General features: G+C 70.3%; 39 protein-coding genes and 1 pseudogene. 20 read left to right on the top strand and 20 right to left on the bottom strand.

Annotated features, from left to right (window positions below; translation table 11 throughout):
- Positions 1-468, top strand: a 468-nt coding sequence (locus tag ON41_RS30675) for a 1-acyl-sn-glycerol-3-phosphate acyltransferase (protein ID WP_040751584.1), incomplete at its 5' end; no start/stop codon positions are given.
- 57 nt (positions 469-525) lie between these two features.
- Here ON41_RS30675 and ON41_RS30670 read toward each other — a convergent pair.
- Complete coding sequence (locus ON41_RS30670; RefSeq protein WP_040751583.1) at positions 526-837, bottom strand: GNAT family N-acetyltransferase; 312 nt, start codon at positions 835-837, stop codon at positions 526-528.
- Positions 838-996: 159 nt separating this feature from the next.
- On the opposite strand from ON41_RS30670, the gene ON41_RS30665 reads away from it, so the two are divergent.
- Together ON41_RS30665 and ON41_RS30660 are read left to right on the top strand one after the other, a co-directional pair.
- Positions 997-2,535, top strand: a complete 1,539-nt coding sequence (locus ON41_RS30665) for an alpha/beta hydrolase (RefSeq protein ID WP_040751597.1) — start codon at positions 997-999, stop codon at positions 2,533-2,535.
- A gap of 14 nt (positions 2,536-2,549) precedes the next feature.
- The gene (locus ON41_RS30660; protein WP_246829631.1) at positions 2,550-3,668 is read left to right on the top strand and encodes a glycerate kinase; all 1,119 of its coding nucleotides are present in this window, start codon (positions 2,550-2,552) and stop codon (positions 3,666-3,668) included.
- Positions 3,669-3,912: 244 nt separating this feature from the next.
- Here the strand turns inward: ON41_RS30660 and ON41_RS30655 are convergent, their stop codons facing one another.
- Positions 3,913-4,227: a winged helix-turn-helix transcriptional regulator gene (locus tag ON41_RS30655; RefSeq protein WP_051162834.1), complete on the bottom strand. Its 315-nt coding sequence runs from the start codon at positions 4,225-4,227 to the stop codon at positions 3,913-3,915.
- Between the two features lie 175 nt (positions 4,228-4,402).
- Here ON41_RS30655 and ON41_RS30650 point away from each other — a divergent pair, with 175 nt between their 5' ends.
- Positions 4,403-5,278 carry an NAD(P)-dependent oxidoreductase gene (locus ON41_RS30650; protein ID WP_040751581.1) on the top strand — a complete coding sequence of 292 codons (876 nt, stop codon included), beginning with the start codon at positions 4,403-4,405 and terminating at the stop codon, positions 5,276-5,278.
- Between the two features lie 35 nt (positions 5,279-5,313).
- On the opposite strand, the gene ON41_RS30645 is transcribed toward ON41_RS30650, so the two are convergent.
- The 5 genes from ON41_RS30645 to abmR form a co-directional block, all read right to left on the bottom strand.
- Positions 5,314-5,556, bottom strand: a complete 243-nt coding sequence (locus tag ON41_RS30645; protein WP_051162832.1) for a helix-turn-helix transcriptional regulator — start codon at positions 5,554-5,556, stop codon at positions 5,314-5,316.
- Positions 5,546-6,397, bottom strand: coding sequence for an ABC transporter permease (locus ON41_RS30640; RefSeq protein ID WP_040751579.1), 852 nt, complete (start codon positions 6,395-6,397; stop codon positions 5,546-5,548). The genes ON41_RS30645 and ON41_RS30640 overlap by 11 nt, the downstream gene beginning before the upstream one ends.
- Positions 6,394-7,323, bottom strand: a complete 930-nt coding sequence (locus tag ON41_RS30635; RefSeq protein WP_040751578.1) for an ABC transporter ATP-binding protein — start codon at positions 7,321-7,323, stop codon at positions 6,394-6,396. Before ON41_RS30635 ends, ON41_RS30640 begins: the two co-directional genes overlap by 4 nt.
- Before the next feature lie 139 nt (positions 7,324-7,462).
- Positions 7,463-7,894 carry a type II 3-dehydroquinate dehydratase gene (gene aroQ / locus ON41_RS30630; protein WP_040751577.1) on the bottom strand — a complete coding sequence of 144 codons (432 nt, stop codon included), beginning with the start codon at positions 7,892-7,894 and terminating at the stop codon, positions 7,463-7,465.
- 19 nt (positions 7,895-7,913) lie between these two features.
- Positions 7,914-8,507, bottom strand: a complete 594-nt coding sequence (gene abmR / locus ON41_RS30625; RefSeq protein ID WP_040751575.1) for an ATP-binding transcription factor AbmR — start codon at positions 8,505-8,507, stop codon at positions 7,914-7,916.
- Positions 8,508-8,783: 276 nt separating this feature from the next.
- Here abmR and ON41_RS30620 point away from each other — a divergent pair, with 276 nt between their 5' ends.
- Positions 8,784-10,463, top strand: a complete 1,680-nt coding sequence (locus ON41_RS30620) for an NTF2-like N-terminal transpeptidase domain-containing protein (protein ID WP_051162842.1) — start codon at positions 8,784-8,786, stop codon at positions 10,461-10,463.
- Between the two features lie 99 nt (positions 10,464-10,562).
- Here ON41_RS30620 and ON41_RS30615 read toward each other — a convergent pair whose 3' ends face one another.
- The 3 genes from ON41_RS30615 to ON41_RS30605 form a co-directional block, all read right to left on the bottom strand.
- Entirely contained in the window at positions 10,563-10,883 is a 321-nt protein-coding gene (locus tag ON41_RS30615) for a DUF3054 domain-containing protein (protein ID WP_221333228.1), read from the bottom strand.
- Between the two features lie 102 nt (positions 10,884-10,985).
- On the bottom strand, positions 10,986-12,164 hold the full coding sequence (locus tag ON41_RS30610; RefSeq protein WP_083905744.1) for a lysylphosphatidylglycerol synthase transmembrane domain-containing protein: 1,179 nt from the start codon (positions 12,162-12,164) through the stop codon (positions 10,986-10,988).
- Positions 12,165-12,244: 80 nt separating this feature from the next.
- Positions 12,245-13,780, bottom strand: coding sequence for an adenylate/guanylate cyclase domain-containing protein (locus ON41_RS30605; RefSeq protein WP_051162841.1), 1,536 nt, complete (start codon positions 13,778-13,780; stop codon positions 12,245-12,247).
- 237 nt (positions 13,781-14,017) lie between these two features.
- Between ON41_RS30605 and ON41_RS30600 the strand changes: the two are divergent.
- The 5 genes and pseudogenes from ON41_RS30600 to ON41_RS30580 form a co-directional block, all read left to right on the top strand.
- Positions 14,018-15,133 (top strand): annotated as a pseudogene (locus tag ON41_RS30600) (AI-2E family transporter); the annotation flags it as partial.
- A 304-nt stretch (positions 15,134-15,437) separates the two neighbouring features.
- Entirely contained in the window at positions 15,438-16,619 is a 1,182-nt protein-coding gene (macS, locus tag ON41_RS30595; protein ID WP_040751571.1) for a MacS family sensor histidine kinase, read from the top strand.
- Complete coding sequence (locus ON41_RS30590) at positions 16,616-17,284, top strand: response regulator (protein ID WP_040751570.1); 669 nt, start codon at positions 16,616-16,618, stop codon at positions 17,282-17,284. The genes macS and ON41_RS30590 overlap by 4 nt, the downstream gene beginning before the upstream one ends.
- 156 nt (positions 17,285-17,440) lie before the next feature.
- The gene (locus ON41_RS30585) at positions 17,441-18,091 is read left to right on the top strand and encodes a DUF1707 SHOCT-like domain-containing protein (RefSeq protein WP_040751593.1); all 651 of its coding nucleotides are present in this window, start codon (positions 17,441-17,443) and stop codon (positions 18,089-18,091) included.
- 22 nt (positions 18,092-18,113) lie between these two features.
- Entirely contained in the window at positions 18,114-18,929 is an 816-nt protein-coding gene (locus ON41_RS30580; RefSeq protein WP_051162830.1) for an alpha/beta fold hydrolase, read from the top strand.
- 490 nt (positions 18,930-19,419) lie between these two features.
- On the opposite strand, the gene ON41_RS30575 is transcribed toward ON41_RS30580, so the two are convergent.
- The 4 genes from ON41_RS30575 to ON41_RS30560 all read right to left on the bottom strand — a co-directional run bounded on the left by ON41_RS30575 (position 19,420) and on the right by ON41_RS30560 (position 25,532).
- Positions 19,420-22,470 (bottom strand): MMPL family transporter, encoded by a 3,051-nt coding sequence (locus ON41_RS30575; protein WP_040751569.1) that lies wholly within the window; start codon positions 22,468-22,470, stop codon positions 19,420-19,422.
- A complete protein-coding gene (locus tag ON41_RS30570) occupies positions 22,470-23,186 on the bottom strand; it encodes an NYN domain-containing protein (RefSeq protein WP_373281374.1) in 717 nt (238 codons plus the stop codon). Before ON41_RS30570 ends, ON41_RS30575 begins: the two co-directional genes overlap by 1 nt.
- Before the next feature lie 106 nt (positions 23,187-23,292).
- The gene (trmB, locus tag ON41_RS30565; RefSeq protein ID WP_051162828.1) at positions 23,293-24,054 is read right to left on the bottom strand and encodes a tRNA (guanosine(46)-N7)-methyltransferase TrmB; all 762 of its coding nucleotides are present in this window, start codon (positions 24,052-24,054) and stop codon (positions 23,293-23,295) included.
- A 59-nt stretch (positions 24,055-24,113) separates the two neighbouring features.
- Positions 24,114-25,532 carry a lipase family protein gene (locus ON41_RS30560; protein WP_083905745.1) on the bottom strand — a complete coding sequence of 473 codons (1,419 nt, stop codon included), beginning with the start codon at positions 25,530-25,532 and terminating at the stop codon, positions 24,114-24,116.
- A 406-nt stretch (positions 25,533-25,938) separates the two neighbouring features.
- On the opposite strand from ON41_RS30560, the gene ON41_RS30555 reads away from it, so the two are divergent.
- The 6 genes from ON41_RS30555 to ON41_RS30530 all read left to right on the top strand — a co-directional run bounded on the left by ON41_RS30555 (position 25,939) and on the right by ON41_RS30530 (position 32,741).
- Entirely contained in the window at positions 25,939-26,724 is a 786-nt protein-coding gene (locus tag ON41_RS30555; protein WP_040751565.1) for an SDR family oxidoreductase, read from the top strand.
- An 84-nt stretch (positions 26,725-26,808) separates the two neighbouring features.
- Complete coding sequence (locus tag ON41_RS30550) at positions 26,809-27,948, top strand: P-loop NTPase family protein (RefSeq protein WP_051162826.1); 1,140 nt, start codon at positions 26,809-26,811, stop codon at positions 27,946-27,948.
- Complete coding sequence (locus ON41_RS30545; protein WP_246829630.1) at positions 27,935-29,491, top strand: coiled-coil domain-containing protein; 1,557 nt, start codon at positions 27,935-27,937, stop codon at positions 29,489-29,491. Before ON41_RS30550 ends, ON41_RS30545 begins: the two co-directional genes overlap by 14 nt.
- 417 nt (positions 29,492-29,908) lie before the next feature.
- The gene (locus ON41_RS30540; RefSeq protein WP_040751563.1) at positions 29,909-31,741 is read left to right on the top strand and encodes a phosphoenolpyruvate carboxykinase (GTP); all 1,833 of its coding nucleotides are present in this window, start codon (positions 29,909-29,911) and stop codon (positions 31,739-31,741) included.
- Positions 31,742-32,067: 326 nt separating this feature from the next.
- Positions 32,068-32,271, top strand: a complete 204-nt coding sequence (locus ON41_RS30535) for a hypothetical protein (protein WP_246460962.1) — start codon at positions 32,068-32,070, stop codon at positions 32,269-32,271.
- 176 nt (positions 32,272-32,447) lie between these two features.
- Positions 32,448-32,741, top strand: a complete 294-nt coding sequence (locus tag ON41_RS30530) for a hypothetical protein (RefSeq protein WP_040751562.1) — start codon at positions 32,448-32,450, stop codon at positions 32,739-32,741.
- A 24-nt stretch (positions 32,742-32,765) separates the two neighbouring features.
- Here ON41_RS30530 and ON41_RS30525 read toward each other — a convergent pair whose 3' ends face one another.
- Positions 32,766-33,530, bottom strand: a complete 765-nt coding sequence (locus ON41_RS30525; RefSeq protein WP_040751561.1) for a class I SAM-dependent methyltransferase — start codon at positions 33,528-33,530, stop codon at positions 32,766-32,768.
- A 329-nt stretch (positions 33,531-33,859) separates the two neighbouring features.
- On the opposite strand from ON41_RS30525, the gene ON41_RS30520 reads away from it, so the two are divergent.
- Positions 33,860-35,068 (top strand): glycosyltransferase family 4 protein, encoded by a 1,209-nt coding sequence (locus ON41_RS30520; protein WP_040751587.1) that lies wholly within the window; start codon positions 33,860-33,862, stop codon positions 35,066-35,068.
- A gap of 188 nt (positions 35,069-35,256) precedes the next feature.
- Here the strand turns inward: ON41_RS30520 and ON41_RS30515 are convergent, their stop codons facing one another.
- Together ON41_RS30515 and ON41_RS30510 are read right to left on the bottom strand one after the other, a co-directional pair.
- Positions 35,257-35,694, bottom strand: coding sequence for a VOC family protein (locus ON41_RS30515; RefSeq protein WP_040751559.1), 438 nt, complete (start codon positions 35,692-35,694; stop codon positions 35,257-35,259).
- Positions 35,695-35,698: 4 nt separating this feature from the next.
- The gene (locus tag ON41_RS30510; RefSeq protein WP_040751558.1) at positions 35,699-37,447 is read right to left on the bottom strand and encodes an MmpA family trehalose lipid delivery protein; all 1,749 of its coding nucleotides are present in this window, start codon (positions 37,445-37,447) and stop codon (positions 35,699-35,701) included.
- Between the two features lie 244 nt (positions 37,448-37,691).
- On the opposite strand from ON41_RS30510, the gene ON41_RS30505 reads away from it, so the two are divergent.
- The gene (locus ON41_RS30505) at positions 37,692-39,005 is read left to right on the top strand and encodes a hypothetical protein (RefSeq protein WP_040751557.1); all 1,314 of its coding nucleotides are present in this window, start codon (positions 37,692-37,694) and stop codon (positions 39,003-39,005) included.
- 111 nt (positions 39,006-39,116) lie between these two features.
- On the opposite strand, the gene pgfA is transcribed toward ON41_RS30505, so the two are convergent.
- The gene (gene pgfA / locus ON41_RS30500) at positions 39,117-40,247 is read right to left on the bottom strand and encodes a cell envelope lipid trafficking protein PgfA (RefSeq protein ID WP_040751555.1); all 1,131 of its coding nucleotides are present in this window, start codon (positions 40,245-40,247) and stop codon (positions 39,117-39,119) included.
- Between the two features lie 179 nt (positions 40,248-40,426).
- On the opposite strand from pgfA, the gene ON41_RS30495 reads away from it, so the two are divergent.
- The gene (locus ON41_RS30495; protein ID WP_373281373.1) at positions 40,427-41,599 is read left to right on the top strand and encodes an acyltransferase family protein; all 1,173 of its coding nucleotides are present in this window, start codon (positions 40,427-40,429) and stop codon (positions 41,597-41,599) included.
- Between the two features lie 4 nt (positions 41,600-41,603).
- Here the strand turns inward: ON41_RS30495 and ON41_RS30490 are convergent, their stop codons facing one another.
- On the bottom strand, positions 41,604-42,485 hold the full coding sequence (locus ON41_RS30490) for an alpha/beta fold hydrolase (RefSeq protein ID WP_040751554.1): 882 nt from the start codon (positions 42,483-42,485) through the stop codon (positions 41,604-41,606).
- Positions 42,486-42,563: 78 nt separating this feature from the next.
- Here ON41_RS30490 and ON41_RS30485 point away from each other — a divergent pair, with 78 nt between their 5' ends.
- Positions 42,564-43,190: a winged helix-turn-helix transcriptional regulator gene (locus ON41_RS30485; RefSeq protein ID WP_040751585.1), complete on the top strand. Its 627-nt coding sequence runs from the start codon at positions 42,564-42,566 to the stop codon at positions 43,188-43,190.
- Between the two features lie 16 nt (positions 43,191-43,206).
- Here ON41_RS30485 and ON41_RS30480 read toward each other — a convergent pair.
- The coding region (locus ON41_RS30480) for an alpha-(1->3)-arabinofuranosyltransferase domain-containing protein (RefSeq protein ID WP_040751553.1) at positions 43,207-46,483 on the bottom strand (3,277 nt) is incomplete at its 5' end.

The raw sequence follows: 46,483 nt of genomic DNA, 5'->3' as shown, positions 1-46,483 counted from the left end.
AAGGACGAGCTGTTCATCGATCCCGACCAGCGCCGCAAGGTCGACATGATGGGCGGGATACCGGTGTTTCGCGGTAAGGATCACGGCATTCGCGCGGTGAACGCGGCGGGGCAGCGGATGATCGACGTGTGCGCCGAGCGGATGGCGCGCGGCGACGCGGTCGCGGTCTTTCCCGAGGGCACCTGCAACGACGTCGACCCGACCCAGGTCCAGGCCGTCGGCAGCGGCATCGGGCACATCGCGTTCCGGGCGATGAAGCTCGGCGCGCGTCCGGCCCTGGTCAGCCTCGGGCTCAGCTACGGCCCGCGGCCCGATCCGGCGGTGGAACCGACCGCCGACGAGGTGCGGTCGGCGAGTTTCTACTTCGGACCGACCCTGGCCGAACTGCCCGCCCGCCCGGCCGAGATCGCCCGCGTGGTGCGCGACCGGCTACAGCTGGCCCTCGACGGCGCGGTCGCCGCCTACTGAGTGCGCGTCACTGCGGCAGGCCGAACGGTTCCCGCGCTCTCCCCTACTGAGGGCGCGTCATTGCGGCAGGCCGAACCGCTCCCGCGCCCAGTGCGGGACCAGGGCGAGGTATTCGGGCCGGGATTCGACGAAGTGGTGCACCATCGGGCACAGCGGCAGGATCCCGTAGCCCTCGTCCCGGCTGGCGTCCAGCGCCGCCTGGACCAGGGTGTTCGCGTACCCCTGGCCGCTGTAGCGCGGATAGATCTCGGTGTGGACGAAGGCCCGTTCGGCGGCGGTGTCCTGGTACTCCGCGATGCCGGCGAGTCCGCCGTCGACATAGATCTCGAAACGATCGAGCTCCGTGTTGTTGCGCACATCGATCGACATGGCTCGACGCTACTGTGTCGCGGACACAATGTGTCCCGATGTGACGAGTGTTCGCCCGCGGCGGCCGGGTATGTCCCGAGTTGTGACCGGCGGGGGAGCCGCAGAGAATGCTTGTGGTCGCTCGCGAGCGCGGCCGGCCCGACCGGGGAGATGACGCGGATGAAGACACGACGGACGGCGCGAGCGGTGGCGTGGGCGTGTGCCGCCTTTCTGGCCGTGCAGCCGGCCGGAGTGGCGGGCGCCGACGACCGGGCGGCCTTCGGCGAGTGTCCGGACGGCGCGGTGACGCCCGGCGGCGGGGCGGAATGCGCGGTGGTCTCGGTTCCCCGCGACTACGCGGACGCCGGCGGACCGCGAATCGAGCTGACCGTCAGCCGGATTCGCGCCACGGGGGAGCGGAACGGCACGATCTTCGCCAATCCGGGCGGTCCCGGCGCCGACTCGCTGGACTTCTGGTCCCGGCGCTCCGCGGGGCTGCCCGCCGAGATCGGCCGGCACTACGACCGCGTCGCGGTACAGCCGCGCGGGCTGCGCTGGGCGACCCCGCTGGACTGCGGCGCGAACGGTAAGGACCGCGGCGCCACCCGCGCGGCCTGCGACGCCACGCAGCCCGGCTACGTCGCGACCATCACCACCGAGAACACGGCGCGCGATATGGACGCCGTGCGGGACGCGCTCGGGCTGGACCGGATCGACTTCTTCGGGACCTCCTACGGCACGTATCTGGGCGCGGTCTACGCCTCGCTGTTCCCGCAGCGGGTCGACCGCATGGTGCTGGACTCGAGCGTGCATCCGGACTGGGTGTGGAACGAGCAGTTCGCCCAGCAGCAGCTGGCCGGTAAGCAGCGGCTCGACGACCTGTTCACCTGGATCGCCCAGCACGACGGCGAGTACCACCTCGGCGCGACCCCGCTGCGGGTGTACGAGAACTGGGTGCGGATGGTCGTCGCCCAGGGCGGCGGCTGGTACGCCAACCTCACGCCGCCGCCGGCCTCGACCGCCGACCTGCCGGGCGATCTGCCCGCACCGATCGCGGACCTGGCCCGCGACGGCTTCAACGGCGGCCGCGACCAGATCGGGCAGTTGCAGAACCTGATCCGCGCCCTGGCCACGGGCGGTACGTCGGCGCAGGTGCCGATGGTGTCGGCCACCGCGGTCGCCACCTACACCCGGTCGTTCTGGCCCACCTTCGCCCGCGCCATGGCCGATGCCAGCGTCGATCCGACCGATACCCGGCAGTTGCGCGCGATCGAGGATGTGGCGGCTCCCGGCGCCACGGGCCGGAATGTGTTCTCCGCCATCACCTGCAACGAGAACGCGGTGCCGGGGCGCATGGAGCTGCTGGCGGCCGCGGCGGCCACCGTGGCCTCCGGCGGCAATGCCCTCGACGCCCGCGCCGATATGGTGCGCTCCGGCGTGGCCTGCGCCGACTGGGATCCGGTCACGACGCCGGTCGCCATCGCCGACCACGGCCTGCCGACCCCGCCGCTGGTGTTGCAGAGCCGCCACGACGCGGTCACCGAGTACGACGGCGGCCCCGGCATGGCGGCGGCCCTGCGCGGCCACCTGATCACCGTCGAGGGCGGCGACCACGGCACCTTCGGCCGCAACAATCCCACCGTCGACCAGGCCGTTCTCACCTACCTCCGCACCGGCAAGGTCACCATCTCGCACGCCGACCAAGCGCCCATCGACTGAGGGGGGCGGGAATCGTGGTGAACGGGCGGGTGGTGGTGGCGCCGGACAAGTTCAAGGGGTCGGTGTCGGGGCCCGAGGCGGCCGGGGCGCTGGCGGCCGGGATGGTGCGGGCGGCGCCGGGCGTCGAGGTGGTCCGGGCGCCGGTGGCCGATGGCGGGGACGGGACCGTGGACGCGTTTCTGGCGGCCGGGTGGGAGCGGGTCGAGGTCGAGGCCGAGGGGCCGACCGGGGTGCCGGGGCCGACCGCCTATGCGGTGCGGGACGAAACCGCGGTGATCGAGTTGGCGGCCGTGGTGGGGTTGGCGAAACTGCCTGGCGGGCACGCGGATCCGCTGCATGCGAGCACCTACGGGCTGGGGCAGGTGATCGCGCACGCGCTGGATCGGGGTGTGCGCACACTCGTGCTGGGTGTCGGCGGCAGTGCCTCCAGTGACGGTGGTGCGGGCATGCTGCAAGCCTTGGGATTGCGTGTGCTGGATGTGCGCGGTGACGAAGTGCCCAGGGGCGGTGCGGCTCTCGCGCGGGCCGTGGGGGTGGATCGGTCCGGGCTGCATCCGGCCCTCGCCGATATCTCGGTCACCCTGGCGAGCGATGTCGACAACCCTCTGCTCGGAACCCACGGGGCGGTAGCGGTTTTCGCGCCGCAGAAGGGCGCGGATCCGCAGCAGTGCGCGGTACTCGAAGCGGCCCTGGCGAATTGGGCGAAGCTGGTGGATCCCGATGGCGCGGAGCGCCCCGGCGCGGGTGCGGCCGGCGGTACCGGATTCGGGGCGATGGCCGTGCTCGGGGCCGTCGAGAGGTCCGGTATCGATGTCGTCCTGGATCTGATCGGGTTCGAATCCCTGGTGCGCGGAGCGGATCTCGTCGTCACGGGCGAGGGCTCGTTCGACGAGCAGACCCTGCGCGGCAAGGCTCCAATGGGCGTGTGCCGCGCCGCGCTGGCGGCGGGGGTTCCGGTCGTCGCGGTCGCGGGCCGGTGCCCGCTGTCCGAGAACGAGTTACGCGCCGCCGGATTCACGGCCTGCCACACCCTCGCCGAGATCGAACCCGACCCGGCGCGCTCGATGGCGCAGGCCGTGCCCCTCCTCGAGCGAATCGGGGCGGCACTCGCCACGCGCTACCTGGCACCCTGACCCCGCGTCCTGAACCCCACCTCCCGGCACACCCACCTATTTCCTGGCACACCCACCTATTTCCTGGCACACCCTACCTATTTCCTGGCACACCCCACCTATTTCCTGGCACACCCCACCTATTTCCCGGCACACCCCACCTATTTCCCGGCATGCTTTTGGCCGGGATCTCACCTGTGGATTCCGGCCAAAAGCATGCCGGAAACTCTGCGAGCTGCCGGGCGTTCCGGGGTGGGGCGCGGGACTACGCCGTGCTCAGCTCGCACGACAGGACGTGGTCGCGGTGTTTGTCGCCCCATGCCTCCAGGGCGCTGAGGGCTTCGCTCAACTCCTCGCCGCGGGGGGTGAGGGAGTATTCGACGCGTGGGGGGATCTCGGGGTAGATCTCGCGGTGGACTACGCCCGCGGCCTCCAGGTGGCGGAGATTCTCGGCGAGGACCTTCTCGCTGACGCCGGTGAGCAGGCGGCGGATCTGGCCGAAGCGTTGCGGGCCCTCGGCGAGCACCCACATCAGGTGCAGTTTCCACTTGCCGCCGACGACGTCGATGGCGATCGACATTCCGCACACTTCGTGATCCGCGTCACGGCCTGGCTGCACTGCGACCTCCTGAGCAGTTCTCGAACCTCGAGGTAAGCAACCCGACCTCGACGTGCGGTCTTCCCGAGCCTACCTGCGCGGACGACCATCGGGATCCGGCGCCGATCCGAATACGACCATCAGCGAAGGGTTCACGATGTCTCAGCAGTCCCGTTCCGTCACCGTCCTCGGCCTCGGTCCGATGGGGCAGGCGATGGTCAAGCAGTTCCTGGCGGCCGGTGTCGAGGTCACGGTGTGGAACCGCAGCCCGGAGAAGGCCGAGACCATGGCCGCACTCGGCGCCGTGCGGGCCGCGACCGTCGCCGAGGCGCTGGACGCCAACGCGGTGACCGTGGTCAGCCTGACCCACTACGACGCCATGTACGACGTGCTCGGCCCCGCGACCGATCGGCTGGCGGGCAAGGTGATCGTCAATCTGTCCTCCGATTCGCCCGAGAAGGCGCGGGCGGGCGCGGCGTGGGTCCGCTCGCACGGCGCGCAGTTCCTGTCGGGCGGGTTCATGTCGGCGGGCGACAACATCACGCATCCGGCGTCCTACATCTTCTACAGCGGTCCGCGGGAGGTCTTCGACGCGCACGCCGAGTTGTTGCGGCCGCTCAGCCCGCAGGAGTACGTGGGCGCGGACGACGGTGTCGCGCAGGTCTTCTACCAGGCGTTGCTGATCGTCTTCCACCCCTGGATGCTCGCCTTCGATCAGGCGCTCGCGGTGATCCAGCGGTCCGGGCACGATATCGGAAAGTTCCTGCCGTACGCCCAGCGCTCCAGCGAAGCCTTTCCGTTCTTCATGGCCGAGTACGCCGCGGCCGCGCAAGCCGGTGGCTGGGGCGATATCTCGGCCTTCCGGATGATGGACGCCGGTGCGCAGCACATCATCGATGCCAGCGAGGAGGTGGGCGTGGACGCGACGCTGTCCCATACGGCGCAGGGCTTCTGGCGTAAGGCGGTCGCGGCGAGCGAGGAGTCCGGGCGCGCGGTCTCCATCTTCGAGTTGATGCGCGGGAGTGCCGCGTAAAAGGTTTCGGCTCAGGAAGTTTCGCGAACTTGGGCTCAGGCGGATTCGGAGTTCGAACCCAGGCGGGGGAAGGGGGCGGTGGAGAACACGACCTCCACCGCCACTCCGAAATACTCCGAGATCCGCAGCGCCAGATGCAAGCTGGGGCTGTACTCGCCGCGTTCGAGATATCCGACCGTCTGGTAGTGCACGCCCAGCGCCTCGGCCAGCTGCCGCCGCGAGATGCCGCGCTCGGCGCGCAGCATCGCGATGCGGTTGTAGATGATCTCAGTAGGCACGCTGCATCGCCTTCTCGCGGCGCGCCGCCACACTCGACCCGGATTCGCGACGGGCCATGCGCCGCAACACGATCGGCGCGAGAGCCAGGCCCGCGACGGTCCAGATACTCAGCACGCCGAAGGTCTCCCAGTGCCGCCAGGATCGGCCGAGTTCGACCACGGCCGCGTCGCCGTCCAGCAGGGCCGAGCGCATGCCCAGGCCCAGCCAGTAGATGGGGAACACCTGGGCCAGCCCCTGGATCCAGCCGGGCATCGAGGTGATCGGGTAGAAGATGCCGGAGACCGCGATGAGGCCCATGACCGGCATCATGGCGAATCCGACGTTGCGCGGGTTGTCGAATATCGATCCGAAGACCGCGCCCATCGGCAGCGTCGCCAGCACGCCCAGGACGAAGGCCCAGATCAGGGTCACCCACGCGCCGACGTTGTCGAGGTGCAGGCCGCCGACGATGAAGGCGCCGGCCGCCAGCATGACGATCACCTGGACCAGCAGCGTGCCCGCGCTCGTGATGATCTTGCCGATCAGATAGCCGACCATGCCGTTCGGAGTCGCCTTGGCGCGCAACAGGGTTCCGTCCTCGCGGTCGACGCTCAGGAACTGCGCGATGCCCATGATGCCGCTGGAGGCCACCAGCATGCCCACCACGCCCGGCAGCGCCAGCGCGCCCAGCCCGATCCCGGTATCCCCGAAGCTGCTGTCGCGCATGAAGAACAGCACCACCAGGATGACCACGGGCCAGAAGTACTGCATGAACAGGTCCTGGCCGTTGGTGAGCATCTGGCGGATCTCGATGAGTCCGCGCGCCACCCCGGCGCGCGCGGCCACCAGCGTCGGTGTCATCGGGTCACCTCCTCGAGGGTGTGGATCTCGGCGTCGTCCTGCCCGGATTCGAAGCGCTGCACCAATGTCATATACGTGTCCTCCAGCGACGCGCGGCGCACCTCCAATTCGCCGATGGCCTCGCCGTACTGTTTGAACAGCTCGTAGACGAATTTGGTGGACTCCGTGGTGGTGTGGACGAAGCGCTGACCGTCGCGGGTCCACTTCACCTCGGCCTCGCCCGCGATGCGGCGCGACAGCTCGTCGGCCGAACCGTCGGCGATGATCCGCCCGCCGGCCAGCACGAGGATCCGGTCGGCGAGTTTCTCCGCCTCGTCCAGATCGTGGGTGGTGAGCATGATCGTGGTCTGCTCGTCGTCGGCGAGATGGTGCATCAGGTCATGGAATTCGCGGCGCGCCTGCGGGTCGAAGCCCGCGGTCGGCTCGTCGAGGAACAGCAGTTCCGGCCGGCCGACGATGCCGATAGCGACGTCGAGGCGGCGGCGCTGCCCGCCGGACAGCCTGCTGATCTTGGTGTCGGCCTGTTCGGTCAGGCCCACGGCGGCGACGAGTTCGTCGGTGTCCCAGGGGCGGGCGATCGCCGGCGTCGAGTACGGGCCGTAATAGGAACCCAGGTGCGACAGCAGTTCTCGCACCCGCCAGCGGCCGTGGTCGCGCCAGGACTGGAGCACCACACCCAGGCGCGCCCGCCACGCCTCGCCGCCGTGCGCGGGATCGGCGCCGAGCACCGAGACCTCGCCGGCCGAGCGCATCCGGAAGCCCTCCAGGATCTCGATCGTGGTGGTCTTTCCCGCCCCGTTCGGGCCCAGCAGCACCAGCACCTCGCCGGCGTGGGCCCGGAATGTCACGTCGTGCAATACATCTCGGGTGCCGTACCGCATCCGCAGACCTTGGACGTCGAGTGCGACGCCGTCGCCTACTGTCATCCCGCCCTCCGTAGCAATCTCAGGATGGGATGTAGCATAACTACTACATTCGGGGGCGGCCAACGATTTTCCCGGCCAAAAGCATGCCGGGAAACGAAGAGTGGGCATGCCGGGAGTAGAGATCGTGTCGGCGCGGTGATTACCTACTGGCGCAGAGGAATTCGATGGCGGCGGCGTAGCCCTGGATTCCCATGCCCGCGACGACGGCGGTGGCTATGGGGGAGATGTAGGAGTGGTGGCGGAACTCCTCGCGGGCGTGGACGTTCGAGATGTGCACCTCGACGATCGGGACCTCGGGGATCACGAGCGCGTCCCGCAATGCGACCGAGGTGTGGGTGAGTCCGCCGGGATTGATCACGATGGCCGATTCGGCGCCCCGCGCGGCGTGGATCCGATCGATCAGCGCGCCTTCCGCATTGGACTGGAACGCGACGATCTCGCGGTCGAAGCGTGCGGCCGTCGCCCGGCACAGGGCCACCACGTCGTCCAGGGTGTCCGAGCCGTACACCTCGGGCTGGCGGGTGCCCAGCATGTTCAGATTCGGGCCGTTGAGCACGAGGATCGGTGCCATGCCGGACACCCTAATCGGGTCACAGCCCGCGCGGCCCCTCGGCACGCAGGTCGTCCACCTTGCGCATGGCCGCACGCAGCTCCGCGAGCCACTCCTCGGCGTGCTGCCCGGCCAGCTTCACCGTCCAGGCCAGGGCGTCGGCGCGGGAGCGGGCGACGCCGGCGTCCACCAGCGTGTCCAGGACCTTGCGCTCCGGCTGGCGCAGCCGGGTCATGACCGGAACGGACAGGTGCGTGAACAGGGTTCGCTCACCCTCGATCGACACGCCCCAGGCGACACTGCGACCGAAACGATTCTGCGCCTCCTGCGCGATCTGCATGCGGTCGAGACGGGTGGACTCGCGGAACCGCGCGACCAGTCCGTCCCGGGTGGCCTGCGGCACCTCGGTGGCCGGGTCGGTGGTCTCGTCGGAGTCGGATTCGGGCCGGGGGAGCGGCAGTTCGCCGATCACCACGATCTCGTCGCGGTCGATCTCGATCACCGGGGGGCCGGTGAACCAGGCCTCCGGCAACCTTCCCGCGAACCAGTCGGGCACCTCGGCGGTATCGGGCAGATCGGCCTGTTGCCAGCCGCCCGTCCGCCCGAATCCCCGGCCTCTCGGTCCGTGTCTCATGGTCGTACCTCGTTTGCATTCGTAGCGTTGTAACAGTGATTACAAGATTACGCCGATTCGGACGCGGCGAATTCGGCTGTGGGAGAACGGCTGTGAGATGGCCGCACAGTGAACACGGCTAACGATTTCGCGACCGGTGGGACGTATGTCGCGGTTCGGGCACTATTCTTATCGCTGAGCATGGAGAATGCGGACGGCGTCAACCGGCGCCGGGTCCGTTTTTATCGGGTACCGTTGGTCTTGTTGCTGGAGTGACAAGAGTGAAGAGTGGGCGACATGGATGTGTGGGGATCCCGCCGCTTTCGCGTTCGGGGCGCAGCGGCACTAGCGGGCGCGGTCGCCTTGGTGATCGCGCTGGGATCGTGCGGCCTGAACGACAAGCCGAACAGTCCCGAGGCCGTCGTCAAGAAGTTTGCCCAATTGCTGGACGAACGCGACGCCAAGGGCGCCGCCCAGCTGACCTCGTACCCCAACGGCGCCGAGGCGACACTCCAGCAGATCTTCGACGGGCTCAATCCCGGCAAACCGGATTACCAGCTCGCCCAGTACATCGGCCTGGACGGCGATTCGGCGATGTTCAACCTCAAGGCCGATTGGAACTTCGGCCCCGGTAAGGACTGGAGCTACGATCTGCAGGGCTCGATTCACAAGCTCGCGATCGGCTGGCGAATCTCCTGGGACCCGAATGTGGTCGTCCCGCAACTGGACAACGGGCGCACGGTCAAGCTGTCGCGCACCGACGCGCCGCCGCCCAAGGTCAACGACAACGCCGGCAACACGCTGATGGCCGAACAGGTCATCAATGTCGTGAAGGTCGATCCCACCAAGACGGGCGATCCGGTCGGCTCGACGAATGCCCTGGCCGATGCCATCGCCCCGGTCGCGCCGCTGATCACCGGGCCCTCACTCATGCAGCAGCTGGGGTCCGCGCAGGGTAAGCCCATCGTGGCGGTGCAGCTGCGCGAGGACGACTTCGCCATTCTCGAACCGCGGATGGCCGCCATTCCGGGCGTGGTGATGGAGAAGCAGCCGCGCCTGATCGTGACCGACCGCCGGATCTTCTCGCCGCTGACGGACGCGTTCCGCAAGGTGTGGCAGGAAAATCGGGATCAGCACGCGGGCTGGGGCGTGAAGCTGTTCGAGCCCGACGGCCGTCAGGTCACGCAGCTCGCCGGACAGCAGGGACCGCCCGGACCGGACATCGCCTCCACGCTGGACCAGCGGTTGCAGCGGGCCGCGGAGGACGCGGTGGTCAGTGTCGGCACGCCGGCCTCGATCGTGGCCATGCAGCCGTCCACGGGCGCCGTCGTGGCCGCCGCCCAGAACACCTACGCGACCGAGCAGGGTGCGGTGGCCTTCACCGGCGCCTATCCGGCCGGCGGCACCACCGAGCTGTTCAAGCAGGCCGCGGCGATCGTGAAGAAGAAGGCGCCGCAGGACGTCTCGGTGCAGGATGCGGCGGAGGCCGCGGCCATGCTCGGCGTCGGTATCGGGTTCAAGGTGCCGGGGCTCGATCAGACGACGGGCCGGTTGCCGATCGGCGGACGCGGGGTCGAGCAGGTGCGCCAGGGCAGCAACGACCCGATCCTGGCGAGTCCGTTCGGCATGGCCGTGGCCGCGTCGACCATCGCGCGGGGCTCGGTCGCGCCGCCGATGATCGAGATCGGCCGCCCGGCCACCACCGAGGCCGAGCTGTCGGCGCTCCCCGATCCGGTGGTGCAGCAACTGCGCCGCATGCTCACCGACGATGCCGCGGGCGGGCCCGAACTGGCCGCGCTGCGCCGCTACGCCGGAGTCACCGCCTACGCGGCAACCGCCGGAACCAGCGGCTGGCTCCTCGCCAACATGGGCGACCTGGCCTTCGCCATCCACATCGACGACGCCGACAGCGGCGACGCCACCGCCCGCATGGCCGCCCGCATGCTCCAAGCCCTGGCAGCACCGGACGACAAGTAGAACCGCCCGCATCCGGCCACGGTTTTCCGGCATGCTTTCGGCCGGAATCTTGCGGTGGATTCCGGCCGAAAGCATGCCGGAAAAATAGGGTGGGGGTGGTCAGCGGAGGGCGCGCCAGGCCGCTCGCCAGCCCAGCAGGAACAGGGCGAGGACGGTCGCGGCGACGAGGATGAAGCTGAATGCCGTGCCCTGGCCGCTCACTACCCGCAGGATCATGCCGATGATCAGGGTGGACAGCCAGATCACGACACCGGCCGGCCACAGTGTGCCGATGTCGAACCGGCGCATGGCGTCGAGCTGACCGCGCGCCGACAGCCAGGCTGCCAGGAGCCAGCCGATGATCAGGCCGGTGCCGAAGGGCCACAGGGTGCGGAGGAGGCCCGGGAAGACGGCCTCGTCGTGGCTGCGCCGGCCGACCATGCAGAACACGATCACCAGCAGGATGTCGACCGCGAACGGCGCCAGTTTCCTCACGCGGGACAGGGTAGTGAAGCGAATCGGCAGCTCGGCGAGGGATACCCGTCAGCTCGCGGCGCCGGGCTCCTCGCGGTCGGGCTCGTCGTCGCGCCGGTCCTCGCGCGGCCGCCGTTCGTTCAGCAGCCGCTGCTCGGCCAGGATCGCCGAGCGGCGTTCGAACTCCTTCTCGAATTCCGCGTCCTCCGCCTGCGGCTTGCGGAACAGGAACGCGAAGACGATCCAGCCGATGATCGCCACCAGGATGAAGCTCACCATGCGGTAGACGAACGCCGCCGCGACCGCCTGCGCCGCGGGCAGTCCGGCCGCCGCGGTGAGGCTGTAGACCAGCGTGGCGTCCACGTAGACGATGCCGCCGGGAGCGAACGGTATGGTGCCGACCGCCTTGCCGACGCTGAACGCGATCATCAGTCCGGCCCAGCGCGGATCGGCGCCGACGGCGTAGCAGGCCGCACCCAGGCAGGCCACATCGCCGAGCCGGTGCACCAGCGCCCACACCGCGACCAGGGCGCCGTCGCGCCGGCCCAGGTCCACCGACTCCAGCTGGTGCAGGACCTCGTGGATCTTGTCCATGCCGTCGTCGGCCGGATGCCGCCGAATCCGGTTGACCAGATGCAGGATCCGCCGGGCCAGCGACTCCAGCGCGCCCGGATTCCCGGCGACGTGATTGCCCGCCCAGATCAACGCGATCACCGCGGCCACCGGCAGCACCAGCTTCCACGGCCCGACCTGATCGCCGACCAGGACCGCGCCGCCGACGCCCAGCAGCACCATGCCGGCCGCCGCGACCACGCCCGACATCACCAGCTGCCAGGACGCGACGATCGGGCTCGCGCCCCAGCGCCGGGTCTGGCGGTAGGTGAAGGCGGTGGAGAACACCTGCCCGGCCGGCAGCGTCACCGACATGGCGGTGGCGCCGTAGACGACCGCGACGGATTTGCGCTGGCTGACCGTCACCCCGCCGGCGCGCAGGAGTTGTTTCTGGATCCGGCCGAAACCGCTCATCGACGCGGCCTGCATGACGATGCAGGCCGCCACCCAGCCCCAATGGATTTCGGTCAGATTGCGCCAGGAATCGTGCAAACGCGGCCACAGATAAACGCCCTCGGCGATCAGCAACGCCGACAATGCGAGTCCGAGAACCCATTTCAACCACCAGAACCGGCCCCGGCTGCCCCCTTCGGCGGGCGAGGCCGGTTCGCCGGTTAGTTCACCATGGGCCCTCACGTCCGTCAGCCTAACCAACGGTCGTTATGGGAGCAGCCCCCTGGTTTCGCCGCCGCGCGTCGGGCGTGGTTGTGAACTGTTTAGTCCAGAACTGTATCCGACCGCAGTTCGGTGTCGTCGGAATCCGCGTCGGCGGCCTTCTCGGCGACGGGCTTCGGCCAGGCCAGAAGCGTTTTCCGGCGGCGTCCGCGCAGCTGGACCTCGTCGCCGGATTCCCAGAATCGCTGTTCGCGGGCGTCCGCGAAATACAGCGCGCTGCCCGAGCCGAGCACCCGGCCCGGGGAGTCCTTGGCCAGCTCGGTCAGCCGCGACGCCTCGTTCACCGGATCGCCGATCACCGTGTATTCGAAACGATTTGCCGCGCCGATATTCCCGGCCACCGCCAGCCCCGCCGACACGCCGATGCCGATATCCAGGCCCGGCACCTCGCGTAGCGCCTCGCGCAGTTCCCGGGCCGCGGTGAGCGCCGCGGTCGGCGCGTCCGGCCGGTCCAGCGGCGCGCCGAATATGGCCAGCGCGGCGTCGCCGACGAATTTGTTGATGAGGCCGTTGTTGCGGTCGACGACATCGACGACGACCCGGAAGAACTCGTTGAGCAGGCTGACCACCTCGGTCGGCGGCCTTTCCGCGGCGGTCGCGGTGGAGCCGACCATATCCACGAACAGCACCGCGACGAACCGGGTCTCGCCGCCGAGTTCGGTGCCGTACTCCAGGGCGCGGCGCGCGACCTCCTCGCCGACGTGCTGGCCGAACAGTTCCTGCAACTCGCGGCGCTGGGCGGCCTCGCCCATCATCCGGTTGAATCCGACCTGAAGCAGCCCGATCTCGCTGCCGTCGAACACCTCGACCTGCACGTCCCGCGCGCCCTCCTGCACCCGGTCGATGGCCCGCGAGAGCTGGCGCACCGGATCGGAGATGCTGGAGGCGGTCAGCATCGACAGCGCCAGGGCCTGCATGATCACGACACCGCACAGCAGCAGGATCGAGATCGCCAGCGACTGCGCGGAGAAATGCACCTGCGAGGTGATCTGGGTGACGCACAGCAGCACGATCGCGATCGTCGGCGCGAACGTGCCCATCCCCCAGGTCATGCCCATGCGGGTGCCGACGCCGGGGGTGAGGGTGTGGTCGAAGGTGCCGGTGGACAGCGCGTGCGCCGCGACGGGTCGCAGGATGCGTTCGCCGAGCATGTAGGTGAACCCGAACACGATCGTGGCGGCCATGCACTCGGTGACGATGACCGCACCGGCCAGTTCGGGTGTGTCCACGATGATCGTCGCGGCCAGGACGCCGCCGCCGACCAGCCACAACGTCAGATGCACGATGGCCTGGCGCAACGGGGCGTGCAGCGCCGCCATCTGCTCCTGGCGGCTCGGCGGCCCGCCGCGCAGCTGCCAGCGCATGACCGGGCGCAACATCAGCGCCGACGCGGTCACGCTCAGCGCGCCGCCGACCACGAACACCGTGACCGGAACCAGCAGGCCGGTGCGGCGCACACCCGTCGGCGAGCCCTCCGGGGAGGGCAGGCCGTACTGGATGAACGCGTACACCAGAATCGCACCGAAGGCATTGGCCGCCAGCATCGATGCGAGGTACAGCGGCCAGCGCGTTCGCATGGTCTGTTTGACCGCTAACAGGGGCGCCGACACGCAGACCAATCTAGCGTTCCGAGTCGTTCAGGATGGGTGCGGCCGGTCCGTTCCGCGCGCTCACGTGCCGCTGTCGGCCGGTACGGTTAGGCTCGCGGCGTGAGTGACGCGGGGAACAGCGGTGGCGCGACGACCGGCGCCGCCGGGGAGGCAGCCGGCGGGGGCGCGCCCGTCGCCGAGCGCAAACGCGGGGGGCCCGAGGTGGTGCACCCGCTGGTGCGCGAGGCCGCCGAATGGTGCTGGCGGCTGCTGATCATCCTGATCGCGGTGCTGGCCTTCGCCTATCTCGCGCAGCGCCTGACCACCGTCGTCATCCCGACCGCGATCGCGCTGCTGCTGGCGGCACTGCTGTCGCCGCTGGTGGATTGGATGCAGCGGATGGGGCTGCCGCGGTCGGTCGCGGTTCTCGTCGCGCTGATCGGGTCGCTCGGATTGCTGGCGGGCATCTTCACCTTCGTCATCGAGCAGTTCGTCAACGGCCTGCCGCAGTTGACCGACGAGTTCAAGACCAGCATCCACACCATTCAGGACTGGCTGATCAACGGCCCGATGCACCTGAGCGACGACCAGATCCGCAATGCCGGCAACACCATCATCAAAACCCTGGAGTCCAACCAGGATTCGCTGACCAGCGGCGCGCTGACCACCGCGACGGCGATCGGCGAGTTCCTCACCGGTGTCTTCCTGACCCTGTTCATCACCATCTTCTTCCTCTACGGCGGCGATCAGATCTGGGAGTTCGTCACCCGGATCGTCCCGACCCCGCAGCGCGAGCGGGTGCGCACGGCCGGGCGGCTCGGATTCGGGACGCTGATCGGATTCGTGCGCGCGACCGTGGTGGTGGCCGCGGTGGACGCCATCGGCATCGGGGCGGGGCTGGCGATCCTGCACGTCCCGCTGGCGTTGCCGCTGGCCTCGCTGGTGTTCATCGGCGCGTTCATCCCGATCATCGGGTCGGTACTGGCCGGATCGGTCGCGGTATTCCTGGCCTTGATGACCAAGGGCCTGGTCACGGCCCTGATCGTGCTGGGTATCACGATCGCGGTGATGCAGCTGGAAAGCCATGTGCTGCAACCGCTGCTGCTGGGCCGGGCGGTGCGGATCCATCCGCTGGCCGTCGTGCTGGCGATCACCGCGGGCGTGGTGCTGGCGGGTATCGCGGGCGGTCTGCTGGCGGTGCCGTTCGTGGCCGTGCTGAATACGGCCATCCGTTCGCTGCTGGCCGACACGCCCGAGGAGTTGTACCAGGAACTCAACACCGGCGAGGAGGGCGAACCGATGTTCCACGCCACGCCCGACACGCCCGTCGAGGGCCGCTATACGTTGCCCGACCCCGAGGGTGGTTCCGCCTCGTCCGATCCCCCGGAGCGGGCGGGCACTACCGCCGCGGGTGGTGGGGGAACTACGGGTGCGGGCGGTGGGGGCACCACGGAGTCGGGTGGTGGTGGAACTACGGGTGCGGGCGGTGGGGGCACCACGGAGTCGGGTGGTGGAGGAACCACGGGGTCGGGCGGCGGAGGAACCACGGGGTCGGGCCGTGGGGGAACTAAGGGTGCGGGCGGCGGGGGAACTACGGATTCGGGCCGTGGGGGAACTACGGAGTCGGGCGGTGGAGGAACCACCGATGCGGGCGATACCTGAGCGCGAATCGGACACTGTCGCCACTGCGCCACTGTGGCGGGCGGCGCAGGCGTTCCGCCTGGTCACCGTGCTGTACGCGGTGGGGCAGCAGTTCGCCTCGGTGGATTCCTATCGCGCGCCGGAGCTGAGCTGGGCGCTGATCGGCGCGCTGGTGGCGTGGTCGATCGTGTCGGCGGTGCTGCTGTCGCGATGGGCCGATCCGGAGTCGGCGCGGCTGCGCACCGCGGTGGTGCTCGGCGACCACGCGGTGGTGATCGCGCTCATGGCCGCCACCCGGCTCGTCGCCGACTACGACTGGTATCACGGGCACCAGACGCTGCCGACCACGCTGTGGGCCGCCAATGCCGTGATGTCCGCGGCGATTCTGTGGGGCCCGATCGGCGGCGTGCTGTCGGGCGTGCTGATCTCGGCCGTGAGCATCGTCGTGCGGGAGCAGTGGGAACTGGATCTGTGGAGCGATGCCACCGCGCCGGTGCTGGTGTCGGTGGGTCTCGCGATCGGCCTGGCCGCCAATACCGCGCGCCGCGCCCAGCGGCAATTGCAGGCCGCGGTCCGTCTCACCGCGGCGGCCGAGGAGCGGGAACGACTGGCGCGCGAGGTGCACGACGGGGTGCTGCAGGTGCTCAGCTACATCAAACGCCGCGGCGCCGAGATAGGCGGCGGCACGGCCGAATTGGCCCGTCGGGCCGGCGAGCAGGAGGTCGCGCTGCGGGTGCTGATCTCCGAACAGGGCGGTCCGCCGCGAACCGTCGGCGCGCAGGTCGATCTGCGACCGGCCCTGACAGCGCAGGCGTCCCCGGCGGTCTTCGTCTCCACGCCGGGTGAGCCGGTTCCGGTCGGCGAGTGGACGGCCCGCGAGATCGCGGCGGCCGTCGCCGAATGCCTCTCCAATACCGCGTCGCACGCCGGTTCCGGCGCGAAGGCGTACGTGCTGCTGGAGGATGTGGGTGACGCCGTGGTGGTCAGCGTCCGCGACGACGGGCCGGGCATCGCGCCCGGACGGCTGGCCGCCGCCACCGCCGAGGGCCGGATGGGCGTCTCGCGCTCGATCGTCGGCCGGATCGAGGCGGCGGGCGGCGTCGCGGACCTGCTGACCGCGGACGACGGCACGGAGTGGGAGTTCCGGGTGCCGCGCGGCGCCGGAGAGCCGGAGGTGAACCGATGACCGAAGAGCCTGCCGCCGGGGATATCTCGGTGATGGTGGTGGACGACCACCCGATGTGGCGCGACGGCGTCTCGCGCGATCTCGCCGAGGCCGGCTTCCGGGTCACCGCCACGGCGGACGGCGTCGCCGCGGCCACCCGGCGCGCCGCGGCGGTGCAACCTGCCGTCGTCCTCATGGATATGCAGCTGCCCGACGGCAACGGCGCTCAGGCCACCGCCGAGATCCTGCGGGTCTCGCCGGACAGCCGGGTGCTGGTGCTGTCCGCCTCGGCCGAACGCGGCGATGTGCTCGACGCCATCAAGGCCGGCGCCACCGGCTACCTGGTGAAGAGCGCCTCGGCGGCGGAACTCGTCGCCGCCGTGCATGCCACCGCCGCCGGTCAAGCGGTGTTCACGCCCGGTCTGGCGGGGCTGGTGCTCGGCGAGTACCGGCGCATCGCCAACGCACCCGCCGACCGCGACGAACCCCACCGCCCGGCCCTCACCGACCGCGAGACCGAGGTGTTGCGCCTGGTCGCCAAGGGCCTGTCCGCGAAACAGATCGCCACCCGCCTGAGCCTGAGCCACCGCACGGTCGAGAACCACGTGCAGGCCACCCTCCGCAAACTCCAGCTCGCCAACCGGGTGGAACTCACCCGCTACGCGATAGAGCAGGGTCTCGAGTAGCGCGATAGAGCAGGTTCGGAGTACGACGCGAGGTCGTCCCCGAGATCAGGGATTGCCCTGATGTGCGGGAACACCGCCGTCGGTACCCTCGAACGCATGGGCGGTGAGACGGTTTCGACTCCGGGGACACGGTCTGTGCCGGAGCCCGGAGGTGCGGTGGGCGACCGCGATCTGCGGGTGTCCGATGCCGAGCGGGAGCATGTCGGCATGCTGCTGCAGCGGGCGGTCGGGCTCGGGATGCTGTCGCTCGGCGAGTTCACCGAGCGGATGGATACCGCGCTGGCTGCCAAGACCCGCGGTGAGCTGAATGCCGTGCTGGTCGATCTGCCGGGCATCCGGATGGCGGGACAGCCGGGCCCGAATCCCTATCCGAATCCCGCCGGCCCCGCGCCGCGCCGGCCCTCCTACGGGCCCCCGCGTGCGGCCCCGGTCTCTTCGGGCGACACCATCCGCGCGCGGCTGTCCAGCGTGACGCGCAAGGGTCGCTGGCAGGTCCCGCCGGTCCTCTACCTCGCCAACCAGCTGTCGGGCGTGACCCTGGACTTCACCCAGGCGATCATGTCGACCCAGGTGGTGGAGCTGCGGGTGGACGACTTCTGCAGTTCGCTCACGCTGATCGTGCCGGGCGAGGCCACGGTCGACCTCAACGGTCTCGACCTGATCGGCTCCAGCGCCAACAACAAGGTGCGCACCGGTCCGCCCATCGGCGCGCTGCACCTGGTGGTGCAGGGCCGCACGCGCTTCGGCTCCGTCACGGCCAAGCAGCCGTTCGGCGCTCAGTGGCGCCGGTTGATGTCGGGGTTCTGATACCGGCGGGTAGCCTCGTCCCATGGCGCGCGGCATGGCGGAAGTGACCGAACCGGATCCGTACTACGCTGCGGGACAAGGCGATCCGCTGCTGCTGTTGCACGGGCTGCTGCTCACGTGGGAGTCGTGGGGCGGGGTGCTCGACGAATTGCGCCGGGACTACGCGGTTTTCGCGCCGACCCTACCGGGCCATCGGGGTGGGCCACCGGTGCGGCGTCCGGCCACCTTCACCGCGCTGGCCGATTTCGTGGAGCGGATCCTGGACGAAAGAGGTTGGCAGACAGCACATCTTGCTGGTAATTCGCTGGGCGGCTGGCTGGCGCTGGAACTCGCCGCGCGGGGCCGTGCGCGGTCGGTGACGGCCATCGCTCCCGGCGGCATGTGGGACGCCGACACCCGCACCGCCGCGCAGCTGGTGCGCCGATATCGCGCCTTCGCCCCGGTGATCGGCGTCGGTTCGGGGCGGGCCCGCGCCATGGCCCGCAGCCTGGTGATTCCGCTGCTGTCCTACCGTCCGGCGAGCGTGCCGCACCGCTTGGCCGCCGCCGTCGCGGCCGCCCCGGCCCAGTGCGACATCGTCGACGACCTGATCGAAGATCCCGCCCTCCCCGCGGGTTTCACGCGCTTCGCGGATATCACGGTCCCCGTCACCCTCCTGTACTGCGAGCACGACCGCGTCCTCCCACCCCGCCGCCACACCACCCCGGCCACCACCGCCACCCTCGAGTCCCGCACCCTCCCCGCCGTAGGCCACGTCCCCATGCTCGAGGCCCCCACCCTGATAGCCGCCGAAATCCGCGCCGCCACAACCCACACCGAATCCCCCCTCCACACCTGAGCACCACGCCGCCCCTCAGATCAGCCCGGAAACCCCTCCGCGCCACGCCTTTCCCTGTGCGGATTTCGCCGACACCGGCGATTCAGCCACCCCCGTTGTCTACCCGGCCACTGCGCCAACCCCACCCGGTCGCGCCAACGCACTACCGGAGCGTGACGCCAACCCGCTACCGAAACGCGACAACCCAACTACTCGACCGCTAGGCAACGGCTGCACCTACGCGCTGTACCGACCTACGACCTGAGCGCCGCGCCAACCACTACGTGAGCGTTGCGGCCTCCACCTCGTGAGCGTTGCGGCCTCCACCTCGTGAGCGTTGCGGCCTCCACCTCGTGAGCGTTGCGGCCTCCACCTCGTGAGCGTTGCGGCCTCCACTACGTGAGCGCTGCGACCCCCACGACCTGAGCGCTGCGACCCCCACTACCTGAGCGCTGCGACACCCACTACCTGAGCGCTGCGACACCCACTACCTGAGCGCTTTTGGCTCAGGTCAGTCGCGGTTCTGGCGGCGGAGTAGTTCGTTGACGCTGACCGTGCGGCCCGGGGTGCCGTGGTGTTTGCCCTCGTCGGGGTCGGGTTCGGGGCGGCGGCGGGAGGAGCGGAGGTCGGCCATCCAGCGCTCGATGCTGTTGCGGCTGGTGTCGCCGGCCTCGGGCGGGTCCGCGGGGTGTTCCTCCGGGGCGGGGGCGGGATCCGGTGCGGGAGCCTCGGATTCGTGATGTGGCGCGGGCTCCTCATGCGGGAACTGCTGGGCGCGGCTGGCCGGATGGGGCGCCACCGGCGGCGGCGTCTTCGGCTGCGGCGGCAGGACGCGGGGCGTCGTGCCGACCGGGGCGGTGGGCTGGGTCTCCGTGGAATCGCCCGGATCCGACGGATCCCGCGGCACCGTCCGCGGCGGCAGCGGCGGACGCGGCGTGGACACCGAGGGCGGCGTCGAGATCGACGGCGGCGTGGCCGGACCCGAATCCTCCGGCGTCACGTCCGTCACCTCGGTCAGCGGGGTCAGCCCGATGACGCCCGACTGCGGTTCGATCGCCCGCGGCAGTTTCAGATTCGTCTGCGGGGTGGTCTGCGGCGCGAACGGTTCCGGCGGCGGCGTCGAATCCTCTTCTCCGGTACCGAAATTCAGCAGCGGCGCGGATGCCTGCGACGCACCGGTCACCGCGCCGGTATCGCCCGGCTTGATCGCCCCGAGCTGCTGCGTCGGCGCGTCGCCGTCCACACCGCCGATGAAGCGGGCCCGCTTGGGCTTCTTCTTCCGCGGCGGCTTGGCGGGGGTGCCGTCGGCCAGCACCGGAATCTGCAGCGTCACCGGATCGGTGACCGGCGTGGTCTTCACCAGGTCGACCAGTTCGTCGCTGCCGGGGCGCTCGTCGTCGAGGATGGGTTCGCCCAGGCCGATCTTCTGCTGAATCTTCTTCATCCACTTGGGCGCCCACCAGCAGTCGTCGCCGAGGAGTTTCATGGTGGCGGGGACGAGGAGCATGCGCAGGACGGTGGCGTCGATGAACAGCGCGGCGATCATGCCGTAGGCGATGTACTGCATCATCACGAGGTCGGAGAAGGCGAAGGCGCCGGTGACCACGAGCAGGATGAGGGCGGCGGCGGTGATGATGCGGCCGGTCTGGGCGGTGCCGATGCGGACGGCTTCGGTGGTGCTGGCGCCTTGGGTGCGGGCTTCGACCATGCGGGAGAGCAGGAAGACCTCGTAGTCGGTGGACAGGCCGTAGATGATCGCGATGATCAGGACCAGGACCGGTGACATGATCGGTTGTGGTGTGAAGTTGAGTAGTCCGGCGGCGTGTCCGTCGACGAAGATCCAGGTGAGGATGCCGAGGGTGGAGCCGAGGCCGAGCGCGCTCATGAGGGCGGCCTTGATGGGCAGGACCAGTGAGCCGAAGGTCAGGAACATGAGCAGCGTCGTGACGAGTACGACGAGCGCGATCATCAGCGGCATGCGCGACAGCAGCGCGTCGATACTGTCCTTCTGGATAGCCGGTTGCCCGGTCACCATGAACTGCATGTCGTCGGGGACCGCGACGTTGTCGCGCAGATAGCCGATCGCCTCGTCGGCGGTCGTCGTATCGGCGTCCACCAGCGTCGCCTGCGTCGCCCACACGTTGGACCCGCTCGGCGGCGAATCCGGGGTCTTGAACTTGGTGGCCAGCCCCGGCGCCTGGTTCGCCTCCTTGAGGACGCTGTAGATGCCGCTGGGGTTGTCGGTGACCATGACCAGTTGCAGCGGATTCGACCGGTACTGCGGGAACAGCTGGTCGAACTTCTCCTGCGCCACGCGGGTCGGATTGTCCGGCGGCAGATAGGTTTCGCTGATACCGCCGAACTTCAGATCCTTCACGGGGATGATCAGCAGCAACAGCAGGATGCACAGCGGGATCGCGACCTTCAGCGGGTGCTTCATCACCCACTGCGTGCTCTTGCCCCAGAAACCGTTCTCGATCTCCTCGGCGGTCTTGGTCTTGCGGAACCACTTGAGCCCCAGCATGTCCACGCGCCGGCCGAGGATGGCGAGGATCGCGGGCAGCACGGTGAGCGCGGTCAGCGCCGCGAGCAGCACCGTCGCGATCGTGCCGTACGCCACCGACTTCAGGAAGCCCTGCGGGAACAGCAGCATGCCCGCGCTGGCCGCGATGATCATGGTGGCCGACATGGCCACCGTGCGGCCCGCGGTCATCACCGATCGGCGCACGGCCGCCCGGGTGCTGTAGCCCTCGGCGAGTTCCTCGCGGAAACGGCTGACTATGAACAGGCCGTAGTCGATGGCCAGGCCGAGGCCGATCATCGAGACGACCGGGCTGACGAACGAGTTCACCTCGGTGAACTTCGTGATCGCCATGACGATGCCGTTCGCGCCGAGCACCGTCAGACCACCGACGATCAGCGGCAGCGCGGCGGCGACGACACCGCCGAAGATGAAGAACAGCAGCACCGCGACCACGGGGATGGCGATGATCTCCATCCGCTTCTGGTCCTGGGCCATGGTGTCGTTGAGCGTGCCGGACACCGCCTGCATACCCGCGACCTGAACATCCACGCCGGGAATGTCGAAGACATCCTTGACGTCGCGGAAGTTGTTCACCATCTCGGTGTCGTTGGCGCCCTTGATGGCCAGCGTCGCGAAGGTGATCTTCTTGTCCGGCGACGCGACGCCCGTCGTCGTCCATTGGGCGCCGCCGGTGGCCCGCCAGTAGGCGACGTTGACCTTGTCGATCTGGTCGGGATGCTGCTTCGGCAGGGCGACCAGGCTGTCGGTGATCTTGCGGCTGAACTCCGGATCGTCGACGGTCTTCCCGTCCGGCGCGGTGTACAGCACGATGACGTCACCGGTGTGGTCGCGACCGTAGGCCTCGTCCTTCAGCTGCGCGGCCTGCGTCGACTGCGAGGTCGGATCGTCCCAGCCGCTGGCGCTGAGGTGCTTCTCGATGCCGAAGCCGAACCCGCCGAGGGCGAGCAGGGCGGCCACGACCGCAGCGAGGACGAGGAAGCGGAATCTGTAGACCAGGTCGCCCCACCGGGTGAACACTAAGCGACTCCTTGAGCGGGGCGGGAGGTGAGCAGGGCCGACAGCGGCCGGAAGGGCTGCAGCCAGGCTCCCTCTTCGGGCAGCGAGTCGAGGGAGACCCGGGGGAGCGGTTCGCGGAACACACCCGGTATGTCCTCGAGGTCGATGAACTCGAGGATATCGGACGTCACCGCCCAGCTGGCATGCTCACGGAATCCCAATACCTGAACCGGGATTCCGCTCGCCGCGAGCTCCTCGAGCGGCTCGCGGAAGGCCTGGCCGTCGGCGGAGGCGACCATGATGCCGGCCAGCCCCGCGCCGCTGCGGCGCATCTCGATATGGGCCAGCATGTCGCTGTCGACGTCGGAGTCCTCGTCGATCTTGGGCTTGGCGAAGACCGCGTAACCCACGTTGCGCAGCGCCTCCACCCAGGGGCGCACCACGTCGGCGGTGCCGGGCGCGATATTCGTGAAGACCGTCGCCTCGGCCTCGACGCGCTGCACGCTGCCCACCGACAGTTCGGCGGTGCGGGCGAGCAGCCATCGGCCGAGCGCGTCGAACCGCGGCCGGTACGCCGCGGTGGGCCGGCCGCCCAGGATCGCGCCCAGGCCCATATCGAGGTTGGGCGCGTCCCACACGAGCAGCACCCGGCGCACGTCGGTCGGGCTGCCGCCCGAACCGGAGGAGCCGGTATTCGCCTCCGAGGCGGCGCCGTGCATGATCCCGGAAACATCCATGACCCCGTGGGCCATCTCGCTCACGCTCATGACCGGGCCTCGCTGACACTCGGCATGGTCATGGCCGCGGCCACGGCTGAGCTAATTGGTCGCTCGTTGCGCTCGCTCATAAGTCGATCTTCCCCCAAATGAGCTCGGTGATGGCGCTTCCGGCGCGATGTGCCTTGCTTTCGAACTTGGTGACGGGCCGGTCGAAGCCGATCGGGGCGGTGCGGCGGAAGGTCTCCGCATCGCCGCCCGCGGCCTCGTTCATGCCGACGAGCTGGGGTTCTGCCGCGCCGACCGCCGCGATGTGCTCGGCGTAGCCGGCGTGGTCCGTCGCGACGTGCAACACGCCGCCGGTGCGCAGCCTACTGGCGATCAGGGCCATCGTCTCCGGCTGCAGCAGCCGCCGCTTGTGGTGGCGGGCCTTCGGCCAGGGATCGGGGAAGAAGACGCGAACGCCTGTGAGCGAATCTTCGGCAATCATGTTTTCGAGGACGTCGACGGCATCGCCGCGTAGCAGCCGGACGTTCTCGATGCCCTCGCGCTCGATGCGCTGCACCAGCTGGGCCAGGCCCGGTTTGTACACCTCGATGCCGATCAGGTCGAACTGCGGTTCGGCCTGTGCCATGGCGGCGGTGGCGGTGCCGGTACCGCAGCCGATCTCGACGATCAGCGGCGCCTCACGGCCGAACCAGGCGGCGGCGTCGAGCGGATCGTCGGACACCTCGCGCCCGATGCGCGGCCACGTTCGCTCCCACGCCTCCTGCTGCGAAGCGGTGAGCGCACCCCGGCGCGACCGGAAGCTCGTCACCCGCGGATACAGGCGAGAACCGGTGGCGTGCCCGGCGGCGGTGGGGTTCGCGGCGTCGTTCACGGCGTCCATTGTCCAGTATTCGATCGTCAGCGCAGCAATCGACCACGCCAACCGGTCGGGTGGTCGTTTCAGGCGGCCAAGGTGTCGGTGTGGCGCGGGGGCGGGGCGGGCCGCTGGCGTAGCGGGCGGCCGAGGACGACTCGTGTTGCGGTACCTGCCATTTCGAGCAGACCCAGCAAGCCTGCCCGAGACGCGACCACCGATCGGACAGTTCGCGATGTGGTGTCCGTCACCGGGATGCCGGCTATCCGGTCGGCGAGCCAGTTCAGGCTCAGCGGCGTCGCCAGCGGCAGTAGCGAGAAATGGTCGCTGGCGCGGTCGCGGATATAGGTCACGGTCGCCCCGCCGCGGCGGTACCGGCCGACCTGTTCCTCGACCCCGTCGACGTGGATGATCCGGTCGTGCAGCGGCTGGGTCACCAGGACCGGGCAGTGTGGCGCCGCGGTGCCCAGGCGCAGGTCGTCGAGCATGGCCCGCATGGGCGGTTCGGCCAGGATCTCCTCCAGTGGGCGGGTCAGATAATCGGAGACGTTGTGCCGGGACAGGACCGCCAGGGCCACGATCGGGGCGAGCCGGGCGGCCCGGTCGACCAGCCGCCGCCCCTCCGGGTTCAGCTGCTCCTCCAGGACCTGGCCCAGCGCCGGGTAGATCCGGTGCAGCGCGGCGATCACGATGGCCGGGAAACCGGCGTAGCGGCCGCCGTTGAGCCGCACGAACACCTGGCCCGGATCGCCGACGGGCGCGCCGAGCACCGCGCCGACGATATCGAGTTCGGGCGCGTAGGTCGGGGCCATCTCCACCAGCCACGAGCTGGCCATGCCGCCGCCCGAATAGCCCCACACCGCGACCGGGGTCAGGGCGTGCAGACCGAGCGGCCCGAAGCGCAGCGCCGCGCGGACGCCGTCGAGGGAGCGGTAGCCGGGCTCGCGCGGGGCGCCGAAGTGGCCGTTCGGCCCGCCGTGGTCGGCGATGGTGACCGCCCAGCCGCGCCGCAGCGCGTTGGCGACCAGCAGGTACTCCAGCTGCGTGATGGATCCGGGCACCCACGCGCCGCGGCGCAGGGCATAGGACGGCGCGCAGCGCTCGGTGACCGCGTCGATCGCCGACTGGAAGGCGAGCAGCGGCCGTTCACCCGGGCCCGGATCGCCGGCGGGCAGCAGCGTCGTGGTGATCGCGACCTCCGGGCGGCCGTGCAGATCGGTGCTGCGATACACCAGCTGCCACGCGCGCACTTGCTGCGGGACCACCCCGAGCAGGCCCAGTTCCACGGTGCGGCTGCGCACGATCGTCCCGGGCGCGTAGTCGGCGAGATCCGCGGGCGGGCGCAGGAACGGATCCTGCGACGGCAGGAGCGGGCGGCCGCCGGAGAGCCTGGCGACCGGCGCGGTCTCGGTCCGGCCGCCGAATCTCTCCAGCACCACGGCCGCCGCGGCGATGCCGAATCTCGCGGCCGCACCGACTTTCTCGATCACGCCGACGACTGCCATCACATCCTCCTTCGGGTCCCCGCGGCCGGACGTGCGCCCGGCCGGTCCCCCGGACCGGCACCCGCCGACGCCGCGCATCGGCGGCCTACCGACTCAGAGTAGGGGACGAGCGCGCAGACCGACAGTTCGCCAACTGCGAATTGTGCTGTGCCACAAGGGAAACCACGACACGCCGTAGTTGTTCCCCGGTCCGCGCCCACAACCCTTCCCACCTGCACCGACACCTCCGGCTCCCCGCCCCTCTCCTTCTTACCCACCCCGCCGTTGTGAGTGAGCACACACTCCACGCACCCCTTCCGTCTTCCCGCACCCTCTCCAGCGCACCGCAATGGGTGCGGGAGGACGGAGAGGGTGCGGGAAGTGTGGGGGACGGGCGCGGGGGCGGTGGTCCGCATATGCTGCGGGCATGGATGAACCGGCGATCTTCGTGACGGGGGCCGCGGCCGGGATCGGGCGGGCGACGGCGCTGTTGTTCGCGGCGCGGGGGTATCACGTCGGTGCGTACGACCTCGACGAGGTGGGGCTCGAGCGGCTCGCCGCGGAGATAAAGGCGGCCGGGGGCAGCGTGGCGACCGGGGTGCTGGATGTGACCGACCCGGCACAGTGGGCGGCGCGGCTGGCCGAGTTCCATTCCGGCACGGGCCGATTGGATGTGCTGGTCAACAATGCCGGGGTGCTGCGGGCGGGGCCGTTCGAGTCGATCGATATCGCCGCGCACCGGCGGATCGTGGCCGTGAACCTGGACGGTGTCCTTGCCGGAACGCACGCCGCGTTCGACTACCTGCGGGACACCCCCGGCGCGCAGGTGGTGAATCTCTGCTCGGCGTCCGCCATCTACGGCCAGGCCGAACTCGCCTCCTACGGCGCGACCAAGGCCGCGGTGCGCAACCTCACCGAGGCGCTCGACCTGGAGTGGCGGCGGCACGACATTCGCGTGCTCGCGGTCTGGCCGCTGTTCGTCGCGACCGGGATGCTCGACGGCGTGCACACCGCGTCCACCCGTTCGCTGGGCGTGCGGCTGACCGTCGACGATGTGGCCGCGGGCATCTGGGACGCGACGCGGCGGCGCGGCCTGCTGCCGCGGGTGCACTATTCGATCGGCGCGCAGGCCAAACTCCTCGCCGCCGCCGGGAAATACGCGCCGGGCTGGGTCGTCCGCACCGCCAACCTGATCATCACGCGCTCGCGCTGACGGCGAGGCGAACCTACTCGGCGGTCGGTGCCGACAACCGGGCCGCCTTCTGACAGAATTGCGCGGCGGAAGGGGGTATTACTCGTGTCGACACCCACCGCGTCCGGGCTCGTGAACGATCACGGCGGGCCCGCCCCGGAACTCGATCAGCTGATCGCCAACCTGCGAGTCGGTGGCGGCCACGATCCCCGCATTGCCGACCAGCTCGTCACCGCCGCGAGCGCGTGGCGGCGGCCGCTGCGCATCCAGGTGACCGGCCGCGCCCGCGCCGGAAAGTCCACTCTGCTCCGCGCGCTGGCGCTGATGTCGGCGGTGGAGACCGAGCCGGTGGACGAGCCGGGCAAACCCGATCCCGTCCTCGACGGCGACCTGATCGTCTACGTCGTCTCGGCGGCCCCGCAGCCGGCCGACCGCCGCATCCTGGCCGACCTGCCCCGTGACCGGACGATCGTGGTCCTCAACAAGGCCGACGCGATCGGCTCGCGGTGGGGTGAGGCCGTCGCGGCCGCCGACCAGATCGCCCACGGGCTGGGCTTCCCGACGCTGCCGCTGGTCTCCGCGCTGGCCGTGCGCACCCGGGCGGGCACGCCCAGCGACGACGATCTGCGCACCCTGCGCCGGCACGCGAACAACGCCGATCCGAACTTCACGTTGTCGCCCGAGCTGTTCACCGCGCAGTCGGCGGGCCCCGATGTCGCCGAGCGGCAGGCGGTGCTCGAACACTGGGGCCTGTACGGGGTGTCCTGCGCGCTGACCGCCCTGCGCTACGAGCCGAATCTCGGCCCGCGCGAACTACTTCAGCTGCTGCACGCCGTCAGCGGCATTGATCCGGTGCACGGCCTGCTGCACCGGCACTACGAGCGGATCGGCGCGCAGCGCGGCGGTGAATTCCTCGACGAGCTGGACCGGCTGGCCGCGCGCGCGGTCCCCGGCGGGCCGGGCGCCGCTCCCGGCCGCGGCCGCGATCTGATCGAGGACTATCTCGCCGGTGACGAGGCGCTGTGGCTGGGCCTGCAGGCCGGGCTGGCCTGTCCGGACGTGCTGCACCTGGCGGCCGGCTATCCGGCGCCCCAGCCGACCGATGCCGACGACGCGCTGACCCGCGCCCAGCGCTGGCGCGCGGTGGTCTCCAGCGATATGTCCCCGCCGGCTCGCCGCGCGGCCGTGCGGGTGCACAACGGCTATGTCCGGATCTGGGAGCGAATGAGCAGTGCCGGACTCTGATCCCCTCGGTTCCGCCCGTCCGGCGCCGGGCACGCCTCCGGCGGCCGATCCCGCTCTGCCGCCCGAGGTCGACGCCGTGGTCGCGCGCTGGAATCCCCAGGGCAGCGCGCTGTTACGCGCGGTGCCCCCGGCGGAGGCGGCGAATGCCCACCCGGCCGCGCGCCCGGCGCCCGTCACCCTGATCGGCGCCGCCGACCCCGACACCATCCTGCTGCGCACCGAACTGGCGCGATTCGAACCGCACATCGACCTGTCGGATCCGCTGTCCGATCCCGCCGCGCTGGTCGCCCCGCCGCCGGTGGCGCTGATCCTGCTCGACGCCGGCGCCACGCTCGGCGCGGCCACCCTGGACCGGGTCGGGCGGCTGCGTTCGGGCGGCACGCGAATCCTCTTCGCCATGAACGGCATTCACGCGCATCCGGACTGGCGTGTGGTGTTCGAGCGCAACACCGAGCTGCTCGAGCCGGTGCTGGGCGCCGACCCGGACATCGTGCCGATGTCGGCGCGGCTGGCGGTGGCCGCCCGCACCTCCGGCGACAACTCCCTGCTCGACCGGTCCGGCCTGGGCACCCTGCACGCGTATCTGACCCGGGCGGTCGGCGCGGGCGGCGGCGCGGACCGGATGGCGGTGGTCACGGCCCGCGTCCTCGCCGACACCCGCCGGCGTATCCGCGCCCAGGCCGACACGCTGCGCTCCGAGGACTCGGTCGCCCGCTTGCGCGCCGAACGCGCCACGCTGCTGGCGAGCCGCGACGGCGGCCGGGCACAGGCCCTGGCCGCGCTGCGCAACCGGCTGCACCTGGCCCGGGTCGACCTGCTGCACGAGGCCGGCGCCCGGATCCGCGCCCTGAACGCCACCGCGCGCGCCGATGTGGACCGTCTCGCCCGCCGCGACGCCCGCGACTATCCCGAGGAGCTACAGCGCTCGGTGAATCAGCTGACCGCCGAACTCGACGATGTGGTCGGGCGCCGGCTGGCCGAGTTGGCGCGGCAGCTCGAGGCCGTCACCGGTCCCGCCCCCGAGGCCGCGGGCGATCGGGAGCGGCCGCGGTCGGATCCGCCGCCGCGGCTGGCCCCCGACCTCGAACCCCGGCACCGCGGTGTCGAGGACCACCTGATGATCGCGCTGGGCGCCTCCGCCGGATTCGGCCTCGGCCGCCTGGTCGTCGCGCCGCTGGCCCTGGTCCCGGCCCTGGACTACGCGACCGTCCCGATCACCCTGCTGCTCGGCGCGGGCGTGGCGTACTGGGTGGTGCGGGCGCGCGGGCACCTCGCCGACCGCACGCACCTGCGGCAATGGGTGTCCGACGCGCTGGTGAACGTCAAGGCCCAGCTGGAGCAGCGGGTCGCGACCGCGCTGGTGGAGGCGGAGTCCCAGCTCACCGATCAGGTGGTGCGGGCCAGTACCGCCCGCGTGGTCGAAACCGACCGCCGCGTAGCGGAATTGGAGAAACAACTGCGCGAGGCGGCGTCGCGACAGCCGGCTCAGCTCGCCGCGTGCGAACGCGATCTCGCGGTGTTGAACGACGCTTTTCCGGAATAACACGGCAATAATTCCGATCGGCAATACAACCGCGCGCGGGGCGTGCGGCAGGCCCGAATTCGGCGACCATTCCTGTGTGACGCGTCACATGCTGGTTGGATGCCGCAAATCCTGTCAATACGCCTGGACCGGCTATGAGCCCCGTAAGGGCGGCATTACCGATCAGTATCGGTTCGTAACGGCTTCGGCGTGGACGATTGCCGAGCATCTCGACCGGGTACCGAGTGAGCGACCCCATTCCGTACCTGGGGTCACATCGCGTTAACCTCTTAAACAAGGAACCTGGGCGTCCGCTTTCGTCCTTGTACGCCGCCCAGCCGGGGCGTGCTTTGGCAAGCCGGAGCGGGAACCCACCGCCAACGGTGGCCTCCCGGTGTCGCGAGCCGCCGGGAGCCGCCCGTCTCAGGAGAGTTTTTCATGACCTCAGTGACCATTCCTGGTCTTCACGGATCCGATGGCACCGCACCGACGGCACACGCAGGATTGCTCGCCTGGGTGCAGGAGGTCGCAGAACTCACCCAACCGGACCGGGTCGTCTGGGCCGACGGGTCGGACGAGGAATGGGACCGCCTCACCACCCAGCTCGTCGAGGCCGGCACCTTCAAGAAGCTCAACGAGGCGAAGCGCCCGAACTCGTTCCTGGCGCTCTCCGACCCCTCCGACGTGGCGCGCGTCGAATCGCGCACCTTCATCTGCTCGCACGACGAGTCCGACGCGGGCCCGACCAACAACTGGGTCGACCCCACCCAGATGCGCAAGACCATGACCGAGCTGTACCGCGGCTCGATGAAGGGCCGGACCATGTTCGTGGTCCCGTTCTGCATGGGCCCGCTGGGCGCCGCCGACCCGAAGCTCGGCGTGGAGATCACCGATTCCGAGTACGTGGTCGTCTCGATGCGCGTGATGACCCGCATGGGCAGCGCCGCGCTGGAGAAGCTGGGCACCGACCGGCCGTTCGTGAAGGCCCTGCACTCGGTCGGCGCGCCGCTCGAGCCGGGCCAGGCCGACGTGCCGTGGCCGTGTAACGACACCAAGTACATCACCCACTTCCCCGAGGACCGCGAGATCTGGTCCTACGGTTCCGGTTACGGCGGCAACGCGCTGCTGGGCAAGAAGTGCTACTCGCTGCGCATCGCCTCGGCGATGGCCCACGACGAGGGCTGGCTGGCCGAGCACATGCTGATCCTCAAGCTGATCTCGCCGGAGAACAAGAACTACTACGTCGTCGCGGCCTTCCCCAGCGCCTGCGGCAAGACCAACCTGGCGATGATCCAGCCGACCGTGCCGGGCTGGCGCGCGGAGACCCTGGGCGATGACATCGCGTGGATGCGCTTCGGCGAGGACGGCCGCCTGTACGCGGTGAACCCGGAGTTCGGGTTCTTCGGCGTCGCGCCGGGCACCAACCACAAGTCCAACCCGATCGCCATGGACACCCTCGCCGCCGGCAACACCGTCTACACCAACGTGGCGGAGACCGACGACGGCGACGTGTGGTGGGAGGGCATGGAGGGCGAGCCCGATCACCTGATCGACTGGAAGGGTAACGACTGGGTCCTCCGGGAGACCGAAACCCTGGCCGCCCACCCGAACTCGCGCTACTGCACCCCGATGTCGCAGTGCCCGACCCTGGCCCCGGAGTGGGACGACCCGCAGGGCGTGCCGATCTCGGCGATCCTGTTCGGCGGTCGCCGCAAGACCACGGTGCCGCTGGTGACCGAGTCCTTCGACTGGCAGCACGGCGTGTTCATGGGCGCCACCATGGCGTCGGAGCAGACCGCTGCGGCCGAGGGCAAGGTCGGCTCGGTGCGCCGCGATCCGATGGCGATGCTGCCCTTCATGGGCTACCACGTCGGTGACTACCTGGCGCACTGGGGGAATATCGGCAAGAACGCCGACGCCACCAAGCTGCCGAAGATCTTCTACGTCAACTGGTTCCGGCGCGGTGCGGACGGCCGCTTCCTGTGGCCCGGCTTCGGCGAGAACTCCCGCGTGCTGGAGTGGGTCGTCAACCGCGTCGAGGGCACGGCCGAGGCCGAGTCCACCCCGGTCGGCAACGTGCCCACCGCGGCCCAGCTCGACCTGGAGGGCCTGGACGTGAGCCCGGCCGACGTCGACGAGGCCCTGAAGGTCGACGTCGACGAGTGGCGCAAGGAGATCCCGCTCATCGAGGAGTGGTTCGAGTTCATCGGCGACAAGCTGCCCTCGGGCGTGCGCGACGAATTCGAGGCCCTCAAGCAGCGTCTGGGCTGATATACAGCGAATGTCGCGGTCCGCACCGCGCACGGGTGGTGCGGGCATCGAATCTTCCCCGCCCGCACGCGAGCACGTAGCGCGGGCGCCCAAACTCACCCGCCCGCATCGTATTTCGGTGCGGGCGGTTTGTTTCGGGCGTGCCGCGCCGGGTGTGCGGGATTCGCCGGGGTCTGCCGTATCCTGGAATGTGTTCTACGTCTCAGGACTGACCAGTTCGATTGCAGGGTATTAACTGATCGACTGCACCGGTAGCCTCGTGGTTGCTCGCGGACGTATCACCGTCGCGGCCTGACCGGGCGAACGTGGATAGGTGGGTGGTGGGCATGATCGATCTGACAGTAGACGGCATGGTTGTCCAGGAGGTAGCCGATATCGGGCCCTCGGCCCCGAGCACCCCGTTGCAGCGTGCCGCGCGCCGGTTGCAGGATGTCCTGCCCCCCGGGTGGCATGTGGATGTCGTCGATGCCGTGCGCGGTCCGGGGCAGGTGGCGGAGCCCATCCTGCGAATCCTGATGCCGGAGCGCTGACCCGCGCCACATGCGCCACGCCAGTTAACGACAGGCATCCTCACTACCGAAACCCTACCCGCCGGTTCGCTTTTCGTAGAACGCACTATTGCATTCCGGACGGTCGCGGAGCATGCTTAGAGCAATCTGCTTCGCCCGTTTGATTTTTCAAATGCAATCGCAGGGGAGTCCGAATCATGGCGGTGCAAGTGGTCGGACGGTCTTTGATGACCAGCGACCAGACCCCACATCAGGCCAGATGTGTCGGCCAAGGAGGCTGGGTCGTCTCCTTCCTTCCGGGCCGGACCTTGACGCTGGAGCAGGCCACGGCGGCCCTACAGGCGGCCGAGGCCGTCTCGACCGTCAGCGCCCTGTCCGATCGTGTGGGACTCACCCCGCTGGAGACCGTGGGCTTGGCAATACAGGAGCCACCCTGGAGCGAACCCGCGCATACGGGCGGCTTCTGGCGCCGGGGCCGTCTGGGACGTTAGCTCCCGCGCGGCCACCGGCCACGGTCACCGTTTGGCAACCACTACGACCAGATTGCTGACCAGCAGTTCCCGCAGACCCGGAATCCGGACCAGCCACCACGCCCAGCGCGGGTGGTAGCGCGGGAAGACGGCCAGGACCCGCGCCCGATCCCCGGTGCGCGCGGCCCAGCGCACGCCCTCGGCCGCCGTCACCGCGAACAGTGACCGGCCGAAGCGGTTCTTCGGCTCGCGGCCCTGCTTGCGGCGGTACCGGCGAGCCGCGAACTCGCCGCCGAGGTAGTGCCACGGGCCGGTCTCGTGGCCGCCGAACGGTCCCAGCCAGACCGTGTAGGAGAAGATCATCAGCCCGCCGGTCTTGGTCACGCGCAGCATCTCGTCGGCCATCGACCACGGCTGCGGCACGTGCTCGGCCACATTGGACGAGAGACAGATGTCCACGGCGTCGTCGCGGAACGGCAGTGCCATCCCCGAGCCGCGGACCGCGCCCGGCACGGTCAGGCCCGCGGCGTGCATCTCGCTCGGATCGGGTTCCACGGGGATGTAGCGGGCCCCTGCGGCGGTGAACTCGTCGGCGAAGTAGCCGGGGCCGCCGCCGACGTCGAGCACGGTCGCGCCGTCGAGGCCGTGGCCCGTGAGATCGCGGTAGAAATCGCGCACCAGGTCGGCGGTATCGGTGGCGACGCCGCCGTAGAACAGCGCGGGGTCGGTCTGCTCGTGGCGGAAGCTGGCCAGCAGGCGCGCCGAGCGGCGCAGCGTGGCCCGGCGCGCGAAACTGGGCCGCCCGCTCACGCCACCCGCTCGCCGGCGCTCGGTACCGTCGCGTGCGACGCGCGGTGTGACGACCGTGCACTCACGACCCGCGCACCGGTACCGGCCGCCGATACGAATAGATTGTCCGGCGGCATCGGTGTGTTCGCTGGCTGGTGCACAGCGGATCAGTCTCGCACAGGGGCCGGGTCCGGAGACTTCCCGGCCGCGGCGGCAGTCCGGCGCCGGTCGCCCCGCCGATCGCACGGCGCGCCGGGCGGCCTATAGGGTGGAGCCCACTGTCAGACGTCCGTCCGAGTACCACCTGGAGATCAGCCGTGCACGATACCGGCCCCCGCGAGCCCACCACGGTGACGCGGGCAGCCGCCGGTAGCGCCGCGGTCCGCGAGGTGCTGCTGCTGTGCTGGCGCGATACCGGTCATCCCCAGGGCGGCGGCAGCGAACGGTATCTAGAGCAGGTCGGCGCGCAACTGGCCGCGCGCGGCGTGAAGGTCACGCTGCGGACCGCGCGGTACCGCGGCGCGGCGCGGCGCGAGCGGGTCGACGGCATCGATATCAGCCGAGCGGGTGGCCGATACAGCGTGTATCCACGGGCGTTGGCCGCCATGGCGCTGGGCCGGATCGGCTTAGGGCCGCTGCGTGGAGCGCGGCCGGACGCGGTGATCGACACCCAGAACGGCATCCCCTTCTTCGCGCGGGCGGTGGCCGGCGCGCCGTCGGTCGTCCTCGTCCATCACGGTCATCGCGAGCAGTGGCCGGTGGCCGGTCGGCTGGTCGGGCGGATCGGCTGGTGGATCGAATCGCGGTTGTCGCCGCGGGCGCATCGGCGCAATCAGTATCTGACGGTTTCGCTGCCGTCGGCGGAGGAACTGGCCGCGCTCGGCGTGGCCCAGGAACGGATCGCGGTGGTGCGCAACGGCGCCGAGCCGATCCCGCCGCGCGTGCCGACCGGCGCCGCGGCGACCCGCACCGCGGATCCGAGCATCGTGGTGCTGTCGCGGCTGGTGCCGCACAAGCAGATCGAGGACGCGCTGGCCGTCGCGGCGGCGCTCCGCCCGGCGGTACCCCGGCTGCGGCTGGACGTGATCGGCGGCGGGTGGTGGGCCGACAACCTGAAAACCCGTGCACACCAGCTCGGTATCGCGGACGCGGTCACCTTCCACGGCCACGTCGACGAGTCCCGCAAGCACGAACTGCTGTCTCGCGCCTGGGTGCACGTGCTGCCGTCCCGCAAGGAGGGCTGGGGCCTGGCGGTGATCGAGGCCGCGCAGCACGGCGTGCCGACCGTCGGCTACCGCAGCTCCCGCGGACTCACCGACTCCGTCGTCGACGGTGTCACGGGCATGCTGGTCGACGATGCCGGGCAACTGGCCGAGGCGGTCGGGGAACTGCTCACCTCGGCCGAGACCCGCACCGTGATGGGCGAGAAGGCTCGTGCCCGCGCGCGCGAATTCTCCTGGGAGCAAACGGCGACCGGGGTGTTCGAGGTGCTCGCCGCCGCGGTGCGCGGGCAGTACGTCTCGGGCCTCGTCGGCGGGCGCTCCGGCGAAGCGGACTAGCGTCTCAGGGCGACGCTGTCCGGGACGGCGAAGATGCGGCTCAGGGACTCGTCGTTGTCCGGGGACGGTGACACGCGCCCAGAGTTCCTCGCTGTCCGGGACGGTGACACGCGCTCAGGGTTCCTCGTTGTCCGGGGACGGTGAAATGCGCTCAGGGTTCCTCGGCGTCCGGGGGCGGTGAAATGCGCTCAGAGTTCCTCGCTGGCCGGGGGCACGACGAATATGCAGAACGGATGGCCCGCCGGATCGGCGTACACGTACAGCGGTTCGACCGGATCGTCGGACCGGTCGTAGAGCCGCGTGCCGCCCAGTTCGTGGACGCGGGCATCCTGGGCCCGGAGTTCGTCGGTGCCGGGGACGCTCATGTCGAGGTGGAGTTGTTGCGGCACATCCGGATTCGGCCAGGTCGGCGCGGGCAGTTCGGGAACGCCCTGAAAGGCCAGCCGCACCCGGCCCGCCGGATCGAGCAGGACGAGCCAGTCCGCCGTATCGGGTTCGCCGTCCGCCGGGGGCTCGTCGCCGGGGCGGTAGTCGTAACCCAGTAAGCGGCGGTAGAACTCGGCGAGGCCGCGTGGATCGGTGGTATCGAGGACTGTCGAGCGCACGGTGGGGAAGCTCTCGGTCATGGGCTCATCCTGCCGCACGGCGGGCGGCGGATCGGCGGTAGAGCAGCGCCGCCACGCTCGCGGCCAGGAGCAGTGCCCAGAGCAGATGGGCGGCGATCGCGAGAACCCGGTGTGCGGCATGGGAATCGGAGCGCAGGTCGCTCGCGCCGGGGACCCGGTACAGCGCCAGCTCGGTGTCCGAGTAGACCCGATCCAGCTGAGCGAGCGTGGTCGCCGAATCGCCCAGGGGGCCGGGGGTGGTCCGCTCGACCAGGACCCACCCGACGCCGTGGGACGCGAGGTCGGACGCCGTACCGCCGTGCAGCAGAAGCTGTTCCACCGACCGCGCCCGGTTGCCCTCGCCCGCGACCATCCGGCCGCGCACTGGCAGCTCACCGGTCTGCAGGACGTCCCGGGGGAGCATGCGCGGCGCCGGATCGAGGACGGGGGAGCGGCCGCTGTAGGGGAACTTGCGGAACATGCCGCCGGGCAGCACCGCGACATCGCCGGGACCGTCCGTCGCGGCCGCCACGCGCTCCCACCCGGCCGGGTACCGGACCGGCCGCAGCGCGCCGCCGACGCCCCACGCGAGATCGGGGAGAGTGAGTATCAGCGCGGCGACGCAGAAGGCCGCGGTGACCGGCGTTCCGATCGGCGTGCCCCACCGGCGGCCCAGCCCCGCCACGGCGCGGCATCCGGCCGCCGCGCACAGGGCGAAGGCGGGCATCGCGAGCGCGACGTATTTCTGTGTGTCCCTGAGCAATCCGGCGCCGGGAATCCTGGTGACCAGGAATTCCCCGGCGTGCAGGCCCCATCCGGTCGCCCCCGCGGCGGGCAGCACGATCGCCAGGGCCGCCACCACGAGCAGCGCCCGGCGGGCCTGCTGAGCGTCCCCGGGCCGGGCGACCTGCCGGATACCGGCCGCCACCAGCGCGAGCAGGACCACGGTGCCGATCAGCGCGACGATCGTGGTGCGCGAGGACGGGACCGCGTCGGAGTTCCAGATGCCGCCCAGTCCCGCGAGGCTGCCCAGTGTCGCGAGGCCCGGCTCGGCCCGCGCCGCGAACGCGCCGATCCCCGCCGGATCCGAGGGCTCCGTACCGCCGCCCGACAGCGCGGTCGCGACCAGCCACGGTGCCGACGCCAGGACCCAGAGTGCCAGCGCGCCAGGGATATTCCGCCGTCCGATCACCACCAGCGCCACGCATCCGGCGAGAAGCGCGCCGGTGGGTGTCAGGCCCGCCGCGGCCAGGCAGCCGCCCAGCATCGCCCACGCGCGGACGCGGGGGCCGAAGCGTGTTCGTATCGATGACGAATCAGGTTCGGCCTCAGGTGATTCCGGGCTCGATCGGAGGTGCAGGGCCGCGAGCACGGTCCACGGGAGCGCGGCGTATCCCGCCAGCAGGCTCCAATGGCCTTGCAGGAGACGTTCGGCCACATAGGGATTCCACACCGCGACCGTGGTCGCGACCAGTTGCGGTCCGGTCGAAACGTCGAGCAGCCGCCGGACCAGCTCGGCGGCGCCCCAGCCCGCCGCCCACAGCGCGCCCACCAGGATCACCTTCACGACGATCCCGCCGTCCACACCCGTCGACAGCGCCGCCAGCAACGCATCCTGCGGCACGGCTCGCGGCGCGGCATCGCCCAGCCCGAGCGCCGAATCGGTGAGATACGACCGCGGCGTACTCACCGCGTCCCGCAGCAACAGATACCCGGACCCGAGCAGCGGCCCGACGACGACCACCGCCAGCACGAGACTGTAGAGCGCGGCCACACCCCGCTCCCGATTCCGCTCCCGGCCGCCCGCGATCACGCTCAGCCACCCTACGTGCCGCCCCCACCACCCCCACGGCGGCCTCGGGAGGCGATTCGCGCGGCACCCTGGGAGTTGGGGGGAGCTATCTGCGCGGCCGAGCCTGGAGAGTTGGGATGGGGCCGGTGGAGTAGGTCACCTGGGGAGACCTGGGGATGGATTGGGTGGGTGGTTCGGGGGGTGGGAGCATGGCGGAGTGCCTGCCATGCGTCGTCTGCCCGTTGTCGCGGATCTGACGTTGGTGACGGCGGGGGCGATGGTGGCGAATGTCGCCGGGTATCTGTTGCAGTTGCTGGCCGGGCGGTGGCTCGGGGTGGGCGGGTACAGCGAATTCGCGAGCCTCCTGGCCATGCAGCTGCTGTGTGCGGTTCCGGCGCTGGCCTTGCAGAACGTGGTGGCGCGCGAGCTGGTCCGGGGCGCCTCCGTGGCGGAGGTGCGCCGGCTGCAACGGCGCTGCGCGGCCATCGTGGCCGGGATCGCGGTCGTCCTGGTCCCTGTGGTGGCGGTGATTCTGCACGTGAACTGGGTGGCCGCCGCCGGCGCGCTCTCGGCGGCCCCGGTCCTGGTCTTGGTCTCGGGTGAACAGGGCGTCCTCCAGGGCGGCCGCCGATTCCGCTCCCTGGCAATGGTTCTGGGCGGCACCGGAATCGCCCGCGTCACCCCCGCCCTGATCGCCCTGGCTCTCGGCGGCGGTTCCGCCACCGCCCTCTGGTCCACCGCCGCGGGCTTGGCGGTAGCCGCCTTCGGCGCCCACCGCGCCGCGGGCCCCTCCCACACCCCCGAGGAAACACGGAACCTCCCCTCTAATCCCCTACCGAGCGAGTCGAGCGCCGCCGAACCTCGCGAGACACGCACTCCCGCACCCTTTCCGCACTCCCGCACCCGTTCCAGTGCACTGCAGGGGGTGCGGGAGCGTGCAGGGGGTGCGGGAGTGCTAGCCGTGTTGCGGGCGGCGCAGGTGCAGGCGGCGTTGATGGCGTTGTCGTCGGTGGATCTGATCGTGGCTCGGGTGGTGCTGGATGACGCGGATGCCAGCCGGTATGCGCTGGGGGCCATCGCGACCAAGATCGCGTTCTGGCTGCCGCAGGCGGTGGGGGTGGTGTTGTATCCGCGGATGGCGCAGCCGCAGCATTCGGCGCGGGCGGTGCGTGACGCGCTCGGGGTGCTGTCGGGAATCGGTGTCCTCGCCGTCGCGGGTGCGGCGGTCCTGGCCCCGCTCGCGCCCCTGTTCGCCGGGCAGGACTACGCCCCGATCGAGGGCTGGCTGTGGTTGTTCGCCCTCGACGGCGCGCTGCTGGCCCTGCTCCAGGGCGCCCTGCTCTCCGCCATCGCCGTGGATCGCACCGCCCCCGCGGCCATCACCTGGGCCGGCCTGATCGCCGAGATCGCCATCATGCTGACCTTCGCCCGCTCCCTCCCTCTCCTCCTAGGCACCGCGACAGCCGTCGCCGCAACCGTCACCGCCGCGATAGTCATAGTGGTCCTGCGTGCGGCCCGCCCGGGCACGACCGTTTCCTAGCCCCCCGGAAAGCGGTGGCCCCCGGCCTGGAACCGCAGTGGTTCCGGTGCCCTGAAACGCAGTGGCCCCCCGGCATTCGTGCCGGGGGGCCACTGGGCTGAACCGAAGTCTCTACTGGTTCCCGCTGAGGTTGATCTGCTGGGTGGGGGCGTCGGAGAAGTCCTGGCCCGGTTGCGGATCGCTGGACTGGCGGCGCTGGACCAGGCGGCCGGGGCCGGAGCCGTCGCCGCCACGCAGGCCCAGGAACAGGCCGGCGATCAGGGCGATGATGCCGACGACACCGAAGACGATCGGCAGGATCCGGCTGTACAGCGACAGCTCGTCCATGTACTTCTTCGCCTCGGAGATCTGCGAGGCCACCGTGTTGTCATCGAAGACCAGGGTCGACTTCAGCGCCGTGACCTCGGGCTTCTCGGTGCGGCCGTAGTACATGTGGAGCTGCTCGGAACCCTTGATCACGGTGCCGGTCTTCGGCTCCACCCACACGTCGCGGGTGTTGGTGTAGTAGCGGTCCATGGTGACGGTCGCGTCGCCGCCCTCCACGCCCCACTTCGAGGCCGGCAGCGCGAGCCGGTTGGTGGGCGAGTTGGCCACCTTCGCGAGATCGGTCGCCGGGATCTGCTGCTGGAAGTGGTAGACCTTCAGATCGTTGATCTCGGTCTCCTCGACGAAGTTGATGTCGAAGGACTTGCGCGCGTTCAGATCGAAGTAGGGGTAGGTCTGCTTCTCGGTGCCGATCGGGAACCGGTAGGACAGCCCGGTGTGCTGCACCGGCTCGGCGACGCTTTCGCCCTTGCTGTTCACCGTCGACGCGATCGATCCGTTGGGATCGGTGTCGACCGGCATCCCGTCCTTGCGGTCGATGGTGACCCGGTCGATGGTCGCGCTCAGCAGCCCGGTGTCGCCTTGCTTGTCGATATTGCGCAGCGTCTGACCGGCCTGGATGGTCATCTGATCCTTGTCCGAGGGATCCTCGACGGTGAGGAACCGCTGCGACAGCAGGCGGACGTTCTGATCGACCTTCGCGGGGGCGTCACCGGAGGTCAGCGACTTCGAGTCCAGCACCTCGCTCGGTGCGTCCGGCTTGTTCTTCGCGATGGTGGTGATCTCGATGTCGAGGGGAGTCTTGCCCAGCTGGCCGACGGCGTATGTTGGGATCAGCAGCGCTGCCACGATCAACAGCGCGCCGAGTCCCACGAGCAGGCAGGCCACCGTCCTCTTGGTTCCGGCACTGAGTGCCATGCAAACTCTCCTCGTCGTCGAACAGGTCGTCCGGGGTCGAACCCTGCGGTCGCCGCGCAGTATTCGTGAGCCCCGACACTAACAGTCCGGTCCGTTCGGCTGCCGAGCTGAGGCCCGAAAATGGTGAATCGAACAACGGAATGTCGGCCGGTGAGTGCCACCCGGCAGACTGGAGCGCGATGACGACGCCCATGACACCGCATGCCGAGCCGATCGCGGCCGCGCCACCCCTACCGGCGGGCCGGCGCGCGTTCGTTCCGGCGCTGGAGGGGATGCGCGGGCTCGCGGCGCTGGGCGTGGTGCTCACCCACGTCGCGTTCCAGACCGGCGCCGCCGGGATGCCGGTGCTGGGCCGGGTGTGGGGCCGGTTCGATATGGCGGTGGCCGTGTTCTTCGGGCTGTCCGGATTCCTGCTGTGGCGTCCGCACGCGGCGTCCGCCCGCGGGCTCGGGACCGCGCCGCCCGCCGGCCGCTACCTCCTGCATCGCGCGGCGCGCATCCTGCCCGCCTACTGGGTGGTGGTCTGCGCGGTGCTGATGCTGCTGCCGTCGGCGGCGCATTCGGCCGGGGCACGCGTCTGGGTCGCGAATCTGGCTCTGCTGCAAGTGTTCGTGCCGCTGACCCTGACCGACGGCCTGACCCAGATGTGGAGCCTCTCGGTGGAGGTGGCCTTCTATCTGCTGCTGCCCCTGCTGGCCGTGGCCGTGGTGTGGCTGCGGGGTCCGGCGGCCCGGTGGCGGATTCCGGTGGTGCTCGGTCTCGGCATCGTGAGCCTGGGATGGAACTTCCTGCCCGTGCCGACGCCCGACGCGATCCATTCGGACAACTGGCTGCCGGGTTATCTGCCGTGGTTCGCCGCCGGCATGCTGCTGGCCGAACTGGTCGAGAACGATGCCGTCCGTCCGGACACGGCCCGCGCCGGGTGGCGGCGGATCGCCGGGAATCGCTGGATCATGTGGCCCACGGCGCTGATCGCCTTCCTGCTCGCGGCGACCGATCTGGCCGGTCCGGCCGGGCTGGACCGCGGTCAGCCATGGCAATACGCCATGAAGATGGGGCTGGGGGCCCTGATCGGATTCGGCCTGCTGGCCCCCCTCGTGCTGGGCGACGCGTCGCACCGCTGGCTGGAGAGCCGCGTGGCCGCCACCATCGGCCGGTGGTCCTACGGCATCTTCATCTGGCACCTGGCTGTGCTGGCCATGGTGTTCCCGGTCTTCGGATTCATCCCGTTCCAGCGCAGCTTCCTCCACGTGCTGGCGCTCACGGTCGCCTTCACCCTCCCGCTGGCCGCGGCCAGCTATGCCCTGATAGAAGAGCCCGTGCGCCACTGGGTTCGGCGCACGATCGGCTGATCCGCTACCTCGCCGTCCAGTCGCGGATCGCGGTGACGAATTCCTCGGGTGCGTCGGACTCCACGTAGGTGCCGGCGCCCTCGACGATCACGGTTTCGTGGTCGGGGAAGGTGGCTTCGAGGCGTTCGCGTTCCTGGGGGCGGAAGGCGATATCGGCGTCGCCCCACACGATCAGGGTCGGCAGGTGGGCGAGATCGGCGAGGCGGGCCTCGACCTCGGCGAAGAAGGACCGGCTGGCGAGGACCTGGCCGGGGAGGACGGCGGAGGCCTGACGTCGTTCGGGGGTGTCCAGCGCCCGGCGGTAGTGGGTCATCTCGGCCGCGGTCGGCTTCCGCCTCTTGTGGCCTGTCGGGATGAACACGTTGACGAGCAGATTGAACCGCCGGACCAGGAAGCGGGCCGGAAATCCGCCCATGACACGGGAGAACGCCTCGAAGTGGAGGACGCCGTTGACCGGCCAGGCCCAGGTGTCGGCGAGCACCAGCCGATCGAAGACACCCGGCCGCCGCTGTGCGGTGGCCAGGCCGATCAGGCCGCCCCAGTCCTGCCCGACCAGCGTGATCCCTTCGAGGTCCAGCTTGTCGACGAACGCGGTGACCACATCCGCGTGCTCCTCGGGGAGGTACCGGTAGCCGGGTTTCGGCGTCGACAGCCCGAAGCCCGGGTAGTCGAGGGCGATGCACCGGAAGTCGTCGCGCAGCGCGCGAATCACGTCGCGCCAGAGGAACGACCAGGTCGGATTGCCGTGCAGGAGAAGCAGTGTGGGACCCGACCCCTCGTCGACGTAATGCACGGTATGGCCGTCGATGTCGACGAAGCGGCTCTCGAACGGGAACAGGCGGTCGTCGACCCAGGTGGGTCGCACACTCTCGATGGCGTCGGCCACGGACGCCCCCTCTCGGCTCGGTCCACGGTAGACTTGAGTTTCTCACTCACACTTGAGAACGTCAAGTAGAAGGTAATGATGCGTAGCTACGGCCAGTACTGCGGGCTTGCCCGGTCCCTCGAAGTCGTCGGCGATCGGTGGAATCTGCTCATCGTCCGCCAGCTCCTCATCGCCCCCGCCCGCTACCGGGACCTGATCGACGGTCTTCCCGGCATCGCGACCAACCTGCTGGCCGATCGGCTCCGCGACCTCGAGTCCGCGGGTGTGGTCGAGCGGCGGCTGGCCGGGGAGGGCAGTGCGGTCGAGTACGCCCTCACGCCGTGGGGCGCCGAGCTGCGCGAGCCGATCGAGAGCCTGATCCGCTGGTCCACCCCGCTGATGGTCCGCGGCCCCGGCGACGACGCCTTCCGCCCAGGGTGGCTCGCCCTCGCCGTCCCCGCCCTGCTGGGCGCCCGGGTCGAGATCCGCGCCCCGGCGACGGTCGGTCTCGAGATCGGCGGCCCGCCTCTGCAACTCCGCGCTTCTCGCTCCGGCTTCGAGGTCACCCCGCACGATGGTCGCGACCTCGACGCCACCGTCCGCGCCGACCCCGCCTACGTCCTCGGCCTCGCCGCCGGCGCCCTCACCCTGGGCGACGTTCGCGCCCTCGGAGCGGTCGAGATCGACGGCGACGAATCGGTCGTCCGCACCGTCTTCGCCGCCTGACCGACCGGACCGTAAGTCAGGTGTCCCGCCGCGGTGGAAGAACGGCGATCCCGAGCGCGATCACCGCGACCAGGGCGGGTAGCTGCACCCACACCGAACCGCCCATATATCCCTCCGGCGACCGCCAGGGCCCTGTGGACAACGCCGCCATCGACAACGCCGTACCCACCCCCGCGACACCCACCAGCACCCGCGGCGCAACCCGCGCCCAGAAGTGCCCCGCGACGAGACCCCCTGCGGTGAGCACGATTCCGATCGGCCCGGAGATCACCAGCGCCGCCACCCCGATCCCGGCCATGGCGAGAATGCGGGCATTCCAGGTGCGGGGTGCACTGCCGTTGTCAGCCGATGTGGATAGATCAGCGACATGACTTTCCGGCGGGGATGTGTTGCCACTCGGCCGGTTTCGGCGGCGACGCCACGGGATCGCCAGGGCGACAAGGGGGATCAGGAGTAGCAGGCCGCCGAAGATGGCGATGCGGTACCAGCGGTCGGTGGGGAATTCGACGGTGACCGGGCCGGTGGCATTCGCCGGGAGCAGCCAGCCCTGCTGCCAGCCGTCCACGACGATCGGTCGCAGGTCGTGCCCGTCGGCCGTGTGGGCGCGCCACCCCACATTCGAACTCAGCGGGAGAACGAGCAGCCGGGCCCCGGGCGGGGACGACAGCGGCGGCGGCGCGGCATCGGTGCGGCCGAGCTTCAGTTGATCGACCGAGAACAGTTCGGTCGGGGCCACGGTGACGTCCACCGGCCCGGCGGGCAGGGGAACGGAATCTTCGGAGCCCTGCGGGGGCACCGACGGATCGCCGGATTCCACCCCGCACACCCGCGCCGGAACCGGTGCGCCGGAACGCAACTCGCCCGCCGTCGCGGTCACGGTGGTGTGCACGATCTTCCCGGCCAGCGCCAGGGTCGGCCCGTGGTCGCAATCCACGGTGACGGGACGGTCCAGCGAGGCGGGCGGCGGATAGTCCGGCCCGAGCACCGAGACCTCCGCCAGACCCGGCGGCTGTTGCTGGGTGAAACCCAGCGCGTTGCGATCCAGCACCGACTTCCAGCCGGCGATGCTGAGTTCGATGCGGTCGGTCACCCGCGGGTGCAGCGACAGCCGCGCCGGTGTCCCCGGCTCCGTATCCTCGTCGATCGCGCGAACCTGCGGGCCGTCACCGAGATTCACCGCGATCGAGGTGGGCGGCGCCGGCAGCGCACCCAGCGACGCCGTCACGTCCAGCCCCGTCACCAACCGCGGTTCGGGAAGTTCGATGGTGAGCGTCGGTTTGGGCCCGGCAGGGTTACGGACCGTCTCCTCGGGCGCCGTCCAACTCGTGTGCGCATCGCCGTCCGTCGCCGCGAAGGCGGATCCGCGCAGGTCGCCGACGTCGGCCTTGCCCCGCGCGATCGGGCGGTCCGGATCGGTCAGCAGCGCCTCGAGCGCCGGGCCCTGCCGGGTGCGGACGGTCAGGTCCGCGCCGACGTCCATCGGAGCCGGCACGTTCAGCGTGCGCTGGAAGGCGCCCGGCTCCTCGGCGGACAGCGCCAGCCCCTTACTGCACCGCACCCGGTCCGGCGCGTCGAAACAGCCACTGCGGCCGGGGAATTCCTGTCCGAGCGACCATCCCTGCGGGGACGGCCCGGTCGGCGGCAGGATGGTGCGATGCCGGATGTCCACCGGCACCGGCGCATCCGGATTCGAATAGTCGGTGAGGCCGATCTCGCTGATGCCGAATTGCCCGCCCGCGCTGCCGCCCTCGGTGCGGGTCGCCATGATCCGCAGCCAGTCGGTGCGCCCGGGCGGCAGCGAAACCGATACCGGCACACCGGGTTCGGTGATGCGTGCCGCGACGGTCCCGTTGTTGGTGCGCACCTCGATCCACTTCACGGGATCACCGATCGCCGCCGGAGAGGTCGTCACCTGGAGCGAGCCGGTCCGGATCGGCTGCTCCAGATCGAGTCGAACCCACTGCCCCACAGCGTGTTCGGCGCTGTTGCTCAGCCAGGCGGTGGATGTGTCGCCGTCCACCAGCGACGCGGTCGAACTGCCCGGCGCGGCCCCGCCCAGCTGCGTGGCATCGGCCGCCGACGTGGAGGCGGTGACCGTCGCGCCGGACCACTCGCCCTCGACCGGCGCCGCGCCGGGCACCGCGTAGTCCGGGACCAGATTGTGGGTGCGCCGGGCGTCGGTCGGCGCGCGCAGCGCCGACGCGTGATTGTCGACGCGCCCGAAATCGGCCTCGCGGTCCATCGGGGTGTCGGTCACGGTCGTCGCGCCGCCGGACAGTCCGGCCCGCGCGGCATCGGAGGCCAGCAGCGTGGGACCCACTGCCGCCGGATCGCGTCGCAACCGTTCCAGCACCTCGGGGCCGCCCTGCACCACGGGAACCGAATCCAGCGGCACGCTGTAGGCGCCCGGAAACGCCGGGGGCGCGCCGGGACCGCTGTGTACCGTCTCGGGAGTCCCGGGCTGCGCACCGTCGACCCGGTAGATCTCGACGGCCGGATAGATCGGCCGCAAGTCCCCGTCGGCGACCAGCCCGTCCCCGTGCCCGATATCGATGTCGTCGCCGAACGCCGCCACCTTCGTCAGGCCCGGCGAGCCCTCGACGGCCTGGTGGGCGAGCATCGGCCGCGTCGACCGGGAGGTCTCGGGATCGAGATCGTTGCGCAGCACCACGATGCCGATGCCCTGGCCGATCAGCGTCGGCGCCAGCCCCGCCGAGGGCCGCCCGTCGGCGATCAGCCGCTGCACCGAATCCATGGCCCGGATCGCGCCCGGCGGCGTGAGCGGCACCGCGTCCCGCACGGCCCACGGCGTAGTCGCCAGCGCCTGGAGCGGTTCGTCGCGGGTCAGTCCCCAGATCTGGCTGCCGAACGGCGCACCGGGGACCACGAGCGCGCGCGTGTCGGAGGCGTTGTGCGCCAGCCACTCCGCGGTCTGCTGCCAGTAGGCCGGAACGGTGTCGTAGGCGCCGCGCGGTGCCAGCTTGCTCGTCCAGGCCAGCGAGGTCGACAGCGCCAGCGCGGTCAGGATCAACGCCGCCAGCGCCACCATCGGATTCCGCTCCGGATGCGCGAAGGCGCGGCGCCACACCGGCATTCGCACCGAAGCGGGCAGCGGCACCGCGCGCAGCAGGTGTGCGAGCCCGACCACCAGCGGGATCCGGATCAGTGGCTCCAGCTTGTGCACATTACGCAGCGGCGCGCCGCCGGCGTCCAGGAAGATGCGCACCTGTTCGGCGAACGGGCCGCCGATCTCGCCGACGTATCCGGCGCAGATGCCGACCAGCCCGACGATC

The organism is Nocardia transvalensis NBRC 15921 (genome assembly GCF_000308875.1).
GTDB classification, from domain to species: Bacteria; Actinomycetota; Actinomycetes; order Mycobacteriales; family Mycobacteriaceae; genus Nocardia; species Nocardia transvalensis.
The sequence above is the reverse complement of the archived record's forward strand: the minus strand, read 5'-3'. Positions and strand labels throughout refer to the sequence as shown.

Bases quoted from the DNA above. Each gene is read 5' to 3' on its own strand.
- ON41_RS30670 (WP_040751583.1), bottom strand. From the start codon at position 837: ATGTCGATCGATGTGCGCAACAACACGGAGCTCGATCGTTTCGAGATC.
- ON41_RS30665 (WP_040751597.1), top strand. From the start codon at position 997: ATGAAGACACGACGGACGGCGCGAGCGGTGGCGTGGGCGTGTGCCGCC.
- ON41_RS30655 (WP_051162834.1), bottom strand. From the start codon at position 4,227: ATGTCGATCGCCATCGACGTCGTCGGCGGCAAGTGGAAACTGCACCTG.
- ON41_RS30650 (WP_040751581.1), top strand. From the start codon at position 4,403: ATGTCTCAGCAGTCCCGTTCCGTCACCGTCCTCGGCCTCGGTCCGATG.
- ON41_RS30640 (WP_040751579.1), bottom strand. From the start codon at position 6,397: ATGACACCGACGCTGGTGGCCGCGCGCGCCGGGGTGGCGCGCGGACTC.
- ON41_RS30635 (WP_040751578.1), bottom strand. From the start codon at position 7,323: ATGACAGTAGGCGACGGCGTCGCACTCGACGTCCAAGGTCTGCGGATG.
- aroQ (WP_040751577.1), bottom strand. From the start codon at position 7,894: ATGGCACCGATCCTCGTGCTCAACGGCCCGAATCTGAACATGCTGGGC.
- abmR (WP_040751575.1), bottom strand. From the start codon at position 8,507: ATGAGACACGGACCGAGAGGCCGGGGATTCGGGCGGACGGGCGGCTGG.
- ON41_RS30620 (WP_051162842.1), top strand. From the start codon at position 8,784: ATGGATGTGTGGGGATCCCGCCGCTTTCGCGTTCGGGGCGCAGCGGCA.
- ON41_RS30615 (WP_221333228.1), bottom strand. From the start codon at position 10,883: ATGGTCGGCCGGCGCAGCCACGACGAGGCCGTCTTCCCGGGCCTCCTC.
- ON41_RS30605 (WP_051162841.1), bottom strand. From the start codon at position 13,780: ATGCGAACGCGCTGGCCGCTGTACCTCGCATCGATGCTGGCGGCCAAT.
- macS (WP_040751571.1), top strand. From the start codon at position 15,438: ATGCGGGCGATACCTGAGCGCGAATCGGACACTGTCGCCACTGCGCCA.
- ON41_RS30590 (WP_040751570.1), top strand. From the start codon at position 16,616: ATGACCGAAGAGCCTGCCGCCGGGGATATCTCGGTGATGGTGGTGGAC.
- ON41_RS30580 (WP_051162830.1), top strand. From the start codon at position 18,114: ATGGCGCGCGGCATGGCGGAAGTGACCGAACCGGATCCGTACTACGCT.
- ON41_RS30570 (WP_373281374.1), bottom strand. From the start codon at position 23,186: ATGGATGTTTCCGGGATCATGCACGGCGCCGCCTCGGAGGCGAATACC.
- trmB (WP_051162828.1), bottom strand. From the start codon at position 24,054: ATGGACGCCGTGAACGACGCCGCGAACCCCACCGCCGCCGGGCACGCC.
- ON41_RS30560 (WP_083905745.1), bottom strand. From the start codon at position 25,532: ATGGCAGTCGTCGGCGTGATCGAGAAAGTCGGTGCGGCCGCGAGATTC.
- ON41_RS30555 (WP_040751565.1), top strand. From the start codon at position 25,939: ATGGATGAACCGGCGATCTTCGTGACGGGGGCCGCGGCCGGGATCGGG.
- ON41_RS30540 (WP_040751563.1), top strand. From the start codon at position 29,909: ATGACCTCAGTGACCATTCCTGGTCTTCACGGATCCGATGGCACCGCA.
- ON41_RS30535 (WP_246460962.1), top strand. From the start codon at position 32,068: ATGATCGATCTGACAGTAGACGGCATGGTTGTCCAGGAGGTAGCCGAT.
- ON41_RS30530 (WP_040751562.1), top strand. From the start codon at position 32,448: ATGGCGGTGCAAGTGGTCGGACGGTCTTTGATGACCAGCGACCAGACC.
- ON41_RS30515 (WP_040751559.1), bottom strand. From the start codon at position 35,694: ATGACCGAGAGCTTCCCCACCGTGCGCTCGACAGTCCTCGATACCACC.
- ON41_RS30505 (WP_040751557.1), top strand. From the start codon at position 37,692: ATGCGTCGTCTGCCCGTTGTCGCGGATCTGACGTTGGTGACGGCGGGG.
- pgfA (WP_040751555.1), bottom strand. From the start codon at position 40,247: ATGGCACTCAGTGCCGGAACCAAGAGGACGGTGGCCTGCCTGCTCGTG.
- ON41_RS30495 (WP_373281373.1), top strand. From the start codon at position 40,427: ATGACGACGCCCATGACACCGCATGCCGAGCCGATCGCGGCCGCGCCA.
- ON41_RS30485 (WP_040751585.1), top strand. From the start codon at position 42,564: ATGCGTAGCTACGGCCAGTACTGCGGGCTTGCCCGGTCCCTCGAAGTC.